Genomic DNA, 57,671 nt, shown 5'->3' with positions numbered 1-57,671 from the left:
TGCGTCAATTAGGAGCAAGGTGATAAAGTTCTAGATAGTTTTATCAAGAAGGGAATCATCCGTGATTCGAGTACACCGCGGGGGATGGCGGTATATTCTGTATTCGGCTTAAGGCCATTGGTCTGAACCGTAGGATGATAGTTGGGGAAAGTTGGGGGAGAGAGAACCATGCGTAGACTGAACCGTTTCGGTCGCTGTTCCGTCCGTCCAGTGGTCGCAGTCCTGGCGGCCCTGTCCGTCATGGGCGGCGGGCTGGCCGCAGGCGCACAAGCTACCGACACCACCGCTTACTCCCAGATCAACGGGGGGGGGGGGGGGTCAACCCGCAGCCTCCGATGACGGCCTAATCACACCCACAGGAACCACCACACCGGCCGCGACACCGTCACCCACCACGACACCGCAGTCCCCGGCAGCAGCGACGCAGCCCACGACAACCACCGCGACACCCACGCCGCTGTCCACGCCCAACCCGCTCACCACAGGGCAGACCACCACAGCCACCAACACCGGCGCGCAGGCCCCCGGACCGCAGGCCAGGACCGGCAGCCATACGGTCACCTTCACCTCCCAGCCCGACACCCAGGGCATGCCGGCAAGCCAGACCATCCCCGACGGCAAGACCGCCACATGGCCACACGACGACCCCACCAGGCCAGGATGGACCTTCAACGGCTGGTTCGTGGGCGACCTCGCCTACGACTTCACCAAGCCCATCACCACCGACCTGACCCTCACCGCCAAATGGAGCAAATGGGGCACCAGCACCGACACAGGGCCCTGGCAGGGCGGCACCGACGTCAAAATCGACACCCCCGGCGGTCATGTACGCTACAGCCAGATATCCACAAGCAACCTCTTCTCCCTGGCTTTGGGCAGCGACGGCAACCTGTACGGATGGGGATGGAACTATAACGGACAGGTGGCGGTGGGCGGCAAAGGCCAGTGCGAGTTTTGCGATCCACAGATTATCGCCATGCCGGAGGGAGTGAAGTTCACCCAGGTGTCCGCCGGGTACTCTCACGCCGCGGCCCTGGACCGGGACGGCAGAATCTGGACCTGGGGGGAAAATTACCATAATAGCCTCGGACGTCCCCTCGGGGACGATAGTTCCGTTCCCGGTCTGGTCATAGTGCCGGAGGGAGTGAAGTTCACCGCCGTCTCCGCAGCTTTTGACACTACCATGGCCCTCGACAGCAATGGACAGGTTTGGACTTGGGGATTCTACGATACGGCCACGCCCCACAAGGTCGACCTTTTCGGCGGGACCGTCTTCACCGACATCTTCGCCACAAGCAATCCCGGTAAAATCGGATATACGGCCCTCGACACGGACGGCAGAATCTGGACCTGGACGTGGAATTTTAACGGCTACCACCCCGTCCTCGTTGATACCGATGTCAGGTTCAAGGCCTACAACTGCGAAATACTGGGCAGCAATTGCATCGCCATCGCGCGGGACGGGACCGTCTGGACCTGGGGCAGTAGAAATGACGGCGGCCAGCTGGGCCGTATCCCGGACAGCGCCAACCCCGCCGACAAGCCGGGCCGGGTCCCCGGCCTGTCCGGAGCCACCCAAGTCAGCATCAGTGGCAATGCAATACGCAACCATGGCTTCGCCATGACCGATACCGGCACATGGGCGTGGGGATGGAACCAGTACGGCGAGCTCGGGACCGGAACCAAAACCGAGGAGAGCGTCCCCGCCCCCACCCGGGTCGTGCCCCCCGCCGGGGCGCCCGCGGACTTCCACTACATCAGCTTCGCAAACAGCTCGACCCATACCCTGCTCATCGGCTCGGACGGTGAAGCATACGCATTCGGATCCAACAAACAGCACCAGCTCGGCATCGGCGGCAGCGACTTCGGCGACCATATCCGCCCCGGCCTGGCCTGGCGCCCCGTCGATCAGCATCTCACGAGCGTCCTGTTCGGCGAGGCCCGCAACATCGGCGGCCCATACCGCAAGTCCGACGGGTGGCACGCCACCTCGCCCAGGCACAGCCTCGGCACCGTCACCCTCACCATCCAGTACACATACAAGGGCATCCGCGAGCCCGACGAGACCAGCCACCGGTTCACCTACACCGGCGACACCACCACCGTCACCTTCAAGTCGGAGCACGGCTCACCCACGCCCCCGCAGCAGGTCATCGTCGGCGACACCGCCCGACGACCCGACGACCCGACGACCGACGACGGGTGGACCTTCAACGGCTGGTTCCAAGGAGACAAGCCCTACGATTTCACCAAGCCCGTAACAGGGAACACGACCCTGACCGCCAGGTGGGGCCGGTGGGGTGCCGACCCGGCCCAGGGGCCGTGGCGGGGCGGCACCGACGTGCGCATCGACACCCCCACCGTACAGGTCAGGCTCGCCCAAGTGTCCGCCGGACAGTCCCACTCACTCGCCGTCGGCAGCGACGGCAACCTGTACACCTGGGGCGGCAACCAGTATGGCCAACTCGGAGACGGCACCACCACAAATCGGACCGCGGCGACCATGGTCGCCGCCCCCGCAGGCAAGAGGTTCGTCCAGGTCGCCGCAGGAAGCGCTCACTCCATGGCCCTGGACCGGGACGGCACCGTCTGGACCTGGGGCAGCAACGAAAAAGAACAACTCGGCCGCACCCCCGACGACAACAACCCCGCAGGCAAGCCCGGCCCAATCGCCTCACCGGCGAGCGTGACCTTCATCGCCATCAGCGCCGGAGCCGACCACAGCACGGCCCTGGACCGGGACGGCAACATCTGGACCTGGGGAGACAACCAATACCAGCAACTGGGCTTCCCCACCTCCACCGGCTCACACGAAGCACCAGCCGCGACGCCCACGGGTGTGGGCGTGCCCGAGGCGGCCTTCGCCTCCGTCAGCGCCGGCGCCAGTCACTCCATCGGCCTGGACGCTAACGGGACCGCCTGGACCTGGGGCGGCCGCGACACCACCGGCGCCACGAGCGACGACGACCTGCTCGGCCATACCGACTACAAGCCCGCCCCCGTCGACACCACTTTGCGGTTCATGGCAATCACCGCCGGGGCTGACCACAGCGTGGGCGTCGCCCGGGACGGGACCGTCTACACGTGGGGGCACAACGGGAGCGGCCAGCTCGGCCGCACCCCCGCCAGCGCCGAACCCGCGGGCAGGCCGGGCCCGGTCCCCGGCCCGTCCGGCGCCACCGGCGTCAGCGCCGGACGCACCCACTCCGTCGCACTGACCGGATCGGGGGCCTGGGCGTGGGGCGGCAACCAGTACGGGCAGCTCGGCACCACCACCGGCAACGGCACCAGCGACGGCGTGACCCCCGCACGCGTACCCAACCCCAAAGGGGCACCCTCGGGGTTCGCATACACCGCTGCCGCTGCGGGCGCAGACAGTACGCTGGCCGTCGGCTCCGACGGGGACGTGTACGCGGCCGGCGCCAACGGCACCGGCCAGCTCGGCACCGGCACCACGGCCACCACGGCCCACCCAAGCCCGGCCATGGTGTGGCGGCCGGCCGGCTCCCCCGTCACCGGTGTCCTGTTCGGCGCCAAGCCGAGCGCTGGAGAGGTGCGGCGCCGGACGGACGGGTGGCACGCCGCCTCGCCCCGGCACCGGCCCGAGACCGTGACCCTGACCATCCGCTCGGCGGCCGGCACCAGCTCGGCGGGGCCAGAGGACGCGGACCAGTCCGAGGACACGAGCCTGCGGTTCATGTACACCGGCGACACCGTCACCCTCACCTTCACCAGCCAGCACGGGCGCACGCCCGACGCGCAGCAGGTCCCCGCCGGGGAGCCCACCAGGAGGCCCGAAGACCCGGCCGAGGCCGGGTGGACCTTCGACGGTTGGTTCGACGGGGATGTCGCCTACGACTTCACACAACCGTTGGAGCATGACCTGACCGTGACCGGCAGGTGGCACCGGACCGGCCGGTGGGTCCTGAGCCCGGACCACGGCAGCGAACACGGCGACGAGACCGTCACCCTCACCGCACCCGCCGCACCCGACATCCGCCTCGCCTCCATAGACACCGGCGGCACCTCAACCCTGGGCATCGGCTCCGACGGCGGCCTCTATGCCTGGGGAAGCAACACCAACGGACAGCTCGGAGACGGCACCACCAGCCAACACGCCACCCCCACCAGGGTCTCCAGGCCCGACGGCACCGGTGACGGGTTCGTCTGGGTGCAGGCCGCGGCGGGACGCACCCACAGCGCCGCCGTCGGCTCCGACGGGCAGCTCTACACGTGGGGAGACAACACCCAGGGCCAGCTCGGAGACGGCACCACCACCCGACGCACCAGGCCCGTCAAGGTCTCCAGGCCCGACGGCACCGACACCGGGTTCACCTGGACGCGGGCCGTCGCGGGCGACGGCTACACCATGGCCCTCGGCTCCGACGACAACCTGTACGCGTGGGGAGCACTCACCGGCGGGCTGGGCGACGCGGCACGCACCACCGGCAGCGCCACGCCCGTCAGGGTTGCCCTGCCGCAGGACGCGCCCCCCGCGTTCCGGTACGAGCAGGTCATCGCGGGCGACACGCACGCCGCGGCGATCGGGTCCGACGGGCAGCTCTACACGTGGGGCGCCAACACGCACGGCCAGCTCGGCCACGACGACACCGGCACACCCGCCGCAGCAGCCGCAGCCGGCCCGTCCGGCCCGCAGCAGCCTGTCGGCTACGTCCAGGCCAGCGCCGGAGGCGACACCACGCACGCCATCGACCAGCAGGGACGACTCTGGGCCTGGGGCAGACTCGCCAACGGCACCGACACCACAACCCCCACGCGCATACGGCCCGCAGGCACGGCCGACACGTACCGGTTCACCCACACCTCCACCGGACGCAACCACTACACCGCCACCGGACAGGACCACCGCACCTGGACCTGGGGAGACAACACCAGCGGCCAGCTCGGCCACACCACCGGCACACCGACACAGCCCACGGCCATACCGGGACTGAACACCACCCTCACCGCCAGCGGAGGCGACACCACCATCGCCATCGACACCAACGGCGACACCCAGGCCTGGGGAGACAACACCGACGGGCAGGCAGGCCACGGCGACACCAACCCCACACCCGCGCCACGCAAGGCCGCCATCCCCCCACAACCCACACCGGCCGGCCTCGCCATCGACAACGACACACTCCCCCTGCGGCAGACCGGACCGAACACCTGGCAGGCCACCACCATAGCCCACGCCCCCGGAACCGTGCCCGCGCAAGTCCGGTGGACCCTCGCCGGGCAACGCCAGCCCGACGACACCACCAACACGTACACCTACCGGCACACCGGCAGCCTGCCCAACGCAGGAGGCGCAGGCATCATCCTCCTCATCACCGCCGGCGCGCTCGGCATCGCAACAGGCAACGCCTGCAGGCGCCGACGCACCACCATCACCACTTCACACGAGTAAGAGGCCACACCAAAAGGGGAACACCCAACCCCCGGCCACCCGGAGGCGGCCCACATCATTAACCCCAACAGTGGGCCGTCTCCACCCCTTCAACACTATAAACCGGCACTACACAGCCCAGATGTTCCTCAACCGTTCAGTCCCGGCTCCCTGACGAGCGCGAGCGCAGACGACGCGTCATGGCCCGATCCGATTCATCGACGATTCGCGTCATGGCCTGGCAGGCCGCCTCGCCGTCACCCTGGCGTATCAAAGCCGCCACGTCGCCGTGAAGTCTCAGAGCCTGCTCATTGGCCTCATGGGGCATGAGTTCGTGCCGGGTACGACCGGCCAGCACGGATGCAACCACGTCGCCCAGAGCAGCGAACATGGCGTTGCCCGAGGCCTCCAGGAGTGCTCGGTGGAAACGCTCGTCGGCCTGCAGATAATCCGCCTGGTCGGCATGGTTGGCATGGGCCACCATGTCGATGGCGGCCTGGGTCAGGGCCGCCCACTGCCCGGGCCTGGCCCTGGTGGCGGCCAGGCGGGCGGCCATGGGTTCCACGCTGGCCCTTAATTCCGAAAGCTCATGGAGGACCCGGTCCCTGTCGGGGCCACGCAGCCGCCACTCAATCACCCTGGGGTCATAGATGTTCCAGGCGGCCATCGGATTCACGGTGGCCCCAGCCTTCCGCCTCACGGTAACCATTCCCATGGATTCCAATACCCGTGTCACCTCGCGGGTTACCGTACGTGATGGCACTTCCTGATCCAGGGGCGGGACCGACAGACGCTCCCCCTCGCTGATGCTTCCTGTGACGATGCCCATACCCCATTGTTCCAGGAGCCTATCGTGCAGCGAAGGTTCTGTACTCATAAATCACACTCTAGCAATGCACAAGGGCGGGAATTGTCTGTAACCTCACTGCCCACACGGCAGGGGAACCCCAATCGGAAGGTCTTCCCGTGTACACTTGTATACGTATAAGACATACGTAATATCACACTGCCGATATTATGCCATGCAAAATAGGAGCCATGGGCGTACGTCCTGACTTCGTTCCTATCCTCAGAGAAGAGGCAGCCATGCATACAGCACTGCTCGCGGCAGGAGAGGCCGTACAACTCAACAGCACCCGACTGGGCATCAGTCTTGTTCTCAGCCTGGTGGTGCTCATCTTCCTGGTCACCGTCGTTAAACTCCACCCCTTCGTGTCCCTCCTGGCGGCCGGTATGGTGGTCGGCATCGGGTCGGGTTACGGACCAGTGGCCACACTGACCAGCTTCACCGGCGAATTCGGCTCCACCATGGGGTCGGTCGGTATCCTGATTGGTCTCGGAGCCATGATCGGCAAGGTTCTGATGGACACCGGGGCCACCGATCAGGTGGTCAACACCCTGGTATCCAAATCGTCACCGGCCACCATTCCATGGATCATGGCCCTGATAGGAACCCTGATAGGCCTGCCCATGTTCTTTGAGGTGGGGCTGGTCATTCTGGTTCCGGTCATCATCCTGGTAGCGCGCAAGACCGAGCTCCCCCTGATGAGGGTGGCCATTCCCACCCTGGCAGGCCTCTCCATCATGCATGCCTGCGTACCGCCACATCCCGGCCCCCTCGCCGCCCTGAGCCAGTTCAAGGAAACCGGCAATGTGGGCCTTACCATGATGTTCGGCATACCCGTAGCCCTGATCACCCTGGTGATTGTCGGCCCTCTCTTCTCCAAGGTGGCGGCTCGCTGGGTTCCCATCGAGGCCCCGGCGGACTTCGCGGCCAAAAGCGAAGAGGCCGCCAAGGAGGAGGCCCGACTCCCCTCCTTCGGACTCTCGGTCTTCTGCATCATCCTCCCGGCGATTCTCATGCTCCTCACCTCCGTTTTCGAGATAACCTCACCCGACTTCCGCACCCGGACCGACGGGTTCGCCCAGACCATCAACTTCATCGGCAACCCGGTCATGGCTCTGGCCATAGCCCTGATTGTCTCCATGCTGCTCCTCAAGGCCGCCTCCGGCATCTCCTGGAAGACGGTCAACGACTCCCTGGGCGCCTCACTCCCTGCCGTGGCGGGCATCCTCCTGATTGTCGGCGCAGGCGGAGGCTTCAAAGGTGTCCTGGTCTCCACCGGCATCGGCAAGATCATCGGCACCTTCGTCGAGACCTCCAACATCTCCATCTTCCTGCTGGGCTGGCTCATCGCCGTATTCGTCCGCGTAGCCACCGGTTCGGCCACGGTCTCCATCCTGACCACGGCCGGCATTCTCAGCAACGCCATGACCATGATGCACGCCACCCCCATGGCCACCACACTGCTGGTCATCGCCATCGGGGCGGGGTCCATCTTCCTCTCCCACCTCAACGATGCCGGCTTCTGGCTGATCAAGGAGTACTTCGGCATGAGCGTGGGCGACACCCTGAAGACCTGGTCCGTACTGGAGTGCCTCCTCTCGGTGGTGGTGCTGATTCTGGTCATGATCGCCAGCATCTTCGTCCCCATCGCAGGCTGAGCCCCAACACGGCGCACTCATTCAGAAAGGAAACGCATGGTAGACACACTGTCAACGAACGCCAAGGGGTTCGATGAACACTCCATTCCCTCGGCGGTGGAGAATACGGTTCCCGCGGATTACCTCAAGGACCACACGCCAATCCTGGTCATCATGGGCGTCTCCGGCTGCGGCAAGACCACGATGAACACCCACTTGAGCGAAAAGCTGGGCTGGGACATGGCCGAGGCCGATGACTTCCACCCCCAGGCCAACATCGACAAGATGGCCCACGGAATTCCCCTGAATGATGAGGACCGCTGGCCCTGGCTCGACAAGATTCACGACTGGATTCAGGACCACATGGACAGGAAGGTACCCGGCACCGTTACCTGCTCGGCACTGAAGCGGGTCTACCGGGACAGGCTTCGAATGCCCGGGGTGGTGTTCATCCACCTGAGCGGTGACTACGACTCCATCATGGAACGACTCTCGCACCGCCAGGGGCACTTCATGAAGCCCCGAATGCTCAAGTCGCAGTTCGAGACCCTGGAACCTCTGGGCAAGGACGAGATTCACATGACCATCGACGTGGGCCTGCGCATGGCCCCCGAAATCGAGGCCGAGGAGGTCATCGACACCCTGGGATTGCAGTGCGACGTCAAGGCCCACACCGAGCAGGTCAAGGCCGAGCGGGCCCGTCAGGCCGCCAGAAAAACCGAACAACACTGAACGAAGCAGGAAGGAACCAACATCATGAAGATCGGAATGATAGGCCTGGGCCGCATGGGTAAGAACATGGCCGACCGCCTGCGCACAGGTGGTCACCAGGTCGTCGGATACGACATATCGCCCGAGTCGGGCAGGGACGTGGACAGCCTCCAGGCCCTGGTCGACTCCCTGGAGGCACCCCGGGCCATCTGGGTCATGGTGCCCGCAGGCAAACCCATCGAGTCCACCCTTGACCAGCTGGGCGACCTGATGGACCGCGGCGACCTGGTCATCGACGGGGGCAACACCCGCTTCACCCAGGACCAGGTACATGCCAAGGCCCTGGGAGCGAAGGGCATCGGCCTGGTCGACGTGGGCACCTCCAATGGCATCTGGGGCAGGGAGAACGGCTACGCCTTGATGGTCGGTGGATCGGACGAGGATGTTGCCCGGATTCAGCCTATACTCGACACCCTGAAGCCCGAGGGCGAGTTCGGCCTGGTTCACGCAGGCGGCACCGGCGCCGGACACTACGCCAAGATGGTCCATAACGGCATCGAGTACGGAATGATGCAGTCTCTGGCCGAGGGCTATGCCGTCCTGGAGGCCTCCGATCTGATTCAGGAACCAGACGAGGTCGTCCAGTCCTGGCGAAAGGGGTCGGTCATCCAATCCTGGCTCCTGGACCTCCTGGCCAAGTCCCTCCAGGAGGACCCCCACCTGGCACACATCGCCGGTAAGGCCGAGGAGACCGGTGAGACCAAGTGGATGATTGGCGATGCCCTGGAGCTGGGCGTCCCCACCCCGGCCATCACCTCGGCCCTGTACGCCCGCCAGTCCTCGCAGATTCAGGACCCCATGACCATGAAGGCGGTCTCGGCCCTGCGCAACGCCTTTGGCGGTCACCCCATCGTCAAGGAGTGACCTCCCCCTATCGTTGCGTTGATGGTGCCGGGCACCAATACGACCCGACCTGCGGATGGACCTGCTCCATACCCCCTTCATCATCGAAGGCCAGCGGGGCACAGACGATCTCGCGATGGCAGCCATCACCGTGCCCGTCCATGGCGAACCGATGGTAAGCGATGATCCACTGGTCCGTGCCGGGCACCTGCAGGATGCAATGATGACCGGTACCCAGGATTCCCTTGCCCTCATCCTTCTCGACCAGCACCTGCGGCTGCCCCCATGGTCCGTCCAGGGAGTCGGAGACCGCATACCGGACCCGGTATTCAGGATCCCTGGTGTCGTTTTCGGACCAGGAGGCGTAGTACCTTCCCCCGTGCCTGCTGATGGTTATGGCCTCGCGGAAGTTGTCGGGAACCCAGGTTTTCAAGGTCGCATCCACTATGGCCGTACCGTCGTCGCTCAGGGCCGCCATGTAGACCCTTCCGTTCCCCCACAGTAGGTAGGTGGTACCGTCCTCGTCCACGAATATCGAGGGATCGATTGTCTGGCAGTCATATGCATCCGCACGGATCAGGGGGGTTGCGGCCGGCGTGAAGGGGCCGGTGGGGGTCGGGGAGGTCGCCAGACCTATCTGCCCGTCCGCCACGAAGTAGAGCACGAACCCATGCGCGGTCTCCAGCATGCACGGCGCCCAGGCGCCCTGTTTGCCCTCCCACCAGGGGACGTCGTGCAGGTCGAGAATCCTGTGCTCCTGCCAGTTGCAAAGGTCAGTGGATTCGTAGACGCTCATCACCGTGGACGACCAGCCGGGCAGACCGTCCTGGGTGCAGTACATATACCACCGTCCGTCCACCATCTTGAGATCGGGATCGGCACAGTACCCGTGAAGGGGATTGGTGGGAACCTGAATCCTCTGACCCTCCGTCTCTCCCCTACATCCCTTATCCATACAATCGACTCCAGTTCTCTTGTCAAGGGCGTTGCGAGGCCGCACCTGGCAGCCGCACAACGCCGTATTCCTTCAAGCCGGCAAGGCCCGACGCGTATCGGTCATCCCTTCACGGCACCGGCAACCAGGCCGGAGACGATCCACTTCTGGCAGAAGATGAAGAAGACGAAGACCGGTATAAGCGCCAGGACCGTGATGGTCATGAAGCTCGGCCAATCCGTGGTGAACTGACCGACCGCGTTGTAGACCTGGAGCACGATGGTCCGCAGGTCCGAACTGCTGATGAAGACGTTGGCCGTCATGAAGTCATTCCATGTGGTCATGGTCTGGAAGACGATCACCGTGGTCAGGATGGGCCTGATCAGGGGCAAAACGATGTTCCAGAATATCCTCAAGGGCCCTGCCCCATCGATGCGGGCGGCCTCTATCACCTCGAAGGGGAGGGACTGCATGTACCCGACGATGAGGAAGTAGCAGAACACCGCACCGCCCAGGTACATGACAATCAGGCCCAGCAGGGTATTGACCAGGCCGACCGCCGACTCCATTCGATACAGGGGAATCAGCGTCGACTGGGCCGGGATGACGAAGGCGATCATCAGAACGACCCCGACGGTCGAGGTGAACAGGGACTTGCGCAGAATCATGCCATAGGCGGCCAGGGCTCCGATCAGCACCTGGAAGAGCACCCCGAAGAAGGTGACGATCAGGGTGTTGACCAGGCTGCGCACAATGGGCACGGTGGCAAAGGCATGACTGTAGTTCTTCAGGGTCCACTCCTTCGGCAGACCCAGTGGATTGGTGGCCATGTCCGGCACGGTCTTGAAGGTGTTGATCAGGATGTACCAGAGGGGCACGGCGCAGATGAGCGCTATGACCAGCACCACGATGCTTCTGACGATGGAACGACGCCGCTCGCGCTGCTCCAGGGTCGGGCCGTTCCCCGCACCCGATACCACTTGCTGACTGCTGGCACTCATTGGAACCTCCTGGAAATCAGACCGGCCACACCCATCTGGGTGAAGACCACCAGGGCCGTCGCCAGGGTGAAGAGGACGGCCAGGGCCGAACCCAACCCGTACTGGGACTGCCCTATGCCCTGCTGGATAATCGACTGGGTCACCGTATAGGTCGAGTAACCGGGCCCTCCCTTGGTCATCGTGTATGGCAGGTCGTACACCTTCAGCCCTCCCGACATGAGCAGGAAGCTGGATGTAACGATGCCCGGAATCAGCTGGGGCAGGGTGATGTGGATGAACTGCTGCCGCCTGGTGGCACCATCCACGGTGGCCTGCTCGTAAAGGTCACCGGGAATGGACTGCAGGAAGGCCAGGTAAAGGGTGGCATGCCATCCGATCTGGGCCCAGACCGCTATGAAGATCACACAGCACCGGGCCAGGATCGAGTTGGAGAGCCAGGGCAGCGGGCCGAGCCCGAAGGCGCCCAGGACCGTATTGACCACGCCCGACTTCATGGGCGAGAAGATGTACTTCCAGACCATGCCCATGATGGCCAGCGAAGGCACGCTGAAGAAGAAGAACAGGGAGCGCGCGAAGTTCCTCCCCCAGAACTTCCTGTTCAGGGTCACCGCCAGGGGTACGGCGAAGACAGTGACCAGTATGGTCTGGGCGAGCGCGTACACGATGGTGAACACAAGACCCTGCATGGTTGAGGGGTCCGTGAACACGCTGCGGTAGTTGCTCCACCCCACATAGTGCATGTCCATGCTGTACCCGTTGAAGTCCGTCACCGAGTAGATGGCGGTCTGCACCAACGGCACCGCGAAAAGGATGACGAAGACTGCCAGAATCGGCAGGAGGAACCAGAACGAGGTCAGGTCCTCCCTCAGCCCCCGAAGGCGCTTGCGACGGGCGTATTCACGCTCTTCCGGTTCATTTGCCTTCGACCTATCGGCCACGGTAGGCACCCCTTGCACTCCACTGTCAACAGCCATATGTCACCTCTTCCAACCCGTCAGGTCCGACGTTCCCTGTCCGACCCTCATTTCACCGAAGCCATCTTGTCGTCGATGGCCTTGGCCCACTGGTCCACGGATACAGCGCCCTGCACCAGTTGCTGTGTCTCCGACTGCCGGACCGTGGTCAGCACATCGGGCTTGGCGTAGAAGTTCATGACCAGGAAGTAATGACCCGTCCTGACGTTCTCCTCGTACACGGTCTTGTATTCATCCTTGACCTTGGACTTGAATCCATCGACGGTGATGGCGTCACCGTTCTCCGTGCTCTTCTGGAGTGCCCACTCGCTATCCATGAAGGTCAGGAACTTCTGGGCCGCCTTGAGCTTGTCCCCCTTGAGCTTGGAATAGATGGCGTAGGCGGGCGAAGGTGATCCCTGGGCGTAGTTGACCTGCCCCTTGCTGAGCACGGGCATGGGGGCCATGCCCCATTCGAGGGAGGACTCGGAGAAGGAGGGAAGATCCCACGGACCGGTGCAGATCATCGCCACCTGCCCGTTGATGAACTGGGTCTTCATGTCATCCCCGCTGATGCCCACCGTGTCCCTGGTGACCAGGTCCTCGTCGTAGAGCCGCATCCAGGCCTTGACGGCCTCTTTCTGATCGGTGCCCGGGGTCTGGGGGCGCTTGTCCACCAGGGTGGTGACATCGACCTTGTCCTGCTCGAACTGCGAGCCCAGGAAGGCGTCGGGGATTCGGCTGGGGCCATCGGCCACGGTCTCCAGGAATGGAGTGACACCGGCCTTCTTGAGCTTCGCACAGAGTTTGAGGAAGTCATCCCAGTTGTCCGGAACGCTCTTGGCGCCGACCTTGGCCAGGAGGTCCTTGTTGTAGATGATGCCCGAGGCCCAGGAGGAGACGGACATGCCGTAGACCTTCCCGTCACGACTGACGAAGTCCTTGTTGGCCTGCGAGATGTTCTTCATGAAGGGCTCATCGGTCAGGTCACGCACGTACTGGTTTGTGATCAGGTCCGCCTTGTTCTCGGAGGTGATGATGAACACATCGGGGGCCTGGTTGCCCACCAGCCTGGTCTGTAGGGTCTGGATGTACTCGGGGGTCGGCGGCGAATAGCTGAAGTCCACCTCGATGTCGGGATTCTCCTTCTCGAACTCGTCCAGATAGGGCTTCATGGTCTGCTCGTTGTTCCATGAAAGGAAGGTCAGCTTGGTCTTGTCGGCATTGGTGCCATTTCCCCCGCCACAGGCCCCCATGGCCACGACCATGGCTCCGGCCATGGCCGCAACCGCCGCCTTCTTCAGTGTTTTGTTCAGCTTCATGACTCCTCCTTGTAATCAATCCTCTGAATTCCTTGCGGTATTCGACATCGAAACCGACTCAGTTGACACGATTCAATTCAACCGTATTCAGATATAGCACCCTATTTGAATCGTGTCAAACCGAGCGATGTACTACCATCGAGATGTGACCTGACACGATTCACTTTTCTTCACGGCCACAGACTCTACGGGCAGGAAGATTGGAGCGAGGCACGATATGGTGACAATGAGCGACGTGGCCAAGGAGGCCGATGTTTCACGGGCCACCGCCTCGTATGCCCTCAGGGGGGATACCCGCATCGCCGAAAAAACCAGGACGAAGGTCTTGGCAGCGGCGAAGAGGCTCAACTACTCCGCCAACCTTTCGGCCAGGAGCCTCAGGTCAGGCAGGAACGGGGTCATCGGGGTGGCGATCTTCGAATTGGACAAACCCTACCCCTCCCAGATGAGCGCGGCAATCTCCAGGGAGATCAACGCCCATGGCATGCAGGCCATCATCCAGCAGACCATGAACTCCCGCGAGGACGAGGTCTCGATTCTGCGGCGGGTCACCAGCCAGCTCTGCGACGGGACCATTTTCAGCCCGGGCAATGTCTCCAACGAGGAGATGAAGGTCCTCACCCACGGCAAGCCGGTCGTGTTGCTTGACGACCCCTCGGTCCGGCCGGTCTTCGACAGCGTCATGACCGCGAGTCGGGAGGGGGCCAGGACGGCAGTTGCCCATCTGCTCGCCCAGGGGTGCCGTCGCATCGGGGTTGTCGGATCCGACCTGGACATCCTCGATGAACCTTCCAGGAAGAACTCCGTCGCAGCCAGGAGATTGAGCGGATGCCTGGAGGCCCTTGAAGAGGGCAAGAGAACCCTGTCTCCGGACTCCTTCATAGGGCTCGAACCCTGGGATGAGGATTCCGCCCGGTCCCTGGCCCACTCCCTGGCCGCCCAGGGGGACTTCCCCTTCGACGGGGTGTTCTGCATCACGGATTCCATGGCCCTGGGCATGATTCGCGGGTTGCATGAGTGCGGAATCTCCGTCCCCCGGGACGTGGCCGTCATCGGTTTCGACGGTATCAACGAAAGCGCCTCGTACATCCCCTCACTGACGACCATCAGCACCGATCGCGAAGACCTGGCCCACAAGGCCGTTTCCATCCTGCTGCATGACCTCAACCAACCCGACAGGCACCCCAGGCCCCGGCGGCAGACAGCCAAGTTCAGACTGGACGTGAGGGAATCCACCATGCTTGGCCGATAGGCCGCAGGAGGCCGGCACGACCCGGCCGCCAGGAATCCGGGATTGGCCGCTAGTCCTGCTTGATCTCGGACTTGTCTCCGGCCCAGAGGGTGTGGAAGACGCCGGGCTGGTCCACGCGCCCATAGGTGTGGGCACCGAAGAGGTCGCGCTGGCCCTGGATCAGAGCCGCAGGCAGCCGCTTGGAGCGCAGGCCGTCGTAGTAGGAGAGGGAGCTGGCGAAGACCGGAATCGGAATGCCGGCCTGGGTGGCCCGAACCACCACGCGACGCCAGGCATCCTGGGCATCCTCCACGGCCTTCTTGAAGAAGGGGTCGAAGAGGAGGGACCCGAACTCATCACCGGAGGCGTAGGCATCCGAGATCCTGTTCAGGAACTTGGCCCTGATGATGCAACCGCCGCGCCAGATGCGGGCGATGGCGCCCATATCGAGCTTCCAACCGTACACATCGGCCCCCTCCTGCATCTCGTTGAAGCCCTGGGCATAGGCCACGATCTTGGAGGCATACAGGGCCTGGCGCACGTCCTCGATGAAGGCCTTGCGCTGGTCAGGATCGGCCGCCAGATCACTCAGGATGGCCTGGGGCTCGGGGCCGGACAGCCCCTTCTGCTCGGCTTCCTTGCGCAGCTCGGGCGAGGAGGAGAGCCCGCGGGCGAAGACGGCCTCACCTATGCCGGTAACAGGCACGGCCAGGTCCAGGGCGGTCTGGACGGTCCAGGTGCCGGTCCCCTTCATGCCGGCCTGATCGGTCACGATATCGATGAAGGGCTTGCCGGTGGCGGCATCGGTGTGGTGGAGCACCTCGGCGGTGATTTGCACCAGGTAGGAGTTCAGGTCGCCCTGGTTCCACTCGTCGAACACGTCGGCTATCTGCTGGGGTTCCATGCCCAGGCCGCGGCGCATAAGGTCGTAGGACTCGGCAATGACCTGCATATCCGAGTACTCGATGCCGTTATGGACCATCTTGACGAAGTGGCCCGCCCCATCACTGCCGATGTGGGTCACGCAGGGTTCGCCCTCCGCCTGGGCGGCAATGGTCTTGAGAATGGGCCCCAGGGTCTGCCAGGACTCATCGGTGCCACCGGGCATCATGGAGGGCCCCAGGAGGGCCCCCTCCTCGCCACCGGAAACGCCGCAGCCCACAAAGTGCAGACCACGGGCGCGAATCGCCTTCTCGCGGCGGATGGTGTCCTTGAAGTAGGCGTTGCCGGCATCGACGATGATGTCGCCGGGCTCCATCAGGTCGGCCAGGTCGTCGATCATCTGGTCGGTCGGCTCGCCCGCCTTGACCATGATGATGGCAGTGCGGGGCCTGGTCAGGGAACCGACGAACTCCTGAAGGGTCTTGGCGGGAACGAACTTCCCCTCGTCGCCATGCTCCCCGATCAGGGTCTCGGTGCGTGAGTAGTGCCGGTTGTATACGGCCACGGTGTTGCCGTGCCGGGCCAGGTTCCTGGAGAGGCTGGCGCCCATGGCGGCCAGGCCCACAACACCGATATTGGCTTGAGCTTCTGTCATCACTTCACCTTTCGAACGACCTCCCGGACATGGCCGGGTCTGGGTTCTTCACCAGGCCAATTCTATGGCTCAACCCCGATATGGGCGGGCTTGTTTCCATACCGGGGTGATCGTGTCGGAAGGTCAGGCAGTGATTTTGCTCACTCCTCGGGCTGCTGGGCCTGGGGTTGCTCCGTGTGCTGGGCATGGTCGGAGGCCTTGGTTTTGCGCGGATGCAACCTGACCCTGGTCAGCTTGGGCACCGACCGGGTGGAGACGAAGAGGGGCTGGACCTCGACGATCGGATTGTAGGGGGCCAGACCGAACCATTTGATGGGCGAACCGGCCAGCTTCCTGATCGCATACTTGACCTTCAGCGACAGGGCGCCACGGGAGTCGATCTTGGACTCGGGCATCAGGGCCTTGTGGACCAGGACGTAGGTGATGGTCCCAATCTGGGGATCCTCGTCCACCTTGGGGTAGATCGAGGGCTGCTTGGGCAGCTCACCACTGTCGATCAGCTCGTGCATGATCTGGTGGAGGTAGGTGGCCACGTTCTGATCCACCTTGAAGCCCAACTTCATCCGCACCCTGAACAGGTAGTTGGTACCGAAGTTCTCAACCGAGTACTTGCGGGTGTATGGCGCATCGGTGGTCTGGACCGACACGGCCCACCAGGCCCGGGCCCGCTTGGGGTGGTTGGCGAAGATCGAGAAGAAGATGTCCGTATCCAAACGCCGCATCTCAGCATCCGAGGTCAGGTAGACCAGGTTGTCGGCGAAGTAGGGGATGCGGAAGTCGTTGTGGAGCATATCCAGGGCGGGCAGGCACTCCTTGGCCGTCATGTGCCGGCGCTGCGAACGCTCCACCTTGGTGCCCTGGTCCCAGGTGTACATGATGTACAGGATGGCCGCGGTCAACAGCATGGTGAACCAGCCGCCGTGCATGAACTTGGCCATGGAGGCCATGAAGAAGAGAATCTGGATGGCCAGGAAAATCACCGCGAAGACAACCGACCCCACCCGCTTCTTGTCGTGCCAGAGGTAGTCGGCCAGGAGCACCGTGGTGGTGATCATGGTCACCGTCAGGGCCAGACCGTAGGCGGCCGAGATGTGCTCGGAGTCCTTGAAGAGGACCAGGACGGTCAGGGTGGCCACGCAGAGCACCCAGTTGATGGTCGGGATGTAGAGCTGGCCCCTGGTCCTGGCCGGGTAGCGCACCTGGAGGTGGGGCATCCAGTTGAGACCGGTCGCCTCGGAGACCATGGTGAAGGCACCGGTAATCAGGGCCTGGGAGGCGATGACACCGGCCGTCACCGAAAGGATGACCGCCACGTACCGCACGGTGGTGGGCATCATCTGGAAGAAGGGGTTGAGCCCATCCACACCCTGTAGGGCCGGGTTGTTCTTGTTGCGCAGGAGCCAGGCGCCCTGCCCGAAGTAGTTGCAGACCAGGGCGATGTTGATGAAGGGCCAGGTCGCATAGATGTTGCCACGGCCCACATGCCCCATATCGGAATAGAGGGCCTCGGCTCCGGTGGTCGAAAGGAAGACCGTGCCCATGATGGTCAGCCCGACCGGATTCTGGGGGCTGAAGAGGAAGCGGATGCCGTAAACCGGGTTCAGGGCCTCGAAGATGGACCAGTCATTGCCGATGCAGTACAGGCCGATCACCGCCAGGAAGGCGAACCAGACCATGACCACACTGCCGAAGACCTTGCCGATTCGCTCGGTTCCACGCGATTGGACGGCGAAGAGGACCAGGATGATCACGAAGGTGATGACCATGGTCAGGTTCCCGTTTTCACGGAAGACCGGCTCCAGTACGGGTATGGTCTTCAGACCCTCCACTGCCGAGGATATGGAGACCGCCGGGGTCAGCACCGAATCGGCCAGGAAGGCGGCCCCACCCAGCATGGCGGGGATGGCCAGCCACTTCCCGTAGCGACGGACCAGGGTGTAGAGAGCGAAGATGCCGCCCTCCCCCTTGTTATCGATCCGTAGGGCCACCAGAACGTACTTGACCGTGGTGATCAGGGTGATGGACCAGAAGACCAGGGAGAGCATGCCCAGAACCGCAGCCCGGTCCACGCGCTGGATGCCGCCCTGCCCGGCCACGAAGGTCTGGAAGGTGTAGAGGGGGGAGGTACCGATATCGCCATATACCACTCCCAGGGCCACGATGCACATGCCCAGGCTGATCCGGTCGGGCGATGCCTGGACCTTGCGCCACCAGCGCCCCAGGGGACCACGCGGCGGGGTGTGCTGACGCGCGGCCTCACGCTGTGCCTCACGCCGGGCACGCTTGAGCTCGTCCTCCTCCTCGCGGGTGCGGGCCTTGGCCGAAATTCTGGGGGCCTTGGTGAAGCTCTCCTGGGGAAGGATGGAATCCTGCTCGAAAGCCGGCCGGGTACCACCGGTCCTGTCGGCCTCCGTCCCGTGCTCCGTGCCTGTCTCGTTCCCCTCGTCGGACCTGGAAGGTGTCCGGGATGTCACATCCCCGGTTTCCTCCCTCTCCAACATCCGATCCGACCGGCCGTCACGCTCGGGCGATCCGGATAAGCCAGAGGTCTCTTCAGTCCCCTCGGCCCCATCCTCGATCGACATCTCATGCCGCTCACTAGCCATACAGCCCTCCATAGGCCAAAGCCTTCTTCTCGAACGCACGCGGGCAACACTGGGCTCCCGCGCATACCGCGACGACTACCGTAGCACCTTTTGCCTCGCTTGGTGCAACTTCCACGACGGTTTCAGCTCAGGTGTCAGCGAGCGCCCGCAGGCGGGATCCGACCTCCACCCCTGGATGCCTTTTCGCCGTCCGTCCACCGGTCAGATCCCGTAAACCCGCCTGGTGGTTTCCCTCGTGGCCCGGGCGACCTCCTCCACGGGCAGGTCCAGGGCGTCGGCCATGGCGCGGAGGGTGTAGGGAATCATGTAGGGGGCATTGGTCCGGCCCCTGTATGGCATCGGGGTCAGATAGGGGGCGTCGGTTTCGACCATGATGTGGTCAAGCCCTACGACGGACAGTGCCCGGCGGATGCCCTCGTTCCCCTTGTAGGAGAACGTTCCCGAGAAGCTCAGATACCAGCCCTGCTCGGCCGCTACCCGGGCCATGGCCTCATCGCCGGAATAGGAGTGGAAGACGGTCCGCTCGGGTGCCCCGTCAGCCAGGAGGGTGTCGATGACCTCCTGATGGGCATCCCGGTCATGAATCTGCATGGGCAGTCCGAGCTCCTTGGCCAGGGCCATATGGTCACGCAGGGCCTGGCGTTGGATATCCATGGCATCCCGCCCGGTGCGGAAAAGGTCCATACCGGTCTCGCCGATGGCCACCACCTGGTCCGGGTTGCCCTTGGCCAGGCGGCGCACCTCCTCCATGGCCTCCTCGAAGGAGGTATCGTGCCAGGGCCTGTAGGTAACGGGCAATCCGTCCGGCCCCGGCACCCCACGATGACCGTGGAGCACGGCCTCGTTGGGGTGGATGGCCAGGGCGGCATGGACCACACCCGGATGGGCCTTGGCCAGGTCAACCGCCGCCTGTAGGTTAGGCAGCTCGCAGCCTACTTCAATCGCCCCGACCACACCCACGGCCCGGGCCTGCTCCAGCTGCTCATCCACCCCATAGACCGGGACCGGATCCTGTCCCCGCTCCCGGGCCTGCCGGTCCATCCTCCTGGCGAAGGGAATCACCGCAGACATGTGCGTATGGTCATCGATGACGCCGACTCCCTGGGGAAGTGCCTCAGGTGCCGGTGCCCAGCTGCGATTACGATGATGCTTGCTCATGGTTCACAGTCTAGGAACCGCCCCGGCCAGTCGGGCGAACCACAAATCGTGGTTTAGAATCATGACGTGCAGCGATGCACGGATACATGCGCAGCCAACAAGTCGGAGAGACAGTGATGGTCACAGGAAATCCCGATTGCCGAACCGAGGCCTACCTATTCGTTCATTTCACAGGAGATGAAGAGGCGGCCACGGATGAACAGCTGTATTTCGCCCTCAGCCGTGACGGCATCCATTGGACCGATCTTCGCCGCCGTGGGGACCCCATCCTGACCTGGGCCCAGGGCGAACGGGGCGTTCGAGACCCCTTCATCACCCGGGGACCCGACGGGGTCTTCCACATTCTGGCCACCGATTTGTCCATATATCATCGCGGTGGGTGGAGTGAGCAGGCCTCCGTGGACGGGTCCACGGGGCTGGTCATATGGGAATCAAGCGATCTGATCCACTGGGAGGAGCCCCGCCTAGTGGATGTCGCCTCCGCCATCCCCGGCGCAGGCATGGCCTGGGCACCGGAGGCCAGCTGGGACAGCCTGCAAAATCAGTGGATTGTCTATTGGTCCACCCGTGCAGCCTCGGACCTGCCGGACCACCCCCTCGCCAACAGCCTGGGTGAAGCGGTCAACATGTACTATGCGGTCTCGAAGGACCTACGGACCTTCAGCGCCCCGGTCAAGTGGATCGACCGCAGGGCCGACATCATCGACACCACCATGATCCAGACCGAGGACGGCTGGTGGTACAGGGCCTCGAAGGACGATCAGATCAGCATCGAAAGGACACGGAACCCCTATGCCGTCAGCGGCGAGGTGGTCCGCACGGACGATTCGGAACAGTGGTCGTACGTGGGTTCGCTGACCGACATACTCGGTCGCGGCAGATATTCCTCCCGCTACCTGGAGGGTCCGGAGCTCTTCCTTTACAACGAACGGGACGCGGCCGACCCCGATCGGGGCCCCATGCCCTTCGGTCTCATGTGCGACCAGTTCGAGGAGGCGCGCGGGTATCTGACTTTCAGGTCAGCGAACCTGGCCTCGACCGATTCCCGGGACTGGCAGGTGCTGGAGGGAATCGACTACGGCAACCTGAAGAAACGCCACGGGGCCATCATGCCCATCACCACCGCCGAATACCAGGCCCTGGAGGCGGCATTCCAGCGCTGATAAACGGAGGTAATCCGGTAAGGCAAGGCGGTTTCAAGAAGTTCACCGCCTTGCACTGACCTCCTTTTTCCTAATCTCACACCGTCCGCGGGTGGCCCTGCACCTTGACGACGATTTCAGGTCCGGAGAGCCTTTCCAGGTCCACGCCCTGCCCGGTTATGGAGACCCTGAACCGGGTATCGCCCACGGTCAGCTGGTAGGACAGGGAATCCCAGTCCTCGGGCAGGTGGGGATCGATGCTCAGGCTGGTTCCGCCGGTGTCGCGCAGGCCGCCGAAGCCGCAGACCAGGCTGGACCATACCCCTCCGCAGGCCGCCAGGTGAATCCCGTCGGCGGTATTGGCGTGGAGGTTGGACACGTCGGTGAACAGGGACTCACGGAAGTAGCGCATGGCCAGGTCATCCCTGCCCACCTCGGCGGCCACTATGGACTGCGAGGCGGCGGAAAGGGTGGAGTCCCCGGTAGTCAGCGGATCGTAGTAGTCAAAGTCGGCCCGCTTCTGTTCCGGCGTGAACCAGGAGCTGAGCAGGTAGAGGGCCATGACCACGTCGGTCTGCTTGAGCACCTTGTGCCGGTATATGACCAGCGGGTGATAGTAGAGCAGGAGAGGGCGGGCCGTGAACCGGTCGAAGTGCCAGATGGGGCGCTCCATGAACTGGGCGTCCTGGGCGTGCACCCCCTCGTTGTTGTCGTAGGGAACGAACATGGCCTCGGCCGCACGGAGCCACTCCTGGGCGTCCTCGTCGGTGAAGTGCAGACGGGCGCGGATGGAACCGATCATCTCCACCCGGCTCCTGCGCAGGTACTCGTAGGCCCGGTAGGCGGCCATGAGATTGAACTTGGCCATCTCATTGGTGTACAGGTTGTCATCCACCAGGACGGTGTACTCATCCGGTCCGGTAACACAGTGGATATGGAAGCGCCCGTCGGCCTTGTAGCGCCCCAGGCTCATCCAGAGGCGGGCGGTCTCAACCAGAATGTCGATTCCCTCGGTCTCCAGGAAGTCCTGGTCATCGCACACCTGCACATACTGGGCCACCGCATAAGCCACGTCGGCATCGATATGGTACTGGGCCGTACCGGTCGGGAAGTAGGCCGAGGATTCCTCGCCGTTTATGGTCCTCCACGGGAAGAGCCCACCGCCCAGATTCAGCGCGGCGGCTCTGCGACGCGCCGCCGGCAGCATCAGGTAGCGGTAGTGGAGTACCTCCCTGGCCCTTTGGGGGTCCGAGTATGTCAGGAAGGGAAGAATGTAAATCTCGGTATCCCAGAAGTAGTGGCCGCTGTAGCCGGATCCGCTCAGCCCCTTGGCCCCGACACCATTGGTTATATGGGCGGTGGACTGGGCGAGCTGGAAGAGCTCCCAGTGCACCAGCTGCTGGGTGCGGCCCTGGTCACCGGCGCCCACACGGATGTCCTCACGCTCCCAGAACCTGTCGAGCCACTCGCGCTGGCGGTCCTTCATCTCCTGAAGGTCCAGGCCTGCAACCCTGTCGAGGGTATCGCGGCACTCCTCGACCAGGTTCCGGGTGCCCTCCCCGCGCGTCTGAACAACCAGGCCGTTGCCAATGGTGCCCTGGGGGAGGATGGGATGGCTCTGGTACACGGCGTATCGGACCAGACTGGCCGAGCCGCCCTTGCCTATGTCCAGCCGCCAGGACTGGCCGTCGACAGGCTGCCCGTTCTGGGTCTGCCGGACACCCAGGGCCACACTCAGGCGGGAGTTGTTGCAACGGTAAACCCGGCAGTCTCCGTCCGCTTCCGGGTACACCTCATTGTCGAGAACCTCATGCACACCGCACCCGTCGACGATTTGGGACTTGCGGGGGTCGTCGGTCACCGAACGCCGGGGCATGTCGGCATTGATGGCCCCATCCACCACCACGGTCATGTCACGATCGGGGGAATCCACCCTGACTGCGTAAACGGCCAGGTTCCTGTCGAAGAGACAGGCCATCCTCTCCAGATCGACCTTGAGACGGGTGCCATCGTCCAGCCGGTAAAGGTGGGTGGTGGTGCAGATGCCGGCACGGAAGTCCAGGCGCTGCCTGGTCTCCTCGGGGTGGGTCAGGGGAATCCCGTCGACCTTAAGGGTGAAGTCGGAGGCATCCGGCACGCCCTGGATCAGCTGACCCACCTTGGCATACCCGTACCCTCCCTCGGGATGGTTGATGTCGAAGGTGTCGTGGAAGCCGCTCAGAAAGGTGCCGTTGCCCAGACAACGGGTGTCGTCACCCTGCCCGCGTACACCGATGTTGCCGTTGGTCACCGAAAAGTTGGTGGCGCTGACCGCATCAGGATCGCCCACCTCGGTGAAGCTCCACTCGTCAATGGGATACCGGTCCGGGTCCAGGTCGGGGTTCTCCTTGAGCCTGCGCTCGCCCCCGTCATCCTCAACCAGCTCGATCAGGTTGTCGATAACGGTATCAGCCCCCGCTTCCAGCAGGTCCTGATGACCAGCCCCCCGGTCAACACCCACCACCAGACCGAACCGGCCGGCATGGCCCGCGGCCACTCCTGACAGGGCATCCTCCACGACAATGGCATCCTGGTTGCGCAGGCCCAGGAGCTTGGCCGCATAGGCATAGGTATCGGGTGCGGGCTTGCCCTTGAGTCCCAACTCGGCCTTGGTGTTCCCATCCACCACGGTGCTGAAGAACCCGGCAATGCCCGCGGCCTCCAGAACGGTGGCTGTGTTTTTGGAACTGGAGACCACGGCCAGGCGCTTTCCCCCGGTGGTCAGGTGGCGCAGGACATCCACCGTGTCAGGGTAGGGCTGGATGCCTTCTTCATTGAGAAGACGTTCGAAAGTCGTGTTCTTCCGGTTGCCGTACCCGCAGACCGTCTTGGCGTCAGGGCCGTCATCCGGGCTGCCCCATTCCAGGTTCACACCCCGGCTTTTCAGCAGGGCATCAACGCCGTCATAGCGGGGCTTGCCGTCCACGTAGGTGTAGTAGTCCTGCTCGGTGTAGGGCTCGGATCCAGCAGGCAGGACCGCATCGAAGAGCTGCTTCCACGCTTCTTTGTGGAGCTTCGTGGTGGGAACGAGCACCCCATCCAGGTCGAAGAGGACACAGGCGAATCGGGTGGTTTTCATAAGGCTCAATCCTATTGCTCGCATGTGACGAGCAATAGCCCACAAAACAGGATCTGGACCCCGCCGGGCAAAAAAAGAACCTGGCGACCGGGGAAGACCGCCAGGTGAGAAGAGAGAAGAAGGGATTCAATTATGGGGCCTGCAGTAACCCCATCGGCCAGTACTTCAACCGACAGTTCTTATAATAAGCAGCCCTACCTTAAGGGAAGACCCCTAAAACCTAAAAGTTACCTGTGAATCTGCGGTTGAGCCTTGACTGCAAGACCAAACGGCGTGCAGAGCCAGTACAGGCCTCAGCCGAATGCCCTCGTCCGAGGCCTGAAACAGGGACGCCCGATCAGCTTTCGGATTGCTCCTTGAGCTTGGCCTGCTCGGCTTCGAATCTGGCCTGTTCCTTCGCCTTGCGCTCATCCAGCTGGTTTTGGAAACGGTCCAACTCCTCCTGAACGGCCTCCTTGGGAATCTTGGCGAAAATCGGGGTGGGCTTGGCGATTGGAGTACCGTCCTTGATGTCCTCGCGGGACCAGGGATGCACATTCTCGCCCAATATATAGGTGCCGGTGATAATCGGGTAGGTGAAGCCCGGCTTATCCAGGTCCTCCACCTCTTCCAACCGGGGCAGGGGCGAGAAGGTACCGGTGCCGCCCATGGCCTCGTAGACCTTCTGGGAGGCATGGGGCAGGAAGGGGGCCAGCATGGTGTTGGCATCGCAGACGACCTGGGCGGCGGTATGCAACACCGTAGCCAGACGGTCGGGGTCGTTCTTGATCTTCCAGGGTTCCTGGGCCGAAATGTACTTGTTGATGTCGCCCACCAGGCCCATGGCCTCGCCCAAGGCCGCCTTCTGGCGGTGGCGTTCAATCAGCCCGCCGACGGTATCGAAGGCCTGCAGGCCCCTGTCAAGGAGGGCCCGGTCCTCCTCCGTCAGCCAGGAATCCTGAATCTCGGGGATGCAGCCGAAGTCCTTGTTGAGCAGGTTGGCAACACGGTTGACCAGGTTCCCCCAGGAAGCCGCCAGCTCCTCGTTGTTGTGGCGCACGAATTCCGACCAGGTGAAGTCGGAGTCCGAGGTTTCAGGCCCTGCCACCGAGATGTAGTAGCGGACCGCATCCACCGGATAGCGGTCCAGGATGTCCTTGACGTAAATCACGATGCCGCGGGAGGAGCTGAACTTCTTGCCCTCCATGGTCATGAACTCGCTGGCCACCACCTGCTCCGGCAGGTTGAGGTCGCCGTACCCGCCGGCCTCGCCTCCCTTCGACCCCTTGCCGTTGTATGCCAGAAGCTCGGAGGGCCAGATCTGGGAGTGGAAGGTGATGTTGTCCTTACCCATGAAGTAGTAACCGGGGGCTTCCGGGTCGTTCCACCACTTGCGCCAGGCCTCGGGATCACCCTGGCGGCGGGCCCACTCGATGGAGGCCGACAGGTAGCCGATGACAGCATCGAACCAGACGTAGAGCTTCTTGTTGGGGTTGTCGATCCAGCCATCCACGGGTACCGGTATGCCCCAGTCGATGTCACGGGTGATGGCTCTGGGCTTGACCTCCTTGAAGAGCCCCAGGGAGAAGTTGAGGACGTTGCTCCTCCAGCCCTCCCGGGTCTTCAGCCAGGCAAGGTTGGCCTCGGCCAAAGCAGGAAGGTCCAGGAAGAAGTGCCGGCTCTCCTCGAAGCGGGGGGTCTCACCATTGATCTTGGAAACAGGGTTGAGCAGCTCGTCCGGGTCCAGCTCGTTGCCGCAGTTGTCGCACTGGTCGCCACGGGCCCCATCGGCACCGCAGATGGGGCAGGTTCCCTCGATGTAACGGTCGGGCAGGGTACGACCGGTCGATGGCGAAATGGCGACCTTCTGGGTGCCCTCGTAGATGTATCCGTTCTCCAGGCACTGCTTGAAGAGCTCCTGGACCACATGCTCATGGTTGCCCGTGGTCGTGCGGGTGAAGAGGTCATAACTCAGACCCAGGTTGCAGAGGTCCTTGGCGATGACCCGGTTGTAACGGTCCGCGATTTCCTGGGGGCCCACACCCTCGGCATCGGCCTCGACCAGGATGGGGGTGCCGTGTTCATCGGTCCCGGAGACCATGAGGACGTCGTTGCCCTTCATGCGCTCATATCGGGCATATACATCGGAAGGTACGCCGAATCCGGCCACGTGACCGATATGACGGGGCCCGTTTGCGTAGGGCCAGGCGACGGAAACAAGAATATGACTCATAGTTGCAAGGGTATCGTTTTCGGCCTACAACCGGGCGGTCCCGACGTGGGTTTCAGCCTTTCATCCACACGGTTTCTTCCCTGCCTTGTTCCGTACACCGCAGCCACTTTTGCCGTCGGACTTATCCACAACCGCCCTTCCCTCAAGCAACCTTCGAACTGCCCTGTAATCCTCCGTAGGGTCATGGCCATGACTCGCGAACACGTTTTCGGGGGAAACCGGACCTTGTCACCAGTCGGGGTGAATCTTGCCTCCAACCAATCAACCGGAACGGCAACCAGGTCAGGTAGGGGGACAGGAGCACACCGGGGAACCGCAACCGGCCCTGCCGACGCGCCCCCTGATACGCCGGCTCTCCCCGCACAGCCAGGGTTGATACATATTGACGACCTGCCAGGGCGACTGAGCCTTGCCCTGCTTGTCCGGCTTGGCATCGTCACCGTCCTCGACAGGTCAACCTGCTATCTGAACGAGGCGGCAGGTGGCATCTTCGGTCGGGCCTCAATCGTCAACCCCCTACTCCCCTTCGGGGCGGCCGCCTGCGGGTCCCTGGCCCTCTGGGTCTGGATGAGTGGAGAGTTCCCGGAGGCACTCGACATCATCTCCAACTCCCACTTCCGCGCACCAGTCCTGGGACGCCCCCTCCGGCCCCACAACCGTAAGCTCAACCCCCAATACCTGATGCGGGTGGGCGAGCTCTGGGTGACCTCCCCCTTATGGACCGCCTGTGACCTGGCCTGTGAGGAGGCCGACCCCCTTAACGGGTTCTCCCGCAAGGAGCGGATTCTTGAACTCATGGACCGTTACCGGATCAGCTGCCCGGAATGCCTGGACCTGTTGTCCGCCAACCCCCGATGGCCCGGCCACGCCACTGGAGTGCGAATCTTCACGGACCTGAAGGACCTTCTCTGATGTCCGGCCGCCACCATCGGCAGGGGTCCGGTCGCCGGGCCACCCCGCTCTCAACCCTCTTGGGCCGAGGCCATCTGAATAACCGTCGCGGGAGGAATCATCAGAACAGGGCCGAGAGGATTTCAGCGGTCGGCAGGGCCACCTACGCCCAACCCGACAGGAGTCCCGGACCCGGGCCTCCGGAACCGCCTCTGGTACCCACTCCCGCCATGGCCACCGACCCGGATACCCCACCGGAGGTCCTCTGGTCCATAGCCCGAAATCACCCCGAACTACGCCGTTGGCTGGCCGCCAATCCGGCCGCCACCCCGGCACTGCTGGAAACCGTTTCCCAGCTCGGAGGCCCTGGGGTCAAACGGTCCCTTAATATCCTCCTCGGGAACTCATAAGGATGCGGTCGTACCAGGCGCCGACCGCATCACTTTCGACCGCAAGCCACGGTCGCCGCTCCCTAATTTTCCTGGCGGTCATCCAGGGTAGCCGCGTAGACCTTCTTGCGGTTGGGAAGGGAACCGTCCGGCAGTGGATGCTCGGCCACCACCCGAGCGATGGCATCCTTGATCCTGATCCCCTCCTCGTCGGCCCGCCGCTTGGCCAAGACAGCCAGGGCCCGATCCGAGAGGACTTCAGGACTCTCCGCCCTGACCTGGTCGGGGTCGGCACCAGCCACCACCAGAACCATCTCGCCCCGGGGCGGGTCCTGGGTCAGGGATTCGACAATCTGGGCAAGGGTCCCCCGCCGAACCTGCTCGTGGTCCTTGGTCAATTCCCGGCAGAGGGCCATGGGTCGATCCGCACCGAAGACCTCCTCCAAATCCTCCATGGCCTGGTCAATCCTGTGGGTGGTCTCGTAGAAGACCATGGTCCGCGGTTCATTCCGCAGCGAGCGCAGATGGCGGAGACGTTCACTGTGGCGCCTGGGCAGGAATCCTTCATAACAGAATCGGTCCGTGGGCAGCCCGGAAAGGGCCAGGGCATCCAGGACGGCACTGGGGCCCGGTGCGCAGGTGACGGGAATCCCCCGTTTGATGGCCTGCCGGACAATGGACATACCCGGGTCGTTGATGGTGGGCATACCAGCATCCGAGACAACCAGGGCGCAGGCCCCATCGGACACCTGGTCAAGAATCGGGTCGGCCATGTGGTCCTCGTTGTGGTCATGGTAGGCCACCACCCGCCCCGATACCCGTACACCCAACCTGTTGGCAAGGTCGTAGAGCCGGCGAGTATCCTCGGCAGCCACCAGGTCGGCCGACTCCAGAAGGGCGGCCAATCGGGTGGAGGCGTCGCCGACATTGCCTATGGGAGTGGCCGCAAGGACCAGTGTCCCGCCGGGGACATAGGCGGATTTGCCCTCCGGTTCCACACCTGCCACCTCGACCTTTTCCGGCAAGGATTTGTTGGTCCGGGAAAGAGATTGTTCTTCATGCCTCATCATGATTCCAGTATGCCTACTCTTGGTGATGATGACAGCCACCGTCAGTTATTCTTCGCAGCATCACTCCGCCAGACATGGCCGGCGTGCCGCCCGTCGCATGGGTTCTCTACCCATGTCCGGACGGCGGTTCCGACAGCTGCGCGGAATCCGGAGTCTGCAGAACCTGACGGTACGGCAGCGAGAATGGCTGGGATGCACTCTCATGGCCCTCTTCGGCGGCCTTCTTCGATTCATCAGACTCGGCACCCCACACGCCATCGTCTTCGACGAGACCTATTACGTCAAGGACTCCTGGGCGATGTTGCAGACCGGAGAACCCCGGAACTGGCCCAAGACCCTATCTCCCGGCAACATCCCCATCGACCAGGCCTTTGCCCAGGGCAATGTGAACCAGTGGTTGAATTCCGCCGAATATGTGGTCCACCCACCTGTCGGCAAGTGGTGCATCGCCCTGGGGCTGAAACTCTTCGGAGGGGCCGAAAATCCCTTTGCCTGGAGGGCCGCCACCGCCCTTGCCGGCACCATCGCCATTCTTCTTCTCTGCAGGGTGGCTCTCAGGCTCTTCCGCAACCTGCCCATCGCCATGATGGCGGGCTTCCTCATGTCCATCGATGGCCTGGGCATCGTCATGAGCCGCACCAGTCTCCTGGACAACTTCCTCATGATCTTCGCCCTGGCCGCCTTCCTCTGCCTCCTGGGGCACCGCGACTGGGCCCGGGCCCGACTTCGCGCCTCCTGGCGGGCGGACTGGCGAATCGAGAAAATTCACTACCGGGTCCGCACCGCCATCCCCTGGCTCACGGAGGAGATGGACGAGGACAACAAGGCCCTGTACACCGACACCACCGGTCCCTTCATCGCCTGGTCCTGGTGGAGAACCTGGGCCGCCATCTTCCTTGGCCTGGCAACCGGCACCAAGTGGTCCGGCGCCTACCTCTTCGCGGCCTTTGCCCTGATATCCGTAATCTGGGACGCCTGGGAGCGGCATAAGGTCGGCTATGGAGGCTGGTTCAAGGCCGGCATCTTCAAGGACGGGATTCCCGCAGCCCTGGTCATGATTCCCCTCTGGGCCGGCACCTATCTGGCATCCTGGACCGGATGGTTCAGGCATGACGACTCTTACATGCATGGGTGGGCGGCCAGCCACCCCGGGCAGGGTCTGACCTGGCTGCCCGAGGGGTTGCGGTCCCTGGTCGAGTACCACCGGGAAATGTGGCGGTTCCACACCACCCTGGATGCGGTGCACCCCTATATGTCGAGCCCGCTGACCTGGCCCCTGCAGACACGGCCGACCAGTTTCTACTGGCAGAAGCTCACCGACCACCCCGGCCTGTGCGCCATCAGCCCGGACTCCCCGTGCGTCGTAGCGGTCACCTCCCTGGGTAACCCCCTGATCTGGTGGCTGGGTTCCATCTGCATCATTCTCGGCATCGGGCTCTGCCTGCGCGCCGACAGGAGCGACTGGCGACTCTGGGCGACCATGGCCGGCCTCATAGGAGGGTGGCTCCCCTGGTACCAGTACCTGAACCGGACCACCTTCACCTTCTACTCCATCATCATCCTGCCCTGGATGGTTCTGGGAATCTGCTACATGGCCAACTGGGCCCGCCACAACATCAGCCGCACGCTCTATCGGCAGATGATGTGGACGACACTGATCATCATTGGATTGACCTCGCTCTTCTTCTACCCCCTCTGGACCGCGATGCCGGTTCCCTACTGGTTCTGGCGCATCCATATGTGGCTGCCCAGCTGGATATAGTCCATCAACAAGGCCCGCTACGTTCTCCGACCCGAGAACCTGCCATCGGGTCGGAGAACGTAGCGGGCCTGACCGGAAATCCACAGTCTAGATGGCGTTATCCCTGACGATTTGCGCGTACCTGAGACCGGAGTCCTTCCAGATTCGTTCCTGGGTCGGGTACTCCACACGGATCAGCCCAAACCGCCTGGTGTAACCAAGGGCCCATTCGAAGTTGTCAAGCAGGGACCAGGCGAAGTAACCGGTTACCCTGGCCCCGTCCCGAATGGCATCGGCCACGGCTCCGATATGCTGCTCCAGATAGACCACCCGCTTCGGGTCATGCACTATCTTCCCGTTGGCCTGCGAGGAATCAGGGCTGACCTCGTCCTCCCAGGCGGAACCGTTCTCGGTCACCATAAGATCCAGGTCCGGGAATCGGTGGGAGACCTCCAGCAGGAGGTCCGTCAGACCTTCGGGTTCCTGATTCCAACCCATGGCCGTCAGTTCACCTCGGGGTGGCAGGGTCTCCACCGATTCCTGGGCCGGCATGGCATCGGCCTCCTGGTCGGGCAGGCTTCCCTGGGGGCCGACCGCCGCCTTGGCCGGACTCTCTTCACCATGGCTGGCCTGCACATACGTGGTTGAGTAATAGTTGATGCCGAGCACGTCGAGCGGTTGGTGGATGGTCTCCAAATCACCCTCCTGAACGAATCTCCAGTCGGTGATTCCCTGGGCCGCCTCCCTGATGCGCGGGTCATAGGTCCCGGCAAGCATGGGGCCGAGCCAGACCTCATTGGCGAAGAGATCCGCCCTGGTCTTGGCCGCACGGTCCTCGTCACTCTGCGACTCAGCCCGAGTCACCTGCAGATTCAAGGTGACCGAAACACGGGCCTTGTCGCCCAGCTCGGCACGGATGGACTGGGCCCCCAGCCCATGGGCCAGGTTCAGGTGATGAACGGCGGCCAGGGTCTGGTCATAGTCCCGTATCCCCGGTGCATGAACGCCGTTCCCGTACCCCAGATAGGCCGTGCACCAGGGCTCGTTCAGAGTGGTCCAGGTATCGACGGAGCCGCCGAAGGACCTGGCAAGGACTCCGGCATATTCCGCATACCGCTTGGCCGTGTCCCGGTTGGCCCAACCTCCCGCATCCTGAAGGTACTGGGGCAGATCCCAGTGGTAGAGGGTCACCACCGGCTTGATGCCCTCCTCACGGAGCATGTCGAGGACCCGGCGGTAATGGTCCAGCCCGGCCTGATTCACCCCGCCTCGGGCGCTGGGGAAGATCCTAGGCCAAGCAACGGAGAGACGGTAGGCACCCACCCCCATCTCCTTCATCAGGGCGATGTCTTCGGGGTAGCGATGGTACTCGTCACAGGCCTGATCACCGTTCGACCCGTCGAGTATTCGCCCCGGTTCCCGGCAGAAGGTATCCCAGATGGAATCCGCCCGGCCTTCCTCCCTGGTGGCCCCCTCCACCTGGAAGGAGGCTGTGGCCGTCCCCCAGGTGAAATCCGACGGGAATGCAAACCTACTCGTCTCGCTCATGCACACACCTCTTCCTTGACAGTGCCAGCCCTTTTATCGTCCTTGTACCTGGAACCGGAGGGCCGATCGGTTTCAACCATGGAATCGATGCGACGTCTTCATCAGCACAGCATCGACCTCGCGGCCCATTGTCCCACTGAGCGGGCCTCCGAGTCTCAAATTTCGATTCCTTTCGCCCGGAGAAGCAGCCGGTTGTGTTGTCCCGGCAAGGATATGCACCGAAACCAGCGGACATGGAGGACGCCTTGTTAGAGTATGAGTCGGTTTTGCATTTCGAGGACTTCGACTGACAGGACGGTGTCTTATACATGGGTGTCATCAACTGGCTCTTGAACCTACTCAGGGACCCCCGCAGTGCCATTGCCGGGTGGATCGCCATGGGACTGGGGCCGACCTACACCTTCATCTTTCTGATCATCTTCATAGAGACCGGCGTGGTCTTCATGCCCTTCCTGCCCGGCGACTCACTCCTTTTCGCGGCAGGGGTCTTCGCGCACGATCCCTCCAGCGGGCTCAAGCTGGACATCCTCCTGCCCATCGTATGGCTGGCCCCCCTCATCGGCGACCAGAGCAACTACTTCATCGGGCACTTCTTCGGGCGGGCCATCGTCCGCTCCGGTAAGGTCAAATCGCTGACGCCGGAACGTATCGCCAAGACCGAAAATCTGATTGACAAGTGGGGACCCCTGGCTGTTGTGCTGGGCCGATTCCTCCCCTTCATCAGGACCTTCATGCCCTTCATCTCCGGTATCTCTGGCATGAAGTGGCGACGGTTCACCCCGTTCAGCATCCTTGGTGGTCTGGTCTGGTCGACCATCTTCACCCTTCTCGGCTACTTCTTCGGCGGAATTCCGGCCGTTCAGGAACACTTCGAACTGGTCATCATCCTCATCCTGGTCATCTCCGTCCTCCCCACTGTCATCGGGCTCCTCAAGGCAAGATTCGGCAAGAAGCGCGAGGATGTCGGAACAGCAGAACCGGAATCGGCAGAAGAAGCGGCCGACCAGATCCGGTAGGAACAGCGCAATCAAGTAAGGCCCCGCATAAGCGGGGCCTTACTGTACCAGGCTGAACCATCTGGGATTGCGGCCACCTCTCGGTGCCTTCCGGCCCCGAATTGCGTTTGGGCGGAGCCCGCGCTAAAGTAGCCTCTGTTGTTCGGCTAGGGTCGGGCAACGATTGGGGCTGTAGCTCAGTTGGTAGAGCGCTTCGTTCGCATCGAAGAGGTCGGGGTTTCGACTACCCTCAGCTCCACAGGGCCTTTGGCCAATCAGCCGATTCCGGCACCTTCCTGATCAGCACGGCCGGCAACATAAGTACCGACCGCGCCAACCATGCCTGGCCGACTGCCTCTAGGCAGCAAACTCCAACCCATTGCTCAGGTCACAGATGGGTTCTACTTCAGTATGCTCGGAATACTGGAGTCCGCTCTCCCAGTCGTCGTCAGAAGTCAACTCGCTACTACTATCGTCGTAGAGGCTCTGGGAATTGCTCTCACTGGTCTTTTCCGATATCTGCTTCCTATGCTCTTTGTCCATAGTAACCAGCCCCCATACGACGAAGATAAGGATGAGCAGCCAGACAAGGCAGAGCGCCGAGGCGACCTGTGAAAGTCTTTTGCTGGCCTTGTTCTTCGCGGTGAAGACACTGATAGGCGCGACAAATAAGGCAATTGGCCAACAAGTCAGGGACAGCACCAGTGACGTGATGGCGAGACCACTGGCCCCCTTGCTCTCCTGATCGGCAGGCGGCGCAACCTGCTGGGGCTGACCCATATAAGGGTTCTGAGCCATGTATGGAGCCTGGGCCGGGTAAGGACCCGGTGCAGGATAGGCAGGCCTTGCCGCATTGGGCACGAAAGGAGCAGGAGCCGCTCCATTCTGCGGCCCTTGGAAGCGCTGACCGCCAGGCTGGGCAACCTGTGGATACCCAGGTTGAGGTTGCGCACCTACCGGAGCAGTATGCGGCATGGCGGCGGGCCGTCCCTGGCCCTGAGGAACAGCAGGACGGGAAGCGGCATGGGGGCCGCTGACATTCGAGCCTGCCTGCGGGGCTTTGGCCTGAGGAGCCCCGACCCGCGGCTCACCCTGAGGGGCAGTCGGTCGCGAATTGACCGGAGGGGGCGTAGGCATTGAACCAGCCTGCACAGCTGCGGGCCGCGAATCAGCCGCCACAGCATCAAGTCGGGCACCCTCCCCTTCCGAGGCAGGCAGGCAATCCCACGTATAGGCATCATCAGACACTTGCCCACCCGATTCGACAGAAGAGGCATGCTGCTGCTCTGCCTCCAGGTTGGGAGTGGTCGCCGGGACACTGCCGGAATCAGTCAATCCTTGGGCATCATTCGCCCCGGCATTGATGTTCTGCGGGTCCATGGTCGAATCGTTGTTCATCTGCTTCTCTTTCCGCCAGTGCCACGACGTGAATCACAATCGAAGCAACAAGCTGTTTCCATCACAGGTTCTGCCACAAGCATCAGGTTGCCCGTACTGCGTGTACAGAGCGAACAGCAGGATGCCCAAACCGGCCCAGTCAGGAGCGGCGACCATCGACGGATTTATTCCCCTACCGTCAAGACGGCGCAAACCAGCTTCCTTGGTTTCCCCTCTCCTGCACACCATTCGATGCACAACCCCGGAAGCACCTGAGCACCGGATACGCCGATGCGCGCGGCCATATGGCAATACTACCATCGGTGATATGAAAGAGGCCGGGACAACCAGTGTGGTATGCCCGGCCTCTCAGAAATTCAATCAGGACACTTTGCCATTCTCATCGTTGACCTGGCTGGCGCTGAAGGAGTTGTCTGCCGTGTGTACGACAACCTCGACAGTGGGGTGCTTGAAGCCCTCCTTCTTGAGTTCCTTGGCCAGCTGTGTCATGTTCGTATTCAGAGCCGGCTGGTCCAGGATCTGATCGGCGGCATCGCTGTCAATCTCCTGCCCTTCAGGCAGTTCCATGCTCAGGTCGATGACGAGTTTCTCGTCCCCATCGGCCTTCAGAGTGGCGGTGACGTTCTGCTGCTTGAGCTGTCCGCCCATGGTGGAGTAGAACTCCTGCACATCAGGAGACCTGTCGATCCAGTCCTGCATGTTCTTGTACTTACCAGTACTGCTTCCCCCGACTGACTGGCTGATTGAATGGGAAACCTGATCCATCGTCTTGTTCATGACGTTGTAGACGAGGATGTTGGAGCCGATCATCATGATAATGGAGATGACCAGGGCCGCGATCGACATGCCCTTGCCCTTGCGACGATCCCCCTTGTTGAACTTGACCAGGCTGACAATCGCCAGGATCAGGCCAACCAGAGGCAGGAGGAAGGCCAGAACGAGGGCGGTGATGGCCATGCCGCTGTAGGAGTTGTCCTTCGGAGCAGCCTGGGGCTGACCGTTGAACTGAGGGTCGCCCTGAGGCGGATACTGGACGGGATCAGCGCCATAGGCGGGCTGCCCGTAGGCCTCTCCGGCCATAGGAGCCGAAGACTCCTGCCCATACCCATACTGACCCGCACCTGTTGCCGGGTAGGTGGGTGCGTCGGAATCGGCTGGATTCTGGCTGCCATATCCCTGGTTATCAAAATTGTGCGAATCTTCGCCCATTATTCTCTCTCCCCAGCGCGTCTCTCTTGACACGCCCATCGGTTTTTGTTCCGGTGACCGGATCCGGTCACGAGTTGCAATGCTACCAGGTCCCCATACGCAGAGGAACCGGGGCCAATGGGCAGGCCCCGGTTCCTCTGGTACAATCAGCGGCTGCGCGAGGAGCGGAAGGGGTTGGAATCCCTGCGGTGCCTATGGGGTCCATGCTGGAAGCCACCCGACCTGCTGGAGGCCCTGTCACTGCCAGCGCCCCGGCCACCCCTGCGGCCACCCTGACCGCGTCCGGAACCGTCCGACCAGGCCGCCCCGTCTCCGCGGCGGTTCCCTCCACGACCCCTACGGGTGCGGGCATCGATGGGGCCTTCCTGGTTTGCAAAGTCATCTTCCCGGCGTGAACGTCCGGAACGGTCACCCCTTCGACGGGAACCACCATCGCGGAATTTCCTGTCCTGACCACGATCGCGCCCACGGTCACGATTACGGTCACGGTCACGCGAGCGACCCCGACCTCCCGACGCGCGGCCGCGGGAGCCTTCCTTGCGACCCCCTTCGGAGCGGCTTGGGGTTGAGGATTCCAGGGACCATCCCTGAATGGGATCCGCCACAGCGCCTACCAGTTCACCGACCTCGGGAGAGGAAGCCGTGACGTGAACGGGTTTGGCATCGATATGGGCCATCCTGAGCAACCGCTTGGTGTCACGGCGCTGGTTGGGCAGGACCACGGTGACCACATCACCGGCTTTCCCGGCACGGGCCGTACGGCCGGAACGATGCAGGAAGGACTTGGGGTCCGCAGGCGGATCCACCTGGACCACAAGATCCACATCGCTGATGTCAACACCCCTAGCGGCCACATCAGTGGCCACCAGTACGCGGACGTCACCCCTGGAGAAGGCATCAAGATTGCGGTCACGCTGGTTCTGGGAGAGGTTGCCGTGCAGCTGGGCGGCCGGAATGCCATTGGTGATGAGGTTCTTGGCCAGCTTCTTGGCCTGGAACTTGGTCCGGGTGAAAAGGATGCGCTTGCCCTTGCCCGAGGCCAGACGGCGGACCAGGTCGTGCTTGGCGTCCTGAGTGGTCTCGAAGATGTGATGCGTCATCTGATCCACTTGCTGGGTGGCCGAATCCACCTCATGGACCTTGGCGTTCTTGAGGAAGCGCTTGACCACGGCATCCACCCCATGGTCCAGGGTTGCGGAGAAGAGCATACGCTGGCCGCCAGGCCTCACCTGGGTGAGTATCCGCTCGACCGCAGGCAGGAAGCCCATGTCGGCCATCTCGTCTGCCTCGTCCAGAACGGCGATACTGACGGATTCCAGGGAGAGCACCCTCTGCTGGAGAAGGTCCTCCAGGCGGCCCGGGCAGGCCACGACAATCTGGGCTCCGCGCTTCAGGGCATCGACCTGCCGGCCCTGCTTAACCCCGCCGTATACGGTGCAGGTCCTCATGTGGTAGGCATTGGCCAGGGGTGTCAGGACCTCATCGATCTGGTTGGCCAATTCACGGGTGGGAGCCAGGACCAGACCCCTCGGATGCGGAACGTTCTTCCGGCCTCGGCCACGGTCGTAGTCGTTGGACTCCTGCGGCAGGGTGGTTTCATCGAGAGCCAGGCGTGCCACCAGGGGAATCGTGAATGCCAGGGTCTTGCCGGATCCGGTCCGGCCACGCCCCAGAATGTCGCGTCCGTCCAGGGAATCAGGCAGGGTGTCCTCCTGGATGGGGAAGGCCTCGGTCTTCCCATCGGCTGCGAGCACCCTGACCAGGGCATCGGGAACGCCCAGGTCGGCAAAGGTCGTGCCGGCCTTGGACCCTGCGATAGTTGAAGTTTCAGTTTCAGGCATGACGTGAGATGTCAAGGATGGCCTTTCGAGTGGGAAATACGACGGGCACATCGGTTGACAGCCCGCGAGCCGCGAGCAAAGCAGAGGATTTCGCGGAAGCAATCAGCATTTCCCGGCAATCACAGCATTCAGGCGACGATCAACCGCATTCCTGAGTGGAAGCGGCTAACCTGTCAACAATACCACAGAGCAGGGAACCGACTCGGCGGGTCAGGAGTGCATCCCCCAGATAATCAGCGACTTGGAGGTGGCCATCTGCGGCTTGTCGCCATGGGCGGAAGCACCCGTCGAGTACTGCCCGTATTCGTGCGTTATCTCCTGTCGCCACAAGCGGGCGCTATCGGAACGTTTGATTTCGACCACCCGGCCATCCGCCGCGGCAGCGAATATGCTGGGGCCTTCGGCCTGCCTGGAACGTCTGAGTTGCCGCCGCAACTGGCGGTTCTCCTCGGCCAGGGCCAGGATCCTGGTCACCCCTGCCAGGTTGATGGATTCATCCTGACTCAGATGCTGGGCCTGGGTCAGCCGGTCCAGGTCACGCAGTGAGTAACGCCGCGCTCCCCCCTCGGTCCGTTCGGGCACAACCAGGCCCAGGCGGTCATACTGGCGGAGGGTCTGCGGGTGGATGTCGGCCAGGGTCGCCACCTGACCCACACTGAAGACCGGAAGCTCGATGTCCATGCCGGCGTCATCAGCCGCATCCAGGTTCACCTGGTCCCGGACCAGGGCCTGGGCACAGGCAAGGTACATCTGCCTGGTCTCCCTGTCTATCCGTGTCATGATCTTCATCCCCTTTCCGTTCCCCCACACCACAATCGGATCCTCTCCGCACAACCTGTGTCAGCCCCTCTCCCGGAGGGGACCGGGAGGGGCTGGTACAGGTTGCCGATGAATCGGCCTTCAGATCTTCATGCGGTCATCAGCCACCTGGGCATCAAAGTCCTGGCTGGCCTTGGCGAATTCACGCATGGCCTTTTTCTGGGCCAACCCGAGTCTGTCGGGCATCCGTATCCTGATTCTGCCAACCAGATCGCCGTTGCCTCGCCTGTCCTGGACCCCATGGCCGGACACCCTGACCTGATCGCCGCTGGACGATCCGGCAGGCACCTTGAAGGTGACCACCTGGTCATCCACATCACGTACCTGGACCTTGGCCCCCAAGGCAGCCTCGGAGACGGTGACGGGGAGGTCCATGACCAGATCCTTGCCATCCATCCCGAAGCGGGTGCTGGGCTCGACCTTGATCTGCAGGTAGAGGTCACCGCTGGCGCCCCCGTTGCTACCGGGCCGACCCTTGCCGGGAAGACGAATCCTCTGCCCGTCATGCACCCCTGCCGGAATGTGGGTCTTGAACTTGGACCCGCCCACGCTCAACGACACCGTGGCACCTTTGACGGCCTGCCGGAAGGAGAGACTGATTGAGGAGTTACGGTCCTGCCCCTTGACGGGCCTGGCCTCCTGCCGGGTCTCGTACCCGCTGAATCCCGTCGGGTTGCCGCCCGCGGCCCCTCCGCCACCGAAGGTGGAGAAGATATCGGAGAAGCCGGGCTGACCCCCTCCTGTACCGAAGTGGATTCCACCACTACCCGGTGCTCCACCGGCCCCGAACATGGAGCCGAAGATGTCGGAGAAGGCATCGGTACTGAATCCGCTCTGGCCTGATCCTCCGGAAAAGCGGGCGCCTCCCATGCCGAACTGGCGAATGGCATCATACTTCTGACGCTGCTCCTTGTTGCTGAGCACGTCATAGGCTTCGGAGATTTCCTTGAACCTCTCCTCGGCCTCCTTGGTCTTATTGAGATCGGGATGGTATTTGCGGGCAAGCTTGCGGTATGCCTTGGTGATTTCCGCATCGCTGGCGTCCTTGGAGACACCAAGGACCTTGTAATAGTCCTTGCTCAGCCACTCATTCTCAGCCATCCATGTCTCCTTTCCTCATAAGTAACGAATATCGGATTGAGAACCGTCATCTGTGCGCGCGGCGGCGGGCGGGATTCCCGCCTCGCCGCCGCACACTCCGGACGTCGGTTCGCATGTGGATCGTCCACAATCACCGGTCGCCTATTGCTCTGGCGATACCACCACTACCCTGGCAGCCCGAATCACCCTGTCTCCAATTCGATAGCCGGCCTCGACGACCGTGTCAACGGTCTCCTTGCTGGCCTCGGAATCCGGCTTGTGCAGGATGGCCTCGTGCCTGGTGGGGTCGAAGTCCTCGCCCTTCTCGCCGAACTTCTCGACCCCGAACTTCTCGAAGGTCTTGTCGATCTTGGCGGCGACGGCCTGGAAGGAATCGTCCATCTGGCCGTGCTCCCTGATCCGATCGATGTCGTCCAGGGCAGGCAGGAGGGCGGTCAGGACATCGATGATGCCATGCTGACGGAAGAGGTCCTGTTCCTTCTTGGTCCTGTTGCGGAAGTTGACGAACTCGGCACGCTCACGCTGCAGGGCATCCAGGTAGTCGGCCGCTTCCTTCTTGGCCTTACCCAGTGGGGTCAGGTCGTCTTCACCTGCGGATTCACCGGCCTGACCTTCATGGCCCTGTCCGGAATCCCGGCCTGCGCCATCACCGTCCGATGCTCCGGCATCCGCCGCGGAAGCCTGATGCCTGCCCCTTGCCTGGGCAGACGAGGCCTGGCCTTCGGAAGTCTGGGCATCGGACTCCTGACCCTCTGTCGGTCGGGCGGCATGACGCCCCCGGCCGGTCGGGCCATCCGGGGACTCCCCGGATCCGCTGCCGGGAGAACCCCCGGCCCGGCCGGATGATGCCGTGTCGCCCTTGAGCGACTCGGCATCATCCATGCCACTCAGATAGTCATCCTTATCGAAGGCTGACATATCACTCGCCGTCCTTCTTCTTGTCGTCATCCACGACCTCGGCATCAACCACGTCGTCATCGGACGAATCGGAGGCCTGGGCGGACCCATCCCCGGCGGTTCCTGCGGCCTGCTCAGCCGCCTGCTGGGAGTAGAGGGCCTCACCGATCTTCTGGGCAGAGGTCATCAGTTCGCTCTGAGCGTTCTTGACCTTGTCCATGTCGTCACCCTTGAGGGCCTCCTTCAGGGCGTTGACCTTGTCGGTGACCTCCTTGGCAACCTCATCGGAGATCTTGTCCTTGTTGTCGTTGACCAGCTTCTCGGTCTGGTAGGCGGCGGACTCGGCGGCGTTGCGGGTGTCAGCATCCTCACGGCGCTGCTTGTCTTCAGCCTCGTGCGACTCGGCCTCCTTGACCATGCGGTCGATCTCGTCCTTGGGCAGGGCAGATCCGCCGGTGATGGTCATGGACTGTTCCTTGCCGGTGCCCTTGTCCTTGGCGGAGACGTGCACGATGCCGTTGGCGTCGATATCGAAGGTGACCTCGATCTGAGGAACACCACGGGGTGCCGGGGCGATACCGGTCAGCTCGAAGGTGCCCAGGGGCTTGTTGTCGCGGGCGAATTCACGCTCACCCTGGTAGACCTGAATCAGCACGGAGGGCTGGTTGTCCTCAGCGGTCGAGAACACCTCGGAGCGCTTGGTCGGGATGGCCGTGTTGCGGTCGATCAGCTTGGTCATGATTCCGCCCTTGGTCTCGATACCCAGGGAAAGCGGGGTCACGTCAATCAGGAGGACATCCTTACGGTCGCCCTTGATGACGCCCGACTGGACGGCGGCACCGACGGCCACGACCTCATCGGGGTTGACGGTCTGGTTGGCCTCCTTGCCGCCGGTCAGTTCCTTGACCAGGTCCTTGACGGCGGGCATACGGGTGGAACCGCCGACCAGCACCACGTGGTCGATGTCCTGGATCGCGATGCCGGCATCGTGCAGCACGTTGTTGAACGGCGTGCGGCAACGACCCAGCAGGTCGGAGGTCATCTCCTCGAAACGTGCCCTGGTCAGGCTCTCGTCCAGGTGGACGGGGGTCCCGTCGGGGGTCATGGCGAGATACTGCATGGAGATGTTGGTGGAGGAGGAGGAACTCAGCTCCTTCTTGGCCTGCTCGGCCGCTTCCTTCAGCCTCTGCAGGGCAATCTTGTCCTTGGAGAGGTCCACGTTGTACTTGTTCTTGACCTCGCCGACCAGCCAGTCGATGATCTTCTGATCCCAGTCGTCACCACCCAGCTTGTTGTCGCCGTTGGTGGCCTGGACCTGAATGGTCGAGAAGCCGTCGTCGTCCTTGCCGATCTCCAGCAGGGAGACATCGAAGGTGCCGCCACCCAGATCGAAGACCAGGATGCGCTCGTCCTCCTTGCCCTTTTCCAGGCCGTAGGCCAGGGCCGCGGCGGTGGGCTCGTTGATGATGCGCAGGACGTTCAGTCCGGCAATCTTGCCGGCGTCCTTGGTGGCCTGACGCTGTGCGTCGTTGAAGTAGGCAGGGCAGGTGATGACCGCGTCGGTGACAGCCTCGCCCAGGTAGGATTCGGCATCCCTCTTGAGCTTCATCAGGATCTGGGCCGAAATCTCCTGGGGGGTCCACTTCTTGCCGTCGATTTCGACGGTCCAGTCGGTACCCATGTGGCGCTTGACCGAGCTGATGGTCCTGTCGACGTTGGTGACGGCCTGGCGCTTGGCCACCTCACCGACCAGAATCTCGCCGGACTTGCTGAATGCCACCACCGACGGTGTGGTGCGGGCACCCTCGGCGTTCACGATGACCGTGGGCTCGCCACCTTCAAGTGTTGCAATGCAGGAATTGGTGGTTCCCAGATCGATGCCAACTGCACGTCCCATACTCATGACCTCCTGATGAGTTCCGGTACAGGGCCCATGCCCTGCACCAGGTGTCTTCTACGTTTTCCACTCGCGCTTCGTTCGTGGTCCCGATGGCCGACTCGCGCCGGTCCCGGCAAGCAGCCAACCTGACCACTCCGAAACTTGAGCCTACATCACTCAACTTCCTTGCGCAAATATTATTCCCACCTTTCACCAGTCCTCCCGGAAACGACTCCTCCCAGGTCGATTTTCTGTAATAGACAACGTTTGCAGTAGTAATAGCCACAGTTGCTGAATTCCAGTTTGCATTCCAGATTGCAAATGGGCGAGCGTAGCCAGTAAATAGATAAATCACGGAGACTCCACACCGCGGCTTCCTGGATGGGTACAGTACTTGATATCGTTGTCAGCAGTCGGGGCACCCTCGCATGTCAACCCAACTGGATTTCAAGGAGGAAAACAGCAATGACAGACAATAACCTCAGCGATGACTGGTGGAAGCAGGCAGTCGTATACCAGATATACCCGCGGAGCTTCAAGGACGTGAACGGCGACGGAATCGGCGACATCCGCGGAGTCACCGAGAAGATGGGGTATCTGAAGGACCTGGGGGTTGATGCCGTGTGGCTCTCCCCCTTCTACCCCTCCGAACTGGCCGACGGCGGCTACGACGTGATGGATTACAAGAACGTGGACCCTCGGCTCGGCACCATGGACGACTTCGACCAGATGGTCCAGGCCGCCCACGATTCCGGACTCAAGATCATCGTCGACATAGTCCCCAACCACACCTCGGACCAGCACAAGTGGTTCCGCCAGGCCCTGGCCGCAGGGGCGGGCTCCGCGGAACGAGACCGCTACATCTTCCGCAAGGGCAGGGGGGAGCACGGCGAGCTGCCCCCGAACGGGTGGATGTCGCTCTTCGGCGGATCGGCCTGGGAGCAGGTCGACGACGGCGAGTGGTATCTGCACATCTTCGCCAAGGAACAGCCGGACCTGAACTGGAAGAACCCTGATGTCCACGAGGAATTCAAGGACGTGTTCCGTTTCTGGTCGGATCACGGCACCGATGGTTTCCGCATCGACGTGGCGCATGGTCTGGCCAAGGACCTGGATAGCAGGCCACTGGCGGAACTGGACCGTTGGCCCATCCAGCAGCAGTCCGAATACCACAACTACGAGCACCCCCTCTGGGACAGGCCCGACGTACACGAGATATATCGGGAGTGGCGGCAGGTGTTCAACGAGTACCAGCCCCACCGGTTCGCGGTGGGCGAGGCATGGGTCGTGCCCGAACATCAGCACCTCTATGCATCCGAGGAGGAGCTTGGGCAGGTATTCAACTTCGAGTTCGCCAAGGCCAACTGGGAGTGCGATGCCCTCTACCGGGCCATCGATGAGGGCCTAGTCTCGGCCGATGAATCGGGTTCGACCACCACCTGGGTCATGAGCAACCACGACGTGATCAGGCAGGCCACCCGCTACGCCCTTCCCCAGGTCGACAGCGTCAACTACCACCAGCTGGGCAAGGACTGGCTCCTGCGAAACGGGCAGTCCTACAGGGAGGATCGGCCCCTCGGAGCCAAGCGGGCCAGGGCCGGATTCGCGCTGGAAGCGGCCCTGCCCGGCTCCGTATACATCTATCAGGGTGAGGAGCTGGGCCTGTTCGAGGTTCCCGATATTCCCTGGGACCGCCTGGAGGACCCCACTCCGCACCGGACCAGCCGGCAGTATATCGAAAAGGGCCGTGACGGTTGCAGGGTTCCCCTTCCCTGGGAGGCAGGGGATAAGCCCGCACCTAGCGACTGGGATCCGACCTTCGGCCAGGGCGCATCCTTCGGGTTCTCGCCCGCCAAACGCTCCGATGGTTCGGACTGCGCAGACCCCCACCTGCCCCAGCCGCTATGGTTCGAGGACTTTGCAGTGGACCATGAGGATCAGGACCCCGAGTCCATGCTCAACCTCTACCGCAGGGCCTTGCAGCTGCGCGCCCAGCTGCTCACACCGACCGGGGACACCACCGTGCAGGCCCTGACCCAGGAGGCCGGCGTCCTCTCCTATCAGCGTGCGGCAACGATGAACGGGGCAGCCGGGGAGCTGGTCTGCCTGACCAACTTCTCGGATGAGCCCGTGGACCTGCCCGAAGGCAAGCCGGTCCTGACATCCGGCCCACTTGAGAACGGCCGACTGCCCCAGGACACCACCGCCTGGGTTCTCCGCCCCGCGAGCGGGAACCGATGAGACGGCCCGTTACAGAGTGAAATGAGGGGCGGCCCCGGAGAATATCCTCCGGGGCCGCCCCTCATTGAACCGCCAGCCAGGAAACCGCTCAGCCTTTGACGGCTCCTGCGAGGACTCCCTTGATGATGTACTTCTGGCAGATCAGGTAAAAGACGACGATCGGGATGATGGCCAGGACCAGGCAACCCATCATCGCACCCATATCGACACTGCCGTACCCGCCCTTCAGATACTGGATGGCGATACTCATCGTCTTGTACCTGCGCATATCCAACGTCAGATACGGCAACAGGAAGTCATTCCAAATCCACATGGCCTCCAAAATCGCCACCGACACAATCGACGGCTTCATAATCGGAACCACGATCTGGAAGAATATCCTGGGCACGCTGGCCCCATCCATCATGGCGGACTCCTCCAGCTCCTGCGGGATGCCCTTGACGACGCCGGTGAAGATGAAGACGGCCAGACCCGCACCGAACCCCAGATAGATGATCCAGAGACCCCAGGGGGTGTTCAGACCGGTCAGATCGGCCATCTTGGAGAGGGTGAACATGACCATCTGGAAGGGAACCACCATGTTGAAGAGGAAGAGCACATACAGGAACTTCGCGAAGTGGTTGTTGACCCTGACGATCCACCAGGCGCACATGGAGGTGCAGAGCAGGATCAGGAGGACGGAACCGACGGTCACCACGACCGTCCAACCGAAACTGGCGAAGAGGTTGGTCCTCTCGACGCCACGGCGGTAGTTCTCCAAGCCGACGAAGGTCTTGCCGGTGGGTATGGAGAAGGCGTTGCGGGATATGTAGGCCTTGTTCTTGAAGGAGTTGGCCACGACCAGGATGATGGGGAATATCCACAGCAGGGACACCAGGGTGAAGAAAAGGGTCCACAGTTTCGAGTGCTTGACCTTGTCGCTCATGCCGAGACCTCCTTGCTGGTGGTGAGCTTGTTCTGGATGACCGCGATGATGGCCACGATGATGAAGAAGATCACGGCCTTGGCTTGACCCACGCCCTCGAAGCCGGCACGCCCGTAGAAGGTCCGGTAGATGTTCAGGGCGACCAGTTCGGAGGTATTGGAGGGGGCACCGTTGGTCAGGGCCAGGTTCTGGTCGAACATCTTGAAGCCATTGGTGACCGAAAGGAAGGTGCAGACCGTGATGGAGGGCATCATCAATGGCAGGGTGATGCGGAAGAGGGTCTGGGTCCTGCTGGCCCCGTCGACCGAGGCGGCTTCAAGCACGTCACCGGGCATGGACTGCAACCCGGCTATGTAGATGATCATCATGTAGCCTATCTGCTGCCAGCACATAAGGATGACCATTCCCCAGAACCCGTACGTGCCCGAAAAGGTGATGGACTTCCCCCAATGCTGGAGGACACCGTTGAGCAGGAGCATCCAGATGTAACCCAGGATGATGCCACCGATCAGGTTGGGCATGAAGAAGACCGACCTGAAGATGTTGGCTCCCCGGATGGCCTTGGTCAGCATGACCGCAATGGCGAAGGCCGCCACATTGACGATCACCGTGGTGATGATCGTGAAGGCGATGGTGTACCAGAGCGCATGCCAGAACTCGGCATCCGCCAGGGCCGCCGAGTAGTTCCCGAACCCGATGAACTTGGCGTCGGTCACCGTGGTGAACCTGCACAGACTCAGCCAGATGCCCATGATGAAGGGCACCACGAAGCCTATGACGAAGGCTGCCAGGGTGGGCAGTGAAAACAGGGCCCACCACTTTCGAATCGTCTTCCCTGCCATTGTTGTCATAGTTCTGTTTTTGTTGTGCATGATTCCCTCCTTGCTCTCAGTGGGACAAGCATGGCCATTTCGTTTCCTCTCGCGGTCTTCGTTCTGCTTTTCATAATCCAGGGTTACACCTCGAACGCCGCCTATGGCGGGCCGGATACCAGCCCCATCACCAGACCGGCCCCGGTATATCTCCACCCCGGTGAGATATCATCGACCTACCCGGAGAGGAGCCCGGCAATCGTTTGCAGGAAGTTCCATCCCGGCATGCAGATGAGGAGCACTTCATGGAGTCGACCATCCAGGACGTGGCCCGCCAGGCCAAGGTGTCCGTATCGACCGTCTCCCGGTCCTTCACCCGGCCCGACCTGGTATCGGAACGGACGCGGGCCAAGGTATTGGCCATCGCCGATGAGTTGAACTTCTCCATATCCAGATCGGCCACGGCCCTCAAGTCCGGGCAATCCCTGCGGGTGGCCGTCCTGATCAACGACCATCTGAACACCTGGTTCAACTCGACCATCATGGAAGGGTTCAACTCCGTTTTCCTCAAGGCGGGGTACGACATATCCATCTGCCAGATCACAAGCGGGCAGGCGCGCCGGCGCTTCTTCGAGGAGCTGCCGGTCAAACGCAATGTGGATGCGGTCATCGTCACCTCCTTCGATATCGAACCGGTTGAAATCTCGCGCCTGATCAGTGTCAATGTGCCCATCGTCAGCCTGAACGTGACCGAGGAGGACGGCTTCATGGCCTCCACCCGCATCGATGACGAACAGGGGGGCAGACTGTCGGCCGAGCACCTGATGGCACTGGGACATCGCCGACTGGCGTACATCCGCTCCACCCCGGTCGCCTCCTTGCACTTCAGCATTCAAGCCCGTCTCGATGGATTCATCACCGCCTGCAGAAGCAGGGGCATCGAGCCCACCGTCCTGGCGGCACCCGCAGACGACAACCCCATACCCCAGGTCCTGACCCAGTTGATGAATCTGGACCAGAGGCCGACCGGCATAGCCTGCCAGGAGGATTCCCTGGCTGTTCCGCTGATATTCCAGCTTGAACGGTGCGGCATCAAGGTGCCCGGCGACATGTCGGTCATAGGGTACGACGACAGCCGCTTCGCCGAGGACATAGGGCTGACCACCATTCGGCAGCAGCCCTATGACATGGCCGTCTCCCTGGCCGGGAAGACCCTGGAGCTGATCGAGGGTCGGGAGCTTGAACACCCACACGACCTGGTCAGCCCCACACTGGTCCTCAGATCATCCACGGCCGCACCAGGCGGAACCAGCGACTGACCCGACAGCCCACATCACTGCTTGTTGGCCTGGTACTCCTTGGCCCAGTTGTCCACGAAGGCCTTCTCGACACCATCCCAGCCGGCTGTTCCCTGCGCATACTCCAGCATGGCGTTGCCCAGGTCATCCTTCCAGCGCTCGGAGGGCACCATGGTGAAACTCCAACCCACACGGTCCTTATTGGAGTCCATATCCTTGTTCATGGCCTCCACCAAGGGGTTGTCGGTCTTGACCTTGTCGAAGGTCTCGAATGGCGTGGTGAAGCCCATGTCCTTGGCGATGGACTCTTTGCCCCGCTCGGAGGTGATCATCCACTTGAGGAAGTCCTTGGTGGCTTTGAGGTTCTTGTCCGTCGCCTTCTTGTTCAGGCACCAGTACTGGGCGGAACCGGTGGCCAGACCCTGCTTGGCTTCATCGGGCATACCCATGTAGATGGGAATCATGCCCACCTGGTCGGCCTCCATTCCGGCGTTCTGCAGGTCCGTCCAGGACCAGGTCCCGTTCTGGTAGAAGGCGGCCTCACCAAGGGCGAATTCCGAGTTGGCATCATCGCTGGTCTTTCCGCTCAGCTGCGAGCGCGGAGTGGTCGAATCCGTCAGGTAGAGGTCGAAGATGTTCTTGAACTGGGGCAGGTAGGTGCCTTTGACGGTGGCAGGCTCCGCCGTGATTCCGTCGTCCTTGAACTCCCTGTCGAGCGGCATGTTGGCCAGGTGGGTGTCATAGCGCCATATGGAGCTCGAGTCGAAACCGGCCGAGGTGAAGGCACCCTTGATGCCCAGGTCGTCCTTACGCTTCTGCATGTCGTCGGTGACGGCCTTGAGCTTGTCGAAGGAGTCGATGTCATCCACGGACTTGACCGCAGCACCGGGGAGTTTGACGTACTTGGCTAGGATGTCCTTGTTGTAGATCAGGCCGAAACTCTCGATGACGAAGGGGACACCCACCGGCTTGCCGGTCTCGGCCGACTTGAGTGCCAGGGCGGGATCCTTGAGCTGCTTGTAGATGTCCGTGTCGGTCAGATCGGCGGTGAAGTCCTTCCAGGTCTCCAGGTCCACGGGGCCCGACAGCTGGAAGAGGGTGGGCGGTTCGGACTTGGCGAACTCGGACTTCAGGGTCTGCTGGTAGGTTCCTGCGGCTGCGGTCTCCACCGTAACGGGCACACCGGTCTCCTTGGTGTACTCCTCCGCTATCTGCTTCCACTGGTCCGATACTTCGGGCTTGGAGTTGAGGAAGTAGACCTTGCCAGCATCCTCGTTGACCGCGGTGCCGGACGATCCGCATCCCGACAGGGCCCCCACGGCCATGGCTGCTGTGGCCAGTACCGTGACCACTTGTCTTACGTGATGATTCATCTTCGAACCTTTCTCTTCGGCCGCCCGCTCATAAGCGACCAGTCCATAAGGCCGGAAGGCCTTCTTCGGTTTCCAGGATCCTTCGGTACCTTATATTTTCCACATTATTCCAGGAAATGCAAACGCTGGCATTTCCTGATACGAAATCCATCCTATATCCAAAGCCATTCAGAGAACTGTTTTACAGAGGTGCGCAAGAAGTTCACCCAACTTTTCTACAAACGTTTGCATAGCTAGGCGGACCGAACCACCCTGCTTTGCCTTCATTCACTCTCAGCAGTTCCAGGTCTTGAGAACCCTGTCCCCCTGGTAGTTCCCCAGAACTCCGTAATGCGCCGTATAGAGTCTCATCAGTTTCGCCGCAGAGGGATCCAATCCCATCCACTGGGTGGTCAGCACCCTCAAAATGTGCGCGTGGGAGACCAGAAGAACCCGACGGCCCTCATCGACCAGAGGTGCCACCCTCTCGATGATGCCGCGCGTGCGGGCAGCCGCCGCAGCCAGGCTCTCTCCCCCGGTGACCCGAACCTGGACCAAGGAACCGTCCGGCAAGACCTCCTGCCGGTCCCCACTCCCGTCATGGGCCAGGACCGAAGGGTCATCGGACCATACATCCCAATCCCGCCCGAGCTGCCGCTGGATGTCCCGCCTTCTGCGTCCTTCAGCGTGGCCATAATCCCGTTCAACCAGTTCAGGCATGATCTCGAACCGGTCAAATCCGGACAGCTGGGCCGTCTGCCTTGCCCTCATCAGGGGGCTGACGAAGACACAATCGGCATCGAATCCTTCGGGGAAGTCTGACAAAAGTCGAGCTCCCACAGCAACCGCCTGCCGCTCACCCTCTTCAGTCAGGGGGATGTCCGTTCGGCCGGTGTACTGTCCACTGAGGCTCCAGGCCGTCTGCCCATGCCTGAGCAGCACCAAACAACCGGTTTCCGAGGCTTCCTTGCCTGCGGCTTGATCTACAGTAGCCATGGTGCAACTCTATCACCGGCTTCAACGCCACCGCTCCATCCACATCCGTGGAATAATGGCCATATGAGCATGGCAGAGCATGAATCGGGCAATCAGGCCGACCACCTGGTCGGCGTATTCCACCGTATAGATGACAAGGTGAACCAAATGCGCTCTTCAGTCGAGTCAGATCCGGAAACCCTTATGGACAAGGTCATGAAGTTCGCCCTCCCCAGCATCGCAGGTCTGATGGCCGGCAAACTCTTCCAGGCCTTTTGGGGCAGTCTGGTCCGCAAGCGCAATGGTGGCGTGGACACCGAAGAGAGCAACCAGGAGAGCGCGACTGCCGGATTGCTCTTTGCGGTACTTTCGGCGGCCGTGACCACCCTGGCATCCGAGCTGATCGGACGCGGCTCCCAGGCCCTGATCGACAAGCGCCATCGGTAAGCCCCGGAGTACCCGCACTGCCGCAACCTGCCCACCAAGTATCGGACCGGTATAGGTCTCGCGTGGCGGCTTCCATGTTCTACGGCAAATCCGATTCAAGGCGCAGCCGTCAGGGGCACCGGGTGCAATTGGATATATGTCACTATTCTCTGAGCAAGATTAACCTCTCGGTTCTTGTGTCCCTTCTGCCGCGATGGTCACAATGACACCATGACCACTTCAATACAATCCCCCGGTGAGGCCGGGAAGGGCGGAGAATCCGCCGAATACGAGAGGACCGTCCGCAACCGGACCATCGATACCCTGCTCAACCGCAGGACCATCCGCTCCTTCACCGATGAGGCAATCGACCCTGACACGGTTGCCGTTCTGGAGGAGACGGCCCAACATGCAGCCACCAGCCGGTACTTCAACGAATGGTCCGCCATCCGCATCACCGATTCCGACAAGGCCCAGGCCATTGCCGACATGGCCCACCAGGATTACGTGTCCCAGGCACCCCTTCTGTACATCTTCCTTGCCGACCAGCGTCGCAATGCCGACCTGGCCCGGCAGGAAGGGGTTGACATCGATGCAGACACGTTTGTGCTCAATACGGGATATGCCTTCCTGCAATCCCAGAACGATGCCGTTCTTGCCCTGCATGCCATGGAGACGGCCGCCAACTCACTGGGCCTGGGCTCCGTCATCCTGGGCAGCGTCATCAACGATGTGGAAGGACTGATCGACCTGCTTGACCTGCCCCGCCTGGTCTACCCGGTGCTGGGCCTGGCCATCGGCCACCCCGACCAGGACCCGCCATTGAAGCCGCGCATGCCACGGGCCGCGCAGATATTCCTCAACTCCTATGGCCAGTCCGAGAGGCCCGGCGAGGCCGAGCGGGCACTTAAGGATTTCGATGAAACGGTCAGACTCTATTACCGGGACCTGCGCCAGCTGGATGCGCCGCGCAAGGCTTTCAGCCAGATCATGGCCGATAAATCCTACAATCCCAAGGGGGACCATGAGCCCATGCTCCCCTCCATCCAAGCCCAGGGTTTCGATATGAACCGCTGACCGACCGGGCAGCACTGCACCGACCGGACCATATTTCAACGTCTTGGTTTGTACCCCTTCTTCCGCGAATGCGGTTTCAACTGCTGATTGAGGGGCACCCGGGCGTAGGATCCCGGCTCACGGCTGGTCAGATGCCAGGTACCGCAGTACTGGCATCGGTACACCCAGAGCCGGGCACCTCGCTCGACCAGACTCTGATCGGCGGCTCGAAGCGCCTTTTCCTTGTCGTGATACATGATTTTCGACGTACTGGCGCATCGTTTGGGGGTGAAGTAGTGCATGGAATACCTTGAAGACCGAACCTCGTAACCTGCCGAAATCGCCTTAAGGAAGGTCGTTCCCGGCAGACAGGTAGAGGTCATACCACTCCTGGGCGGTCAGTTCCACATCTGCCCCGGCAGCCATCTCGGTAATGCGGGATGGGGTCATGGACCCCAACAGAACCTGCATGCCGGCGGGGTGACGAAGAATCCAGGCCACAGCGATGGCGCTCTTGCTGACGCCGTACTTCCCGGCCACCTGCTCCAGGCAGTCATTCAGTTCCGGGAACTTGGGATTATCGATGAAGACACCCTCGAAGAACCCTGTCTGGAAGGGACTCCATGCCTGAATGGTCATGTGCTTCAGGCGGGAGTAGGAAATCAATCCACCATCATGATCCAGGCTGGGTGCGTCAATCATATTGACGTGGAATTCCTGCTGGACCATACCGGTATGCCCCAGCCCGAATTGCAGCTGGTTGACGTCCAGCCTCTGACTGACCGCGCTCTGGAGAAGTTCGACCTGCATGGGGTTGACATTGCTGACACCGAAATGGCGGACCTTCCCCGAGGTCTGCATGACATTGAAGGCCTCTGCCAGCTGGTCCAGCTCGACCAGGGTATCCGGCCTGTGCAGAAGAAGGTAATCGACGTAGTCCGTCTGAAGGTTCTCCAGCTCCTGGTCAACGGCCGCAATCAGATGCTCGGCCGAGAAGTCATACCTGGTGATCTTGTCACTGTCCGGTTCACGGAAGATGCCGACCTTGGTCTGGATGCCGACATCGGACCGGTCGATGCAGAGATCCCTTAGGGCCCGTCCAAGCACCCTGCTGCTCTCGCCGTTGTGATAGCAATCCGCCGTATCGAAATAGTCGATTCCCGCGTCCAGGGCCGATTGGACGATCGTAGCGGCCTCTTCAGGCGACTTGGTGTCAATCCGCATGGCACCCAGAGCCACGCGGGAGGCCTTTACACCCGAGACTCCGATATTCATATATTTCATGTTTCTTCCTTAGAAATCCAGCTGGTGCAATCCTATCGCCGCACCCCTACGATTTGCGCTCATCCGCAAGGTGCCCACTTGACAAGAGGGCCGCATCCCCGGAAGGGTTGCATCCAGGGAGGGCAGGACCGCCTCGGAAGCCTTGCCGGACCGGGACACCACACGAATCTCAACGGACCCCGAAACCGTCGCAATCCGGGTACTGGTTACCGTGACCCTATAGGACCCCAGAGGCGTGTCCCGGTAGGTCCGCACCCTCCCTCGAGAGTCGACCGTAGGCAGGTTCTGACGCAGCCCCTGGCCTGTCTCCTCGGGCGTAATGGTCCAGACGACCCCCTTACCCCAATCGTCAAGTTTCGGGAAGGGGGCCGCCGCATGAATCTTGAGGGAAACCCTAGCCGTCTTGCCGCGGATGATCTCGGATCGCTTCACTCCCAACTCCACCGATTCGGGCCTGGGGTGGGTACGGACTTCCTGAATGGGCTTCAGGTTCAGAGGGTTGCTGATACCCATGGGCAGACTGACACCCCCCGGGAAGCGATAGGTGCCTGGAGCGCTCTTCTCCGTGTAGTTGGAGGGGTCATCGTCCCAGCCGGTCACGGTCAGTTCAACCCGTTCGCCTGATGCCAGGTTGGCCTTGACCTTCGTGGGCATACCCAGCTCCTGCCTTGCCAGCCCAACGGGCTTATCCAAAACGGGAAGGGGTTCGAAGGAGGTGATTGGATCCGACTTGACCGTGACCTTGGCCCCGACCATGGTGGTATCGCCCCGGATCCTTCCCTGCACCGTATAGACACCATCCTGGGTAAGCAGGGACGGGTCGACCTTCCAGTCCACAGTCTCCCTGATGAACTTCCCGTCGGAATAGCCGACCATGATGGTATCCGGCAGATTCGGCACCTGACCAGGCTTGGAGGTGACCGAAACGGCCCCGACCGAGGTGATGTAGGCATCGGAAACAAGGAGCTGCGGTGCCAGACTGTGCTCATCGGTGGGCTTGTTCACACCGGCGGGAACGGTCAGCAGACCGCTCTGGAAATCGGCATAGGCCTGCCGGGCCCCTTCCACCGAGAAGGCATCGAAGCCGCCGTTATCGCGATTGAAGTTCGGGGTATCACTCATCGGTATGTCTACCAGGAAGCTGACCGGACCCGTAAGCCGTGATCCGCCCATGCTTCGGACAATCGAGGTCACATCGATGTCGACGGCATACCCATTGTCGATGATCTCCTTGTTGGTGAAGACCTGATGGGCTCCGGGCCTGAGTACGGCGTAGTCGGGGATGGTCTCACCGGACCCCAGAGGACGATGGTTGGCTTCGGTCACCTCGGCATTGAGTGGGCCGTTGGCCCAGGTCAGGGTGTTTTGGTCCCAGCCGGGATCGGTCTTGTAGACATCAACACCGAAGGCGGTGTTGTTCAGTCTTTCCGCATCAGTGCTCCCCGCGCTGTTGTTGATGTCGAACCTGGACAGATAGACCCGCAGCTTGGCCTTCTTGATCTGGTCGACCTGTCCGGGATAGGCGGAGGGATCGACCTTGACATAGAAACGACGGTTGTAGGAGGCCGAAGACGAGTTCTTCAGCTTCAGGACCAGGTTGTTCGAATAGGAGACACCGAATGGGTACTTGTCCCCCGTGGCCCTGGACGAGGTCCCGGGCTTTGCACCCATGGCCTCGCTTGAGCCACGTTCTACAGTGGCTGCCTGACCAGCCAGGGACCTGACGTCCCTGTTTCGGCCCGAACCCACCTGCCCTGTCACAGTCACGGTGGCCTTGGCCTGGTCGGGAATGCCCGGAATCCTGCCTGTAACCGCAAACTCTCCCGCCTGACCGAACTGGCTGAGGTTGAGCTGGTCCCAGGTAACCGGCATGTTGGTCACCTTCTCGGTACTGGTTCCTCCGGACGACTCCCTGACCGTCACCTTCAGGGTCTCCGGCAAGGCAGGATAGACCCCTGCAAAGGTGTTAGCCCTGGTCTCCGGAATCTCATACCTGGTGGCAATCTCGTGGTTGGAGACCTGGGTGGCCCCAATATCGATGCCCCGGTCTTTCGTGCTGCCTCCGAACATGTCCTGGTCCGGTGCGCCTTCCATCCTGATACCGGCCGCAACCGCGGGGCTGTCCGCCTGGATCCTGAAGAGGGAAGCCCGCACACGCATCCGGTCGACCTGGTCGGACCAGGGTAGGGACGTTTCAGGGTCGGAAAGGGTGGTGCCGAGTTGGTTCCGGATCGCCTCGGCTGCATCTGAGTTCTGGTCAATGACCAGCTTCGGGGTCTGGAAGACGTTCCCGGCCGCCTCCAGTTCCTCAACGGTGGTTCCGCTGGCAGCGGTTGGGACGGTGTCGGGCCAGATCAGATTGTGCTTGATGAAGTCACCCGGGTTGCCATGCAGTCTGTGCTCTATGGGCTGACTGCCGTCAGGCGGATACGCCGCCAGGAACTTCAGACTTCCCGAGCCTGTCTTGTAGAGGACGTTGTTGGTGAAGTGGGCGATGGTGCCGGAATTGTCGCCGGAGTTGCCCTCCCCGAAGAGGGAGGTCGAGACCCCGTCACCCACATAGAAGGTGTTGTTGTATATCTGCGGCATGCTGGCACCCGGATCGGATATCCAGTAATGGAAGAGGCTCTGCTCCTTGTAATCGTAGGAGCCGTGACCAGGTCCGGCCGCGTTGCTGCCCGAGTTCCCCGCCCCGTCGTTCACCGAGATGTTGTAGCGGATGACGGAGTTGGTCTGGTTGCTCATAAGAAGCATGAAGCCGCCACCGTTGTTGTGGCTGTAGTTGTATTGGTAGGTGATTCGGTCGCAGCCCATATCGATGTCGAAGGCCTCACCGTCGTTATACCCATGGGTATTGCCGTAGACCTCGTTGAACTGAAGGAGGACGTCCTTACTTGCCATGGCCCAGATGGCCGCGTAGTTCTCGGTTCCATAGTCCGCGTTGCAGGCCCGCACCACGGTATTGCCCTCAACCAGCCCCTGCGCCTTGTTCTCCGAGATGACAATGGCATCGCCGGCAATATCCTCCAGGTAGTTGTTCCTGATGGTGACCTTCTCGAAGAGCCCAGGGGATGAGTCATTGGAACTGTCCGCCTTGGTCCGTATGCCTTCGAGACCGACCCGTTGAACGATATTGTTCTGTATGGTCAGGTCGTGGAAGCCCGTATTGGTCACTCCTTTACCCAGGGTTCGCCCATCCGGATCGACCCAGTGCCCCAAGGCAATGATGCCTCCAGCGGCCTTGAGGGTCTGCGGCTTGCCTTCCCTCCTGGCCTGAAGGTAGTACTCCGATTGCACATCATGAACGTAGCAGTTCTCGACCGTATCGGATTCAAGCATCCTGTTCTGCCCGAATCCCAGCAGGAGTATCCCGACCCTCTGGGCATCCCCATGCTTCTTATAGCCCTCAGGGTTGTTCGGTTCCGGGGAATTGGTGACCTCAAGATTCCTGATGGTCCAATACTCCTGGTTCGTCAGTTGCACCGCACCCGACACATACCTCTTGAAGGAGCCCGAACCGTGGGTTCCCCCACCGTTGATGACGGGGCGTCGCCCCGCCTCATATGATGCGGACCCATCCGCCTTGCGGGTGTAGAAATCCAGAACAATCCGTTCGGAACCATTCCCGTCCCCCTTCGGCCGTACCTGCCCCTGCCAGGTCGACCCCGACTCAAGGAGGATATGGTCACCGGGAACGAACGTCGTTGCGGAGACCTTGCCCAGGGACTTCCAGGCCCGCGTCGGCTCAAGACCATCATTGGCATCATTGCCATGCAGAGAATCAACGTAATAGGTCCTGCCGGTCTGTGACACACCAACCGAGGTAAAGGTCCGGCCATCGCCAACCTCAGAGGGTCCGCCACCATCGGCCTCCACCGCGACCGCGGCACGAACAGGCCCAATCAGCCCCGTAAGTACCAAGGAAACCAAAGTTGCCAGGGCAATCAGGATTGCAGGGAACGAAGGGACCGTCCATCGCGTCGCCTCTCCTGCGGCAGTCAGCCAATCTCGATCTCCCTGCCCCGTGTGGATCTTCCTGTTCCCATCCATGCCTGCCCCCCTGAACTTCGTGATGGCTATGTTTCACCCGTTACTGGAGTCATGCGGTTTCAGCATTGACCACCGCACCACTGCCAAGAATTATATGACGGCCCTCATTTTAAAGCCCTGCTTTTTCATTCTGTTGCAACCTGTCGCTTCATTGCGAGGTGCTTCTACCGAACTTTCAGGCCGCTCGGAGCTATGACATCCGAAGCCGGCAACAGTGGGTGTTGTGGTGTTTGCGCTGTGAAGAGGTAGTGCCGGTCCGCGAGTGTGTCCTCGTGGCCGGGTCTGCCGGTGTCGCGCGGGTCGGGCGGTTCTGTTGGTCCGGCCGTGTGTGGGTGGGGTGTGTCGGGGTATGTGGAAGGGGCCCCGTCGCGGCGTGTGCCGTGCGGGGCCCCTTGTGAGTTGTGGAGCGGCGGTGTGCTACTCTCCCACACCCTTCCGAGTGCAGTACCATTGCCGTGCTGGGTCTTAGCTTCCGGGTTCGGAATGGGACCGGGCGTCTCCCCCAGGCCATGACCGCCGCAAATTCTGTTGTACCGGCCCACCTTGAAGGATGGGCGGGTCGTGGTGACGGTTCGGGGACCGGACGGTGGACGCGTGTTTCGTTTCGTTGTCGATCGCCTGTGGCCGTTCGTGTTCATTGCCGCAGGTCTCGTTCGCAGTGGTGTCGATGCCTCCACCCCTCAAGGGGGGTGGGTGTTGTGTTGTCTTCGACCATTAGTGCCGGTCGGCTTCGCCCCTTGCGGGGTTTCCACGTCCGGTCTATCGACCAT

The 57,671-nt window shown here is 62.1% G+C and carries 41 protein-coding genes, 1 tRNA gene and 1 rRNA gene; 15 read left to right on the top strand and 28 right to left on the bottom strand.

What is annotated here, in order from left to right; all coding sequences use genetic code 11:
- Positions 1-318: 318 nt before the first annotated feature.
- On the bottom strand, positions 319-591 hold the full coding sequence (locus H3V08_RS00215; RefSeq protein ID WP_198181202.1) for a hypothetical protein: 273 nt from the start codon (positions 589-591) through the stop codon (positions 319-321).
- Between H3V08_RS00215 and H3V08_RS00210 the strand changes: the two genes are divergently transcribed.
- Positions 590-5,413, top strand: a complete 4,824-nt coding sequence (locus H3V08_RS00210; RefSeq protein ID WP_198181201.1) for an RCC1 domain-containing protein — start codon at positions 590-592, stop codon at positions 5,411-5,413. The two genes, H3V08_RS00215 and H3V08_RS00210, sit on opposite strands and share 2 nt — an antisense overlap.
- A 136-nt stretch (positions 5,414-5,549) precedes the next feature.
- On the opposite strand, the gene H3V08_RS00205 is transcribed toward H3V08_RS00210, so the two are convergent.
- A complete protein-coding gene (locus H3V08_RS00205; RefSeq protein ID WP_198181200.1) occupies positions 5,550-6,269 on the bottom strand; it encodes a FadR/GntR family transcriptional regulator in 720 nt (239 codons plus the stop codon).
- 161 nt (positions 6,270-6,430) lie between these two features.
- Between H3V08_RS00205 and H3V08_RS00200 the strand changes: the two genes are divergently transcribed.
- The 3 genes from H3V08_RS00200 to gnd are packed head-to-tail and all read left to right on the top strand — an operon-like array spanning position 6,431 to position 9,511.
- Complete coding sequence (locus H3V08_RS00200; protein WP_232340011.1) at positions 6,431-7,897, top strand: GntP family permease; 1,467 nt, start codon at positions 6,431-6,433, stop codon at positions 7,895-7,897.
- Positions 7,898-7,933: 36 nt separating this feature from the next.
- Positions 7,934-8,608, top strand: coding sequence for a gluconokinase (locus H3V08_RS00195; RefSeq protein ID WP_232340010.1), 675 nt, complete (start codon positions 7,934-7,936; stop codon positions 8,606-8,608).
- 24 nt (positions 8,609-8,632) lie between these two features.
- Positions 8,633-9,511 carry a phosphogluconate dehydrogenase (NAD(+)-dependent, decarboxylating) gene (gene gnd / locus H3V08_RS00190; protein ID WP_198181199.1) on the top strand — a complete coding sequence of 293 codons (879 nt, stop codon included), beginning with the start codon at positions 8,633-8,635 and terminating at the stop codon, positions 9,509-9,511.
- Between the two features lie 7 nt (positions 9,512-9,518).
- Here gnd and H3V08_RS00185 read toward each other — a convergent pair whose 3' ends face one another.
- The 4 genes from H3V08_RS00185 to H3V08_RS00170 all read right to left on the bottom strand — a co-directional run bounded on the left by H3V08_RS00185 (position 9,519) and on the right by H3V08_RS00170 (position 13,700).
- Positions 9,519-10,445, bottom strand: a complete 927-nt coding sequence (locus tag H3V08_RS00185) for a family 43 glycosylhydrolase (protein WP_198181198.1) — start codon at positions 10,443-10,445, stop codon at positions 9,519-9,521.
- Positions 10,446-10,546: 101 nt separating this feature from the next.
- On the bottom strand, positions 10,547-11,425 hold the full coding sequence (locus tag H3V08_RS00180; protein WP_045920986.1) for a carbohydrate ABC transporter permease: 879 nt from the start codon (positions 11,423-11,425) through the stop codon (positions 10,547-10,549).
- Positions 11,422-12,363: a carbohydrate ABC transporter permease gene (locus H3V08_RS00175; protein WP_332461785.1), complete on the bottom strand. Its 942-nt coding sequence runs from the start codon at positions 12,361-12,363 to the stop codon at positions 11,422-11,424. The genes H3V08_RS00180 and H3V08_RS00175 overlap by 4 nt, the downstream gene beginning before the upstream one ends.
- 83 nt (positions 12,364-12,446) lie before the next feature.
- Positions 12,447-13,700, bottom strand: coding sequence for an ABC transporter substrate-binding protein (locus tag H3V08_RS00170; RefSeq protein WP_198181197.1), 1,254 nt, complete (start codon positions 13,698-13,700; stop codon positions 12,447-12,449).
- 217 nt (positions 13,701-13,917) lie between these two features.
- On the opposite strand from H3V08_RS00170, the gene H3V08_RS00165 reads away from it, so the two are divergent.
- Positions 13,918-14,952: a LacI family DNA-binding transcriptional regulator gene (locus H3V08_RS00165; RefSeq protein ID WP_198181196.1), complete on the top strand. Its 1,035-nt coding sequence runs from the start codon at positions 13,918-13,920 to the stop codon at positions 14,950-14,952.
- A 49-nt stretch (positions 14,953-15,001) separates the two neighbouring features.
- Here the strand turns inward: H3V08_RS00165 and gndA are convergent, their stop codons facing one another.
- The 3 genes from gndA to H3V08_RS00150 form a co-directional block, all read right to left on the bottom strand.
- Positions 15,002-16,468 carry an NADP-dependent phosphogluconate dehydrogenase gene (gene gndA / locus H3V08_RS00160; RefSeq protein ID WP_198181195.1) on the bottom strand — a complete coding sequence of 489 codons (1,467 nt, stop codon included), beginning with the start codon at positions 16,466-16,468 and terminating at the stop codon, positions 15,002-15,004.
- Between the two features lie 140 nt (positions 16,469-16,608).
- A complete protein-coding gene (locus tag H3V08_RS00155) occupies positions 16,609-18,969 on the bottom strand; it encodes a KUP/HAK/KT family potassium transporter (RefSeq protein WP_442859352.1) in 2,361 nt (786 codons plus the stop codon).
- Positions 18,970-19,275: 306 nt separating this feature from the next.
- Positions 19,276-20,232, bottom strand: a complete 957-nt coding sequence (locus H3V08_RS00150) for a TatD family hydrolase (RefSeq protein WP_198181194.1) — start codon at positions 20,230-20,232, stop codon at positions 19,276-19,278.
- 116 nt (positions 20,233-20,348) lie between these two features.
- On the opposite strand from H3V08_RS00150, the gene H3V08_RS00145 reads away from it, so the two are divergent.
- On the top strand, positions 20,349-21,395 hold the full coding sequence (locus H3V08_RS00145) for a glycoside hydrolase family 43 protein (protein ID WP_198181193.1): 1,047 nt from the start codon (positions 20,349-20,351) through the stop codon (positions 21,393-21,395).
- 76 nt (positions 21,396-21,471) lie between these two features.
- Here the strand turns inward: H3V08_RS00145 and H3V08_RS00140 are convergent, their stop codons facing one another.
- Positions 21,472-24,492 carry an HAD-IA family hydrolase gene (locus tag H3V08_RS00140; RefSeq protein WP_198181192.1) on the bottom strand — a complete coding sequence of 1,007 codons (3,021 nt, stop codon included), beginning with the start codon at positions 24,490-24,492 and terminating at the stop codon, positions 21,472-21,474.
- Between the two features lie 337 nt (positions 24,493-24,829).
- On the bottom strand, positions 24,830-26,704 hold the full coding sequence (metG, locus tag H3V08_RS00135; RefSeq protein WP_198181191.1) for a methionine--tRNA ligase: 1,875 nt from the start codon (positions 26,702-26,704) through the stop codon (positions 24,830-24,832).
- A gap of 189 nt (positions 26,705-26,893) precedes the next feature.
- Between metG and H3V08_RS00130 the strand changes: the two genes are divergently transcribed.
- Complete coding sequence (locus H3V08_RS00130) at positions 26,894-27,616, top strand: hypothetical protein (RefSeq protein WP_198181190.1); 723 nt, start codon at positions 26,894-26,896, stop codon at positions 27,614-27,616.
- On the top strand, positions 27,616-28,005 hold the full coding sequence (locus tag H3V08_RS07465; protein ID WP_232340008.1) for a variant leucine-rich repeat-containing protein: 390 nt from the start codon (positions 27,616-27,618) through the stop codon (positions 28,003-28,005). Before H3V08_RS00130 ends, H3V08_RS07465 begins: the two co-directional genes overlap by 1 nt.
- Positions 28,006-28,067: 62 nt before the next feature.
- Here H3V08_RS07465 and rsmI read toward each other — a convergent pair whose 3' ends face one another.
- Complete coding sequence (gene rsmI, locus H3V08_RS00120) at positions 28,068-29,054, bottom strand: 16S rRNA (cytidine(1402)-2'-O)-methyltransferase (protein WP_198181189.1); 987 nt, start codon at positions 29,052-29,054, stop codon at positions 28,068-28,070.
- A gap of 202 nt (positions 29,055-29,256) precedes the next feature.
- Between rsmI and H3V08_RS00115 the strand changes: the two genes are divergently transcribed.
- Positions 29,257-30,816: a dolichyl-phosphate-mannose--protein mannosyltransferase gene (locus tag H3V08_RS00115; RefSeq protein ID WP_232340184.1), complete on the top strand. Its 1,560-nt coding sequence runs from the start codon at positions 29,257-29,259 to the stop codon at positions 30,814-30,816.
- Between the two features lie 87 nt (positions 30,817-30,903).
- On the opposite strand, the gene H3V08_RS00110 is transcribed toward H3V08_RS00115, so the two are convergent.
- Positions 30,904-32,343: a GH1 family beta-glucosidase gene (locus tag H3V08_RS00110; protein ID WP_198181188.1), complete on the bottom strand. Its 1,440-nt coding sequence runs from the start codon at positions 32,341-32,343 to the stop codon at positions 30,904-30,906.
- Positions 32,344-32,651: 308 nt separating this feature from the next.
- Between H3V08_RS00110 and H3V08_RS00105 the strand changes: the two genes are divergently transcribed.
- Together H3V08_RS00105 and H3V08_RS00100 are read left to right on the top strand one after the other, a co-directional pair.
- Positions 32,652-33,359, top strand: coding sequence for a DedA family protein (locus H3V08_RS00105; RefSeq protein ID WP_198181187.1), 708 nt, complete (start codon positions 32,652-32,654; stop codon positions 33,357-33,359).
- 165 nt (positions 33,360-33,524) lie between these two features.
- A tRNA-Ala gene (locus H3V08_RS00100) sits at positions 33,525-33,597 on the top strand.
- A gap of 98 nt (positions 33,598-33,695) precedes the next feature.
- Here the strand turns inward: H3V08_RS00100 and H3V08_RS00095 are convergent.
- From H3V08_RS00095 to dnaK, 7 genes are all read right to left on the bottom strand, one after another.
- Positions 33,696-34,736, bottom strand: coding sequence for a hypothetical protein (locus H3V08_RS00095; protein ID WP_198181186.1), 1,041 nt, complete (start codon positions 34,734-34,736; stop codon positions 33,696-33,698).
- Between the two features lie 360 nt (positions 34,737-35,096).
- Positions 35,097-35,945: a DUF4190 domain-containing protein gene (locus tag H3V08_RS00090; RefSeq protein ID WP_110444397.1), complete on the bottom strand. Its 849-nt coding sequence runs from the start codon at positions 35,943-35,945 to the stop codon at positions 35,097-35,099.
- Positions 35,946-36,091: 146 nt separating this feature from the next.
- Positions 36,092-37,786 carry a DEAD/DEAH box helicase gene (locus H3V08_RS00085; protein ID WP_198181185.1) on the bottom strand — a complete coding sequence of 565 codons (1,695 nt, stop codon included), beginning with the start codon at positions 37,784-37,786 and terminating at the stop codon, positions 36,092-36,094.
- 210 nt (positions 37,787-37,996) lie between these two features.
- On the bottom strand, positions 37,997-38,566 hold the full coding sequence (locus H3V08_RS00080; RefSeq protein ID WP_198181184.1) for a heat shock protein transcriptional repressor HspR: 570 nt from the start codon (positions 38,564-38,566) through the stop codon (positions 37,997-37,999).
- Between the two features lie 120 nt (positions 38,567-38,686).
- The gene (locus H3V08_RS00075; RefSeq protein WP_198181183.1) at positions 38,687-39,706 is read right to left on the bottom strand and encodes a DnaJ C-terminal domain-containing protein; all 1,020 of its coding nucleotides are present in this window, start codon (positions 39,704-39,706) and stop codon (positions 38,687-38,689) included.
- Between the two features lie 141 nt (positions 39,707-39,847).
- Complete coding sequence (grpE, locus tag H3V08_RS00070) at positions 39,848-40,624, bottom strand: nucleotide exchange factor GrpE (RefSeq protein WP_198181182.1); 777 nt, start codon at positions 40,622-40,624, stop codon at positions 39,848-39,850.
- Position 40,625: 1 nt separating this feature from the next.
- On the bottom strand, positions 40,626-42,500 hold the full coding sequence (gene dnaK / locus H3V08_RS00065) for a molecular chaperone DnaK (protein ID WP_033491733.1): 1,875 nt from the start codon (positions 42,498-42,500) through the stop codon (positions 40,626-40,628).
- Positions 42,501-42,947: 447 nt separating this feature from the next.
- Between dnaK and H3V08_RS00060 the strand changes: the two genes are divergently transcribed.
- Entirely contained in the window at positions 42,948-44,723 is a 1,776-nt protein-coding gene (locus H3V08_RS00060; protein WP_198181181.1) for a glycoside hydrolase family 13 protein, read from the top strand.
- A gap of 88 nt (positions 44,724-44,811) precedes the next feature.
- Here the strand turns inward: H3V08_RS00060 and H3V08_RS00055 are convergent, their stop codons facing one another.
- Together H3V08_RS00055 and H3V08_RS00050 are read right to left on the bottom strand one after the other, a co-directional pair.
- Positions 44,812-45,648 carry a carbohydrate ABC transporter permease gene (locus H3V08_RS00055; protein WP_038459044.1) on the bottom strand — a complete coding sequence of 279 codons (837 nt, stop codon included), beginning with the start codon at positions 45,646-45,648 and terminating at the stop codon, positions 44,812-44,814.
- Positions 45,645-46,499 carry a carbohydrate ABC transporter permease gene (locus H3V08_RS00050; RefSeq protein WP_033491750.1) on the bottom strand — a complete coding sequence of 285 codons (855 nt, stop codon included), beginning with the start codon at positions 46,497-46,499 and terminating at the stop codon, positions 45,645-45,647. Before H3V08_RS00050 ends, H3V08_RS00055 begins: the two co-directional genes overlap by 4 nt.
- 266 nt (positions 46,500-46,765) lie before the next feature.
- Between H3V08_RS00050 and H3V08_RS00045 the strand changes: the two genes are divergently transcribed.
- Positions 46,766-47,779 (top strand): LacI family DNA-binding transcriptional regulator, encoded by a 1,014-nt coding sequence (locus H3V08_RS00045; protein ID WP_033491755.1) that lies wholly within the window; start codon positions 46,766-46,768, stop codon positions 47,777-47,779.
- Between the two features lie 14 nt (positions 47,780-47,793).
- Here H3V08_RS00045 and H3V08_RS00040 read toward each other — a convergent pair whose 3' ends face one another.
- Positions 47,794-49,131: an ABC transporter substrate-binding protein gene (locus H3V08_RS00040; RefSeq protein ID WP_198181180.1), complete on the bottom strand. Its 1,338-nt coding sequence runs from the start codon at positions 49,129-49,131 to the stop codon at positions 47,794-47,796.
- Positions 49,132-49,404: 273 nt separating this feature from the next.
- The gene (locus H3V08_RS00035) at positions 49,405-50,106 is read right to left on the bottom strand and encodes a histidine phosphatase family protein (protein WP_198181179.1); all 702 of its coding nucleotides are present in this window, start codon (positions 50,104-50,106) and stop codon (positions 49,405-49,407) included.
- Between the two features lie 63 nt (positions 50,107-50,169).
- Between H3V08_RS00035 and H3V08_RS00030 the strand changes: the two genes are divergently transcribed.
- Together H3V08_RS00030 and H3V08_RS00025 are read left to right on the top strand one after the other, a co-directional pair.
- A complete protein-coding gene (locus tag H3V08_RS00030) occupies positions 50,170-50,532 on the top strand; it encodes a DUF4235 domain-containing protein (protein ID WP_198181178.1) in 363 nt (120 codons plus the stop codon).
- Between the two features lie 210 nt (positions 50,533-50,742).
- Complete coding sequence (locus tag H3V08_RS00025; RefSeq protein WP_198181177.1) at positions 50,743-51,588, top strand: nitroreductase family protein; 846 nt, start codon at positions 50,743-50,745, stop codon at positions 51,586-51,588.
- 35 nt (positions 51,589-51,623) lie between these two features.
- Here H3V08_RS00025 and H3V08_RS00020 read toward each other — a convergent pair whose 3' ends face one another.
- From H3V08_RS00020 to rrf, 4 genes are all read right to left on the bottom strand, one after another.
- Entirely contained in the window at positions 51,624-51,869 is a 246-nt protein-coding gene (locus H3V08_RS00020) for a hypothetical protein (protein WP_198182043.1), read from the bottom strand.
- Positions 51,870-51,912: 43 nt separating this feature from the next.
- Positions 51,913-52,851, bottom strand: a complete 939-nt coding sequence (locus H3V08_RS00015) for an aldo/keto reductase (RefSeq protein ID WP_198181176.1) — start codon at positions 52,849-52,851, stop codon at positions 51,913-51,915.
- Positions 52,852-52,860: 9 nt separating this feature from the next.
- Complete coding sequence (locus H3V08_RS00010) at positions 52,861-56,901, bottom strand: Ig-like domain-containing protein (protein ID WP_198181175.1); 4,041 nt, start codon at positions 56,899-56,901, stop codon at positions 52,861-52,863.
- A gap of 404 nt (positions 56,902-57,305) precedes the next feature.
- A 5S ribosomal RNA gene (rrf, locus tag H3V08_RS00005) occupies positions 57,306-57,422 on the bottom strand.
- Between the last annotated feature and the right edge of the window lie 249 nt (positions 57,423-57,671).

It is taken from the genome of Bifidobacterium sp. M0307 (assembly GCF_016100445.1).
Lineage (GTDB): Bacteria > Actinomycetota > Actinomycetes > Actinomycetales > Bifidobacteriaceae > Bombiscardovia > Bombiscardovia coryneformis.
Note: the sequence above shows the minus strand (reverse complement) of the source record. Positions and strands in the feature narration are given on the sequence as shown.

Excerpts from the sequence above, each read along its gene's own strand:
- H3V08_RS00015 (WP_198181176.1), bottom strand. The coding sequence starts at position 52,851 with ATGAAATATATGAATATCGGAGTCTCGGGTGTAAAGGCCTCCCGCGTG.
- H3V08_RS00195 (WP_232340010.1), top strand. The coding sequence starts at position 7,934 with ATGGTAGACACACTGTCAACGAACGCCAAGGGGTTCGATGAACACTCC.
- H3V08_RS00060 (WP_198181181.1), top strand. The coding sequence starts at position 42,948 with ATGACAGACAATAACCTCAGCGATGACTGGTGGAAGCAGGCAGTCGTA.
- H3V08_RS00130 (WP_198181190.1), top strand. The coding sequence starts at position 26,894 with ATGACTCGCGAACACGTTTTCGGGGGAAACCGGACCTTGTCACCAGTC.
- H3V08_RS00115 (WP_232340184.1), top strand. The coding sequence starts at position 29,257 with ATGGCCCTCTTCGGCGGCCTTCTTCGATTCATCAGACTCGGCACCCCA.
- H3V08_RS00020 (WP_198182043.1), bottom strand. The coding sequence starts at position 51,869 with ATGCACTACTTCACCCCCAAACGATGCGCCAGTACGTCGAAAATCATG.
- metG (WP_198181191.1), bottom strand. The coding sequence starts at position 26,704 with ATGAGTCATATTCTTGTTTCCGTCGCCTGGCCCTACGCAAACGGGCCC.
- grpE (WP_198181182.1), bottom strand. The coding sequence starts at position 40,624 with ATGTCAGCCTTCGATAAGGATGACTATCTGAGTGGCATGGATGATGCC.
- H3V08_RS07465 (WP_232340008.1), top strand. The coding sequence starts at position 27,616 with ATGTCCGGCCGCCACCATCGGCAGGGGTCCGGTCGCCGGGCCACCCCG.
- H3V08_RS00010 (WP_198181175.1), bottom strand. The coding sequence starts at position 56,901 with ATGGATGGGAACAGGAAGATCCACACGGGGCAGGGAGATCGAGATTGG.
- H3V08_RS00140 (WP_198181192.1), bottom strand. The coding sequence starts at position 24,492 with ATGAAAACCACCCGATTCGCCTGTGTCCTCTTCGACCTGGATGGGGTG.
- H3V08_RS00050 (WP_033491750.1), bottom strand. The coding sequence starts at position 46,499 with ATGACAACAATGGCAGGGAAGACGATTCGAAAGTGGTGGGCCCTGTTT.
- gnd (WP_198181199.1), top strand. The coding sequence starts at position 8,633 with ATGAAGATCGGAATGATAGGCCTGGGCCGCATGGGTAAGAACATGGCC.
- H3V08_RS00085 (WP_198181185.1), bottom strand. The coding sequence starts at position 37,786 with ATGCCTGAAACTGAAACTTCAACTATCGCAGGGTCCAAGGCCGGCACG.
- H3V08_RS00150 (WP_198181194.1), bottom strand. The coding sequence starts at position 20,232 with ATGAGCAAGCATCATCGTAATCGCAGCTGGGCACCGGCACCTGAGGCA.
- H3V08_RS00080 (WP_198181184.1), bottom strand. The coding sequence starts at position 38,566 with ATGACACGGATAGACAGGGAGACCAGGCAGATGTACCTTGCCTGTGCC.
- H3V08_RS00030 (WP_198181178.1), top strand. The coding sequence starts at position 50,170 with ATGAGCATGGCAGAGCATGAATCGGGCAATCAGGCCGACCACCTGGTC.
- H3V08_RS00090 (WP_110444397.1), bottom strand. The coding sequence starts at position 35,945 with ATGGGCGAAGATTCGCACAATTTTGATAACCAGGGATATGGCAGCCAG.
- H3V08_RS00145 (WP_198181193.1), top strand. The coding sequence starts at position 20,349 with ATGGTCACAGGAAATCCCGATTGCCGAACCGAGGCCTACCTATTCGTT.
- dnaK (WP_033491733.1), bottom strand. The coding sequence starts at position 42,500 with ATGGGACGTGCAGTTGGCATCGATCTGGGAACCACCAATTCCTGCATT.
- H3V08_RS00215 (WP_198181202.1), bottom strand. The coding sequence starts at position 591 with ATGCCCTGGGTGTCGGGCTGGGAGGTGAAGGTGACCGTATGGCTGCCG.
- H3V08_RS00055 (WP_038459044.1), bottom strand. The coding sequence starts at position 45,648 with ATGAGCGACAAGGTCAAGCACTCGAAACTGTGGACCCTTTTCTTCACC.
- H3V08_RS00180 (WP_045920986.1), bottom strand. The coding sequence starts at position 11,425 with ATGAGTGCCAGCAGTCAGCAAGTGGTATCGGGTGCGGGGAACGGCCCG.
- H3V08_RS00105 (WP_198181187.1), top strand. The coding sequence starts at position 32,652 with ATGGGTGTCATCAACTGGCTCTTGAACCTACTCAGGGACCCCCGCAGT.
- H3V08_RS00040 (WP_198181180.1), bottom strand. The coding sequence starts at position 49,131 with ATGAATCATCACGTAAGACAAGTGGTCACGGTACTGGCCACAGCAGCC.
- H3V08_RS00165 (WP_198181196.1), top strand. The coding sequence starts at position 13,918 with ATGGTGACAATGAGCGACGTGGCCAAGGAGGCCGATGTTTCACGGGCC.
- H3V08_RS00095 (WP_198181186.1), bottom strand. The coding sequence starts at position 34,736 with ATGAACAACGATTCGACCATGGACCCGCAGAACATCAATGCCGGGGCG.
- H3V08_RS00170 (WP_198181197.1), bottom strand. The coding sequence starts at position 13,700 with ATGAAGCTGAACAAAACACTGAAGAAGGCGGCGGTTGCGGCCATGGCC.
- H3V08_RS00210 (WP_198181201.1), top strand. The coding sequence starts at position 590 with ATGCCGGCAAGCCAGACCATCCCCGACGGCAAGACCGCCACATGGCCA.
- H3V08_RS00075 (WP_198181183.1), bottom strand. The coding sequence starts at position 39,706 with ATGGCTGAGAATGAGTGGCTGAGCAAGGACTATTACAAGGTCCTTGGT.
- H3V08_RS00025 (WP_198181177.1), top strand. The coding sequence starts at position 50,743 with ATGACCACTTCAATACAATCCCCCGGTGAGGCCGGGAAGGGCGGAGAA.
- H3V08_RS00035 (WP_198181179.1), bottom strand. The coding sequence starts at position 50,106 with ATGGCTACTGTAGATCAAGCCGCAGGCAAGGAAGCCTCGGAAACCGGT.
- H3V08_RS00205 (WP_198181200.1), bottom strand. The coding sequence starts at position 6,269 with ATGAGTACAGAACCTTCGCTGCACGATAGGCTCCTGGAACAATGGGGT.
- gndA (WP_198181195.1), bottom strand. The coding sequence starts at position 16,468 with ATGACAGAAGCTCAAGCCAATATCGGTGTTGTGGGCCTGGCCGCCATG.
- H3V08_RS00155 (WP_442859352.1), bottom strand. The coding sequence starts at position 18,969 with ATGTTGGAGAGGGAGGAAACCGGGGATGTGACATCCCGGACACCTTCC.
- rsmI (WP_198181189.1), bottom strand. The coding sequence starts at position 29,054 with ATGATGAGGCATGAAGAACAATCTCTTTCCCGGACCAACAAATCCTTG.
- H3V08_RS00110 (WP_198181188.1), bottom strand. The coding sequence starts at position 32,343 with ATGAGCGAGACGAGTAGGTTTGCATTCCCGTCGGATTTCACCTGGGGG.
- H3V08_RS00185 (WP_198181198.1), bottom strand. The coding sequence starts at position 10,445 with ATGGATAAGGGATGTAGGGGAGAGACGGAGGGTCAGAGGATTCAGGTT.
- H3V08_RS00045 (WP_033491755.1), top strand. The coding sequence starts at position 46,766 with ATGGAGTCGACCATCCAGGACGTGGCCCGCCAGGCCAAGGTGTCCGTA.
- H3V08_RS00200 (WP_232340011.1), top strand. The coding sequence starts at position 6,431 with ATGGGCGTACGTCCTGACTTCGTTCCTATCCTCAGAGAAGAGGCAGCC.